The organism is Nocardioides nanhaiensis (genome assembly GCF_039542785.1).
Classification (GTDB): domain Bacteria; phylum Actinomycetota; class Actinomycetes; order Propionibacteriales; family Nocardioidaceae; genus Nocardioides; species Nocardioides nanhaiensis.
On sequence record NZ_BAABIM010000001.1, the window covers coordinates 1,426,601 to 1,482,660 of the forward strand.

54 protein-coding genes, 1 other RNA gene and 2 pseudogenes (2 of these 57 running past the window's edge) are annotated in these 56,060 nt (G+C 73.7%); 38 read left to right on the top strand and 19 right to left on the bottom strand.

Annotated features, from left to right (window positions below; all coding sequences use genetic code 11):
- From ABD948_RS06785 to ABD948_RS22120, 3 genes are all read left to right on the top strand, one after another.
- A protein-coding gene (locus ABD948_RS06785) for an acyl-CoA dehydrogenase family protein (RefSeq protein ID WP_345263952.1) crosses the window boundary here: on the top strand, nucleotides 1-236 show its end. It extends 967 nt beyond the left edge of the window; only the last 236 of its 1,203 coding nucleotides appear in the window; its start codon lies off the left edge, out of view; its stop codon occupies nucleotides 234-236.
- Between the two features lie 80 nt (nucleotides 237-316).
- Nucleotides 317-1,750 (top strand): OFA family MFS transporter, encoded by a 1,434-nt coding sequence (locus ABD948_RS06790; RefSeq protein WP_345263954.1) that lies wholly within the window; start codon nucleotides 317-319, stop codon nucleotides 1,748-1,750.
- A complete protein-coding gene (locus ABD948_RS22120) occupies nucleotides 1,747-1,848 on the top strand; it encodes an MFS transporter small subunit (protein WP_425576532.1) in 102 nt (33 codons plus the stop codon). Before ABD948_RS06790 ends, ABD948_RS22120 begins: the two co-directional genes overlap by 4 nt.
- A gap of 3 nt (nucleotides 1,849-1,851) precedes the next feature.
- On the opposite strand, the gene ABD948_RS06795 is transcribed toward ABD948_RS22120, so the two are convergent.
- Entirely contained in the window at nucleotides 1,852-2,454 is a 603-nt protein-coding gene (locus tag ABD948_RS06795) for a TetR/AcrR family transcriptional regulator (protein WP_345263956.1), read from the bottom strand.
- A gap of 80 nt (nucleotides 2,455-2,534) precedes the next feature.
- Between ABD948_RS06795 and ABD948_RS06800 the strand changes: the two genes are divergently transcribed.
- Nucleotides 2,535-4,025, top strand: coding sequence for an MFS transporter (locus tag ABD948_RS06800; protein WP_345263958.1), 1,491 nt, complete (start codon nucleotides 2,535-2,537; stop codon nucleotides 4,023-4,025).
- Here ABD948_RS06800 and ABD948_RS06805 read toward each other — a convergent pair.
- The 5 genes and pseudogenes from ABD948_RS06805 to ABD948_RS06825 form a co-directional block, all read right to left on the bottom strand.
- Nucleotides 4,024-5,181, bottom strand: a pseudogene (locus tag ABD948_RS06805) (MFS transporter); the annotation flags it as partial. The gene ABD948_RS06800 and the pseudogene ABD948_RS06805 sit on opposite strands and share 2 nt — an antisense overlap.
- On the bottom strand, nucleotides 5,178-5,804 hold the full coding sequence (locus tag ABD948_RS06810) for a Maf family protein (protein WP_345263960.1): 627 nt from the start codon (nucleotides 5,802-5,804) through the stop codon (nucleotides 5,178-5,180). The pseudogene ABD948_RS06805 and the gene ABD948_RS06810, both read right to left, overlap by 4 nt.
- A 9-nt stretch (nucleotides 5,805-5,813) precedes the next feature.
- Nucleotides 5,814-7,556: an alkaline phosphatase D family protein gene (locus tag ABD948_RS06815; RefSeq protein ID WP_345263962.1), complete on the bottom strand. Its 1,743-nt coding sequence runs from the start codon at nucleotides 7,554-7,556 to the stop codon at nucleotides 5,814-5,816.
- Between the two features lie 52 nt (nucleotides 7,557-7,608).
- A complete protein-coding gene (locus ABD948_RS06820) occupies nucleotides 7,609-7,887 on the bottom strand; it encodes an acyl-CoA carboxylase subunit epsilon (protein ID WP_345263964.1) in 279 nt (92 codons plus the stop codon).
- A 142-nt stretch (nucleotides 7,888-8,029) separates the two neighbouring features.
- Complete coding sequence (locus ABD948_RS06825) at nucleotides 8,030-9,619, bottom strand: acyl-CoA carboxylase subunit beta (protein ID WP_345264480.1); 1,590 nt, start codon at nucleotides 9,617-9,619, stop codon at nucleotides 8,030-8,032.
- Between the two features lie 112 nt (nucleotides 9,620-9,731).
- Here ABD948_RS06825 and ABD948_RS06830 point away from each other — a divergent pair, with 112 nt between their 5' ends.
- The 4 genes from ABD948_RS06830 (at nucleotide 9,732) to ABD948_RS06845 (ending at nucleotide 12,552) form a co-directional block, all read left to right on the top strand.
- Nucleotides 9,732-10,565, top strand: coding sequence for a biotin--[acetyl-CoA-carboxylase] ligase (locus tag ABD948_RS06830; RefSeq protein WP_345263966.1), 834 nt, complete (start codon nucleotides 9,732-9,734; stop codon nucleotides 10,563-10,565).
- A 23-nt stretch (nucleotides 10,566-10,588) separates the two neighbouring features.
- Entirely contained in the window at nucleotides 10,589-11,095 is a 507-nt protein-coding gene (locus tag ABD948_RS06835) for a PH domain-containing protein (RefSeq protein WP_345263968.1), read from the top strand.
- Nucleotides 11,082-12,059, top strand: a complete 978-nt coding sequence (locus tag ABD948_RS06840) for an adenylate/guanylate cyclase domain-containing protein (protein ID WP_345263970.1) — start codon at nucleotides 11,082-11,084, stop codon at nucleotides 12,057-12,059. The genes ABD948_RS06835 and ABD948_RS06840 overlap by 14 nt, the downstream gene beginning before the upstream one ends.
- 175 nt (nucleotides 12,060-12,234) lie before the next feature.
- Nucleotides 12,235-12,552 carry a winged helix-turn-helix domain-containing protein gene (locus ABD948_RS06845; RefSeq protein ID WP_345263972.1) on the top strand — a complete coding sequence of 106 codons (318 nt, stop codon included), beginning with the start codon at nucleotides 12,235-12,237 and terminating at the stop codon, nucleotides 12,550-12,552.
- Between the two features lie 17 nt (nucleotides 12,553-12,569).
- On the opposite strand, the gene ABD948_RS06850 is transcribed toward ABD948_RS06845, so the two are convergent.
- On the bottom strand, nucleotides 12,570-14,717 hold the full coding sequence (locus ABD948_RS06850) for a CmcI family methyltransferase (protein ID WP_345263974.1): 2,148 nt from the start codon (nucleotides 14,715-14,717) through the stop codon (nucleotides 12,570-12,572).
- Between the two features lie 43 nt (nucleotides 14,718-14,760).
- Between ABD948_RS06850 and ABD948_RS06855 the strand changes: the two genes are divergently transcribed.
- From ABD948_RS06855 to ABD948_RS06875, 5 genes and pseudogenes are all read left to right on the top strand, one after another.
- Nucleotides 14,761-15,945, top strand: coding sequence for a 5-(carboxyamino)imidazole ribonucleotide synthase (locus ABD948_RS06855; RefSeq protein WP_345263976.1), 1,185 nt, complete (start codon nucleotides 14,761-14,763; stop codon nucleotides 15,943-15,945).
- A gap of 16 nt (nucleotides 15,946-15,961) precedes the next feature.
- Complete coding sequence (purE, locus tag ABD948_RS06860; protein WP_345263978.1) at nucleotides 15,962-16,486, top strand: 5-(carboxyamino)imidazole ribonucleotide mutase; 525 nt, start codon at nucleotides 15,962-15,964, stop codon at nucleotides 16,484-16,486.
- Nucleotides 16,486-17,640: a heparan-alpha-glucosaminide N-acetyltransferase domain-containing protein gene (locus ABD948_RS06865; protein ID WP_345263980.1), complete on the top strand. Its 1,155-nt coding sequence runs from the start codon at nucleotides 16,486-16,488 to the stop codon at nucleotides 17,638-17,640. The genes purE and ABD948_RS06865 overlap by 1 nt, the downstream gene beginning before the upstream one ends.
- 46 nt (nucleotides 17,641-17,686) lie before the next feature.
- Nucleotides 17,687-17,974: a DUF1490 family protein gene (locus ABD948_RS06870; RefSeq protein ID WP_345263982.1), complete on the top strand. Its 288-nt coding sequence runs from the start codon at nucleotides 17,687-17,689 to the stop codon at nucleotides 17,972-17,974.
- 362 nt (nucleotides 17,975-18,336) lie between these two features.
- Nucleotides 18,337-20,076 (top strand): annotated as a pseudogene (locus tag ABD948_RS06875) (heavy metal translocating P-type ATPase); the annotation flags it as partial.
- A 41-nt stretch (nucleotides 20,077-20,117) separates the two neighbouring features.
- Here ABD948_RS06875 and ABD948_RS06880 read toward each other — a convergent pair.
- Nucleotides 20,118-21,815 carry a phospho-sugar mutase gene (locus tag ABD948_RS06880; protein ID WP_425576533.1) on the bottom strand — a complete coding sequence of 566 codons (1,698 nt, stop codon included), beginning with the start codon at nucleotides 21,813-21,815 and terminating at the stop codon, nucleotides 20,118-20,120.
- A gap of 72 nt (nucleotides 21,816-21,887) precedes the next feature.
- On the opposite strand from ABD948_RS06880, the gene ABD948_RS06885 reads away from it, so the two are divergent.
- Together ABD948_RS06885 and prfB are read left to right on the top strand one after the other, a co-directional pair.
- On the top strand, nucleotides 21,888-22,412 hold the full coding sequence (locus ABD948_RS06885) for a CAP domain-containing protein (protein ID WP_345263984.1): 525 nt from the start codon (nucleotides 21,888-21,890) through the stop codon (nucleotides 22,410-22,412).
- A gap of 76 nt (nucleotides 22,413-22,488) precedes the next feature.
- Nucleotides 22,489-23,604, top strand: coding sequence for a peptide chain release factor 2 (prfB, locus tag ABD948_RS06890; protein WP_345263986.1), 1,116 nt, complete (start codon nucleotides 22,489-22,491; stop codon nucleotides 23,602-23,604).
- A 28-nt stretch (nucleotides 23,605-23,632) separates the two neighbouring features.
- Here prfB and ABD948_RS06895 read toward each other — a convergent pair whose 3' ends face one another.
- The 4 genes from ABD948_RS06895 to ABD948_RS06910 all read right to left on the bottom strand — a co-directional run bounded on the left by ABD948_RS06895 (nucleotide 23,633) and on the right by ABD948_RS06910 (nucleotide 27,609).
- Nucleotides 23,633-24,403 carry a hypothetical protein gene (locus ABD948_RS06895; protein ID WP_345263988.1) on the bottom strand — a complete coding sequence of 257 codons (771 nt, stop codon included), beginning with the start codon at nucleotides 24,401-24,403 and terminating at the stop codon, nucleotides 23,633-23,635.
- A complete protein-coding gene (locus tag ABD948_RS06900) occupies nucleotides 24,396-24,899 on the bottom strand; it encodes a sigma-70 family RNA polymerase sigma factor (RefSeq protein ID WP_345263990.1) in 504 nt (167 codons plus the stop codon). Before ABD948_RS06900 ends, ABD948_RS06895 begins: the two co-directional genes overlap by 8 nt.
- A gap of 92 nt (nucleotides 24,900-24,991) precedes the next feature.
- Entirely contained in the window at nucleotides 24,992-26,827 is a 1,836-nt protein-coding gene (locus ABD948_RS06905; RefSeq protein ID WP_345263991.1) for a zinc-dependent metalloprotease family protein, read from the bottom strand.
- 50 nt (nucleotides 26,828-26,877) lie between these two features.
- Nucleotides 26,878-27,609: a hypothetical protein gene (locus ABD948_RS06910; protein ID WP_345263994.1), complete on the bottom strand. Its 732-nt coding sequence runs from the start codon at nucleotides 27,607-27,609 to the stop codon at nucleotides 26,878-26,880.
- Nucleotides 27,610-27,681: 72 nt separating this feature from the next.
- On the opposite strand from ABD948_RS06910, the gene ftsE reads away from it, so the two are divergent.
- From ftsE to ABD948_RS06950, 8 genes are all read left to right on the top strand, one after another.
- Nucleotides 27,682-28,395: a cell division ATP-binding protein FtsE gene (ftsE, locus tag ABD948_RS06915; protein WP_345263996.1), complete on the top strand. Its 714-nt coding sequence runs from the start codon at nucleotides 27,682-27,684 to the stop codon at nucleotides 28,393-28,395.
- Between the two features lie 2 nt (nucleotides 28,396-28,397).
- Nucleotides 28,398-29,306, top strand: coding sequence for a permease-like cell division protein FtsX (gene ftsX, locus ABD948_RS06920; RefSeq protein WP_345263998.1), 909 nt, complete (start codon nucleotides 28,398-28,400; stop codon nucleotides 29,304-29,306).
- Nucleotides 29,307-29,357: 51 nt separating this feature from the next.
- Nucleotides 29,358-30,617: a peptidoglycan DD-metalloendopeptidase family protein gene (locus ABD948_RS06925; RefSeq protein WP_345264000.1), complete on the top strand. Its 1,260-nt coding sequence runs from the start codon at nucleotides 29,358-29,360 to the stop codon at nucleotides 30,615-30,617.
- A gap of 28 nt (nucleotides 30,618-30,645) precedes the next feature.
- On the top strand, nucleotides 30,646-31,125 hold the full coding sequence (gene smpB, locus ABD948_RS06930; RefSeq protein WP_345264002.1) for an SsrA-binding protein SmpB: 480 nt from the start codon (nucleotides 30,646-30,648) through the stop codon (nucleotides 31,123-31,125).
- A complete protein-coding gene (locus tag ABD948_RS06935) occupies nucleotides 31,118-32,065 on the top strand; it encodes an amidohydrolase family protein (protein WP_345264004.1) in 948 nt (315 codons plus the stop codon). Before smpB ends, ABD948_RS06935 begins: the two co-directional genes overlap by 8 nt.
- A gap of 10 nt (nucleotides 32,066-32,075) precedes the next feature.
- Nucleotides 32,076-32,714, top strand: coding sequence for a maleylpyruvate isomerase family mycothiol-dependent enzyme (locus ABD948_RS06940; protein WP_345264006.1), 639 nt, complete (start codon nucleotides 32,076-32,078; stop codon nucleotides 32,712-32,714).
- A gap of 86 nt (nucleotides 32,715-32,800) precedes the next feature.
- Nucleotides 32,801-33,172: a transfer-messenger RNA gene (gene ssrA, locus ABD948_RS06945) on the top strand.
- A 277-nt stretch (nucleotides 33,173-33,449) separates the two neighbouring features.
- Nucleotides 33,450-34,937: an ATP-binding cassette domain-containing protein gene (locus tag ABD948_RS06950; protein ID WP_345264008.1), complete on the top strand. Its 1,488-nt coding sequence runs from the start codon at nucleotides 33,450-33,452 to the stop codon at nucleotides 34,935-34,937.
- A gap of 3 nt (nucleotides 34,938-34,940) precedes the next feature.
- On the opposite strand, the gene ABD948_RS06955 is transcribed toward ABD948_RS06950, so the two are convergent.
- The 3 genes from ABD948_RS06955 to ABD948_RS06965 form a co-directional block, all read right to left on the bottom strand.
- Nucleotides 34,941-36,413, bottom strand: a complete 1,473-nt coding sequence (locus ABD948_RS06955) for a hypothetical protein (RefSeq protein WP_345264010.1) — start codon at nucleotides 36,411-36,413, stop codon at nucleotides 34,941-34,943.
- A gap of 118 nt (nucleotides 36,414-36,531) precedes the next feature.
- Nucleotides 36,532-38,148, bottom strand: coding sequence for a PQQ-binding-like beta-propeller repeat protein (locus tag ABD948_RS06960; RefSeq protein WP_345264012.1), 1,617 nt, complete (start codon nucleotides 38,146-38,148; stop codon nucleotides 36,532-36,534).
- A gap of 111 nt (nucleotides 38,149-38,259) precedes the next feature.
- Nucleotides 38,260-38,463, bottom strand: coding sequence for a cold-shock protein (locus ABD948_RS06965; protein ID WP_345264014.1), 204 nt, complete (start codon nucleotides 38,461-38,463; stop codon nucleotides 38,260-38,262).
- A gap of 227 nt (nucleotides 38,464-38,690) precedes the next feature.
- Here ABD948_RS06965 and ABD948_RS06970 point away from each other — a divergent pair, with 227 nt between their 5' ends.
- Entirely contained in the window at nucleotides 38,691-39,797 is a 1,107-nt protein-coding gene (locus ABD948_RS06970; RefSeq protein WP_345264016.1) for a protein kinase domain-containing protein, read from the top strand.
- 3 nt (nucleotides 39,798-39,800) lie between these two features.
- Here the strand turns inward: ABD948_RS06970 and ABD948_RS06975 are convergent, their stop codons facing one another.
- Both ABD948_RS06975 and ABD948_RS06980 read right to left on the bottom strand, forming a co-directional pair.
- Nucleotides 39,801-40,526 (bottom strand): transporter substrate-binding domain-containing protein, encoded by a 726-nt coding sequence (locus ABD948_RS06975; protein ID WP_345264018.1) that lies wholly within the window; start codon nucleotides 40,524-40,526, stop codon nucleotides 39,801-39,803.
- 14 nt (nucleotides 40,527-40,540) lie between these two features.
- Complete coding sequence (locus ABD948_RS06980) at nucleotides 40,541-41,326, bottom strand: hypothetical protein (protein WP_345264020.1); 786 nt, start codon at nucleotides 41,324-41,326, stop codon at nucleotides 40,541-40,543.
- Between the two features lie 87 nt (nucleotides 41,327-41,413).
- Here ABD948_RS06980 and ABD948_RS06985 point away from each other — a divergent pair, with 87 nt between their 5' ends.
- The 6 genes from ABD948_RS06985 (at nucleotide 41,414) to ABD948_RS07010 (ending at nucleotide 46,711) form a co-directional block, all read left to right on the top strand.
- Nucleotides 41,414-41,674, top strand: coding sequence for a GlsB/YeaQ/YmgE family stress response membrane protein (locus ABD948_RS06985; RefSeq protein WP_345264022.1), 261 nt, complete (start codon nucleotides 41,414-41,416; stop codon nucleotides 41,672-41,674).
- Between the two features lie 146 nt (nucleotides 41,675-41,820).
- Nucleotides 41,821-42,825 carry a glycerophosphodiester phosphodiesterase family protein gene (locus tag ABD948_RS06990; RefSeq protein WP_345264024.1) on the top strand — a complete coding sequence of 335 codons (1,005 nt, stop codon included), beginning with the start codon at nucleotides 41,821-41,823 and terminating at the stop codon, nucleotides 42,823-42,825.
- A gap of 27 nt (nucleotides 42,826-42,852) precedes the next feature.
- Entirely contained in the window at nucleotides 42,853-43,305 is a 453-nt protein-coding gene (locus tag ABD948_RS06995) for an HIT family protein (RefSeq protein ID WP_345264028.1), read from the top strand.
- Nucleotides 43,306-43,315: 10 nt separating this feature from the next.
- The gene (locus tag ABD948_RS07000; RefSeq protein ID WP_345264030.1) at nucleotides 43,316-44,713 is read left to right on the top strand and encodes a M15 family metallopeptidase; all 1,398 of its coding nucleotides are present in this window, start codon (nucleotides 43,316-43,318) and stop codon (nucleotides 44,711-44,713) included.
- 77 nt (nucleotides 44,714-44,790) lie between these two features.
- Nucleotides 44,791-45,558: an SDR family NAD(P)-dependent oxidoreductase gene (locus ABD948_RS07005; protein WP_345264032.1), complete on the top strand. Its 768-nt coding sequence runs from the start codon at nucleotides 44,791-44,793 to the stop codon at nucleotides 45,556-45,558.
- Nucleotides 45,559-45,670: 112 nt separating this feature from the next.
- Entirely contained in the window at nucleotides 45,671-46,711 is a 1,041-nt protein-coding gene (locus ABD948_RS07010; RefSeq protein WP_345264034.1) for a DUF3048 domain-containing protein, read from the top strand.
- 23 nt (nucleotides 46,712-46,734) lie between these two features.
- Here ABD948_RS07010 and ABD948_RS07015 read toward each other — a convergent pair whose 3' ends face one another.
- On the bottom strand, nucleotides 46,735-47,445 hold the full coding sequence (locus ABD948_RS07015) for a TetR/AcrR family transcriptional regulator (RefSeq protein ID WP_345264036.1): 711 nt from the start codon (nucleotides 47,443-47,445) through the stop codon (nucleotides 46,735-46,737).
- Nucleotides 47,446-47,590: 145 nt separating this feature from the next.
- On the opposite strand from ABD948_RS07015, the gene ABD948_RS07020 reads away from it, so the two are divergent.
- The 6 genes from ABD948_RS07020 to ABD948_RS07045 all read left to right on the top strand — a co-directional run bounded on the left by ABD948_RS07020 (nucleotide 47,591) and on the right by ABD948_RS07045 (nucleotide 53,476).
- Nucleotides 47,591-48,127 carry a hypothetical protein gene (locus tag ABD948_RS07020; RefSeq protein ID WP_345264038.1) on the top strand — a complete coding sequence of 179 codons (537 nt, stop codon included), beginning with the start codon at nucleotides 47,591-47,593 and terminating at the stop codon, nucleotides 48,125-48,127.
- Between the two features lie 33 nt (nucleotides 48,128-48,160).
- On the top strand, nucleotides 48,161-48,757 hold the full coding sequence (locus tag ABD948_RS07025) for a YqgE/AlgH family protein (protein ID WP_345264040.1): 597 nt from the start codon (nucleotides 48,161-48,163) through the stop codon (nucleotides 48,755-48,757).
- Nucleotides 48,758-48,795: 38 nt separating this feature from the next.
- Nucleotides 48,796-49,056: a DUF3039 domain-containing protein gene (locus ABD948_RS07030; RefSeq protein ID WP_425576535.1), complete on the top strand. Its 261-nt coding sequence runs from the start codon at nucleotides 48,796-48,798 to the stop codon at nucleotides 49,054-49,056.
- Entirely contained in the window at nucleotides 49,053-50,849 is a 1,797-nt protein-coding gene (locus ABD948_RS07035; RefSeq protein ID WP_345264042.1) for a DEAD/DEAH box helicase, read from the top strand. Before ABD948_RS07030 ends, ABD948_RS07035 begins: the two co-directional genes overlap by 4 nt.
- 29 nt (nucleotides 50,850-50,878) lie before the next feature.
- A complete protein-coding gene (locus ABD948_RS07040) occupies nucleotides 50,879-51,556 on the top strand; it encodes an IclR family transcriptional regulator (protein WP_345264044.1) in 678 nt (225 codons plus the stop codon).
- A 276-nt stretch (nucleotides 51,557-51,832) separates the two neighbouring features.
- Nucleotides 51,833-53,476, top strand: a complete 1,644-nt coding sequence (locus tag ABD948_RS07045; protein ID WP_345264046.1) for a putative glycoside hydrolase — start codon at nucleotides 51,833-51,835, stop codon at nucleotides 53,474-53,476.
- Here the strand turns inward: ABD948_RS07045 and ABD948_RS07050 are convergent.
- Complete coding sequence (locus ABD948_RS07050) at nucleotides 53,451-53,930, bottom strand: Lrp/AsnC family transcriptional regulator (protein WP_345264048.1); 480 nt, start codon at nucleotides 53,928-53,930, stop codon at nucleotides 53,451-53,453. The genes ABD948_RS07045 and ABD948_RS07050 overlap by 26 nt on opposite strands.
- Nucleotides 53,931-54,013: 83 nt before the next feature.
- Here ABD948_RS07050 and hppD point away from each other — a divergent pair, with 83 nt between their 5' ends.
- Nucleotides 54,014-55,243 carry a 4-hydroxyphenylpyruvate dioxygenase gene (hppD, locus tag ABD948_RS07055; protein WP_345264050.1) on the top strand — a complete coding sequence of 410 codons (1,230 nt, stop codon included), beginning with the start codon at nucleotides 54,014-54,016 and terminating at the stop codon, nucleotides 55,241-55,243.
- A gap of 141 nt (nucleotides 55,244-55,384) precedes the next feature.
- Nucleotides 55,385-56,060, top strand: the 5' portion of a protein-coding gene (locus ABD948_RS07060) for a hypothetical protein (RefSeq protein ID WP_345264052.1). The gene runs 11 nt beyond the window's last position; only the first 676 of its 687 coding nucleotides appear in the window; the start codon lies at nucleotides 55,385-55,387; its stop codon lies beyond the right edge, outside the window.

Consider the following 56,060-nt stretch of genomic DNA (forward strand, 5'->3'; position numbering starts at 1 on the left):
CCGCGCCCTCGATGAAGGAGTTCAAGCAGGCGGCGTCGGTCGCCAAGCTCTACACCTCCGAGTCGGCGGTCACCGCCACCCGCATCGCCACCCAGGTCTTCGGCGGCTACGGGTTCATGGAGGAGTACCCGGTCGCCCGGCTCTACCGCGACGTCAAGGTGCTCGAGATCGGCGAGGGCACCTCGGAGGTGCAGCGGATGCTGATCGCGCGGGGTCTGGGCCTGCCCGTCGAGTAGGCCCGGGGCTGCGGGGTACCGCTACCGGTGACCCCCGTCACGCTCCGGTGCCGGGCGCCCTCGGACCCTCGGAGGTTGCCGTGCCCGCACTCCCCGCCTTCCTCGCCCGCGAACGCACCGTCGCCGGGCCGGGCTACAGCCGCTGGCTGATCCCGCCCGCGGCGCTGGCGGTGCACCTGTGCATCGGCCAGGTCTACGCCACCAGCGTCTACAAGAACGCGCTGGTCGCGCACTTCGACTCCAGCCTCACGGCCGTCGGGTGGATCTTCTCGATCGCGATCGTCATGCTCGGCCTCTCCGCCGCGGTCATGGGCACCTGGGTCGACCGTAACGGGCCGCGCGCGGCGATGTTCGCCTCGGCCTGCTTCTGGTCCACCGGCTTCCTGGTGGGCGCGCTCGGCATCGCGAGCGGTCAGCTCTGGCTGGTCTACCTCGGCTACGGCGTCATCGGCGGCATCGGCCTGGGCATCGGCTACATCTCGCCGGTCTCGACGCTGATCAAGTGGTTCCCCGACCGGCCGGGGCTCGCGACCGGCATGGCGATCATGGGCTTCGGCGGCGGCGCGCTGGTCGCGAGCCCCGTCTCGGGTCGGCTGATGGAGCTCTACGACTCCGGCTACGACGCCGCCGACAGCGGCTCGGTGGCCAGCGGCAACGCCGTCATGCTCCTGTTCCTGACCCTCGGCGTCGTCTACCTGGCCTTCATGATGTTCGGTGCCTTCACCGTGCGGGTGCCGGCCGACGACTGGAAGCCCGAGGGCTGGGACCCCAGCGAGGTCAAGCAGAAGTCGATGGTCACCACCGCCAGCGTCTCGGCCGGCAACGCCATCCGCACGCCGCAGTTCTACCTGCTGTGGGTCGTGCTCTTCTGCAACGTCACGGCCGGCATCGGCATCCTCGAGCAGGCCTCCCCGATGATCCAGGACTTCTTCCGCGACGGCTCCTCCTCGGCCGTGACGGCGGCCGCGGCCGGTGGCTTCGTGGGGCTGCTCTCGATCGCCAACATGGCCGGGCGCTTCGTGTGGTCCTCCACCTCCGACGTCGTGGGCCGCAAGCCCATCTACATGGTCTACCTCGGCGTCGGGCTGGTGCTGTACTTCCTGCTCGCCACCGTGGGCGCCAACTCCACGGCGCTGTTCGTGCTGCTGGCCGCGGTGATCCTCTCCTTCTACGGCGGCGGCTTCGCCACCATTCCGGCCTACCTGCGCGACCTGTTCGGCACCTACCAGGTGGGCGCCATCCACGGCCGCCTGCTGACGGCGTGGGCGGCCGCGGGCATCGCGGGGCCGCTCATCGTCAACGCCTTCCTCGACGCCCAGGGCACCCCGGGCGAGCTGACGGCGGACGCGTACCGCCCCGCGCTGCTCACCATGGTGGGCGTGCTCGGGGTCGGCTTCGTGGCCAACCTGCTGGTGCGCCCGGTCGCCGAGCGCTTCCACGAGCCGCACGCGCCGGCCGAACCCACGACCGACGCCGAGACGCAGCCCAGCGGGGCAGGGAGGAGCGAGCGATGACCGGACGGATCGCGTTCTCGTGGGCCCTGGTGGGCCTGCCGCTGGCCTACGGCGTCGTCGAGACGCTGCGCAAGGCCGCCAGCCTGTTCACCGGCTGAGAGTCACACCTCGGCGGGGCCCGGCAGGGCCTCGCCGAACGTGCACACCGTGAGCGCGTCCAGGTCCGGGTCCGCCCCGAGGTGCTCGGGGCTGCGCATGGCGAGCATGACGTTGAGCAGCATCCCGTGGGCGATGAAGTCGCGCACGGAGTCGTCGTCCAGGCCGGTGCTGCGCAGCGTGGCGGAGATGCGTGCCATGCCGGTGCGGGCGTGGGCTGCGATCTCGGGGACGCTGCCGGCGGAGAAGCCGTGCATCATCACCTGGAGCAGCGCCTGGTCGGCCACCAGGTCGGTGTAGGCCTCGCCGAGCTGCGCGACGCCGTCCTCGGTGGCGACGTCGAAGCCGTCCTGGGCCGCGACCCCCGCGAAGGCGTCGTGGATCCGGGCGACGGCGTGGTCGAAGACCTCGAGGAACAGCTCGAGCTTGGTGCCGAACATCCGCACCACGTAGGGCTGGGAGACCCCGGCCTGCCGGGCGACCGCGTCGGTGCTGGTGCCGTGGTAGCCGCCGGCGGCGAAGGCCTGCACCGCCGCGGCCAGCACCTGGCTGCGGCGGTCTGCCGCGCTCATCCGGCCGGTCGGCTCCTGGCTGTCGTCCGCACTCATGGTTGACAGGTTATCAGTCGATTACTTACGCTCCGGGTCGTAGTAATCATTCAATGCCTTCCAGTCCTGAGGAGCTCCGCATGACCACCCTCGCCCCCGCTCCGGAGCCGCGCCTGCAACCGCCGGCAGCGCGCCGCGTGCCCGTCTGGCTGGCCGTCGTGGCCGCCTCCCTGCCCATGTTCATGGCCACCCTCGACAACCTGGTGCTCACCACCGCGCTGCCGGTGGTGCAGGCCGACCTCGGCGCCAGCGTCGGCCAGCTCTCCTGGTTCCTCAACGCCTACACGCTCACCTTCGCCACCTTCATGCTGCCGGCGGCCGCGGCGGGCGACCGGCTCGGCCGGCGCCGGGTGATGCTGGTCGGGCTGGTGGTCTTCACGCTCGCCTCGATCGCGGCGGCGCTCAGCACCACCTCCGAGGCGCTCATCGCCGCCCGCGCCGTCCAGGGCCTCGGCGCGGCCGCGATCATGCCGCTCTCGCTGGTGCTGCTGGCCGCGGCGGTGCCCGCGGCCCAGCGCGCGGTCGCGATCGGCGTGTGGGGCGGCGTCTCGGGGCTGGGGGTCGCGCTCGGCCCGGTGGTCGGCGGCGCGGTGGTCGAGGGCATCAGCTGGCAGGCCATCTTCTGGCTCAACGTGCCCGTGGCCCTGGTTGCCCTGCCGCTGCTGCTGGTCGCGGTGGGGGAGTCCCACGGCCCGCGCCAGCGCATCGACCTGCTCGGCGCCGCGCTGCTCGGCGGCGCGGTGGCCCTGGGCATCTGGGGCATCGTGCACGGCAACGACGACGGCTGGGGCTCTGCGCAGGTGCTCGTGCCGCTGGTGGTCGCCGCCCTGCTGCTGCCCGCCTACCTGGTGTGGGCGCGGGGTCGCTCCGACGCCGCGCTGCCGCTACGGCTGTTCTCCTCGCGCGGCTTCTCGGTGGCCAACGCCGTCGGCCTCTTCTTCACCCTCGGCATGTTCGGCGCGGTCTTCCTGCTCTCGCAGTACCTGCAGATCGTGCAGGGCTACAGCCCGCTCGAGGCGGGGCTGCGCACCCTGCCCTGGACCGCGGCCCCGATGGTGGTGGCCCCGATCGCCGGTGCGCTGGTCGGCCGGGTCGGCGTGCGCGCCCTGCTGCTGGTCGGCCTCGTGGCGCAGACCGTCTCCTTGGTCTGGTTCGCCGTGCTCACCGAGACCGGCGCCGACTACGGCTCCTTCGTGCTGCCGCTGGCGCTGGCCGGCATCGGCATGGGGCTCACCTTCGCCCCGAGCTCCACGGCAGTGCTCATGGACCTCCCCGAGGGCGACTTCGCGGTCGCCAGCTCGGCCAACTCCACCATCCGCGAGTTCGGCGTGGCCCTCGGCGTCGCGGTGCTGACGGCGGTGTTCCTCGGCAACGGCGGCCAGCTGACGCCGCTCGGCTACGACGGCGCCGTGGGCCCCGCGCTGCTCACCGGGGCGGCTGCGGTGGCGGTGGCTGCTCTGGCAGCGCTGTTCGCACCGGGTCGGTCGGGTCGGCCGGGTCGCCCGGGTCGCCTGGGTCCCGCGGCAGCGTCTCCGGTGCCGCCAGCCACGGCAGCAGCGCCAGGGCACTGATCAGGCCGGTGACGGCGAAGGCCCAGCCGAAGCCGGCGCGGTCGGCGATCACGCCGATCAGGATCGGACCGACGATCGCGCCGGCGTCCTGGCACATCTGGAAGGCCGCCAGCACCGGGCCGCCACCGCGGGCGGTGCCCACGACGTCGGCGACGGTGGCCTGCTGGGCAGGGTTGAGCAGACCGGCGCCGAGACCGGAGAACGCCGAGAGGGCGAACAGCACCACCAGGTCGGTGCTGAGGCCCACCAGGCCCAGCCCCACGGCGGTGATGGCGAGGCCGGCCAGGACCAGCGGTCGCCGGCCCGCCGAGTCGGCCCAGCGACCCGCCACCTGCAGGGCCAGGGCGGTGCCGGCGGCGGCGATCGCCAGGGCGACACCGGCCACCCAGGTGTCGTCGTGGATCGCGACGGCGAACTGCGGCAGCACCGCCACCCGCACGCCGAAGTTGCACCACCCGTTGGCGAAGGCCGAGGCCAGGCAGGCCCGGTAGGCGGCGTGCCCCCACGCCTCGCGCAGCGCCATCGGCGGGGGAGGCGGGCCGTCCTCGGCGGGGCGCAGGCTCGCGCCCGAGAGACGCAGCGCGACCGCCGCGGCCGCCACCAGCAGCGCTGCGGCGTACACCAGGAACGGCAGGCGCAGGCTCACCTGCGCCAGCAGGCCGCCCACCACGGGGCCGAGCATGCCGCCGAGCAGGAACGAGCTGGCGTAGAGCGAGGAGACGCGGCCGCGGATCGTCGGGGGCGCCAGCCGCACCAGCAGCGCCATCGCCGAGACGGTGAACATGGTGGAGCCGATGCCGCCCAGCCCGCGCAGCACGATCAGCTGCCCGTAGCTCTGGGCGAAGGCGGTGGCCGCCGAGGAGGCCGCGACCAGCGTGAGACCGGTCAGGTAGACCGGCCGCTCGCCGAGCCGGGTCACCAGCGCGCCGCCCGCCGGGGCGAAGACGAGTCGGAAGAACGCGAACGCCGAGACCACCGCGGAGGCGGCCGCCACGCCGACGTCGAAGCTGCGGGCGTAGGCGGGCAGCACCGGCGTCACCAGGCCGAAGCCGATCGCGATCACGAACGCCGAGACCACCAGCACCCGGATCTCGCCGGGCACGGGCACCCGCTCGGCCCGGGGACGCCCTGTCGGGGCGCGGCCGGGGAGCCTCACCGCGCCCAGAGCCCGGTCCAGGAGTGGCCGAGCGCGGCCAGCTGCTCGCGCAGCAGCGGCAGGCTGACGCCGACCACGTTGTGCGGGTCGCCCTCGATCCGGGTGACGAACGCGCCGCCCAGCCCGTCGAGCGTGAAGGCCCCGGCCACCTGCAACGGCTCGCCGGTGGCCACGTACGCGGCGATCTCGGCGTCGCTCAGCTGCGCGAAGTGCACGGTGGTGGAGGCGGTGGCCGAGACGCTGCGGCCCGAGCCGGTGTCGCGCAGGCAGTGCCCGGTGTGCAGCACGCCCGGGCGGCCGCGCATCTGCTGCCAGCGCGCACGCGCGACGGCCGGGGAGCCCGGCTTGCCGTAGGCCTCGCCGTCGATCTCGAGCACCGAGTCGCAGCCCAGCACCAGCGAGCCCGCCGGCGCGGCCCGACGGTCGGCGACGGCGGAGCACTTCAGCTCCGCCAGGCGCAGCGCGAGCTCGGCCGGCGCCAGGCCCTGCACCTGTGACTCGTCGACGCCGGAGACGACCACGACGGGCTCGACGCCGGCGGCGCGCAGGGTGGCCAGACGGGCGGGGGAGGCCGAGGCCAGCACGAGCCGGACGGGCCGTCCGAGGGGAGGAGCGGGGGTCACGACCGAACCCTACGAGGTGCCGCCGACCTCCACGCGGGCGACGGCCCTCAGTCGCGGGCGGTCGTGGGCGGCGTCGTCGTCGCCGTCGAGCACACCCGTGGCCCACCACATGCGCAGCCGCCGACCGTGCACCTCGAGGGTGGCCAGGTTGTTGTCGAACCAGGGCCCCTTCTTCAGCTTCCAGTGCAGCGGGGCGTCAGGGACCTTGGCCGACCGGGCGACCACGTGACCCAGGGGTCCGGCCACGCCGTAGGAGAGCGCGGCGGTGGCGAAGCGCCACTTGCGCGAGAGGGGGTTGCGGATCGGCGAGCAGACCGCCTGAACGATCGCGCTGCGCACCGGTGCCTGCCCACGAGCCGCGCGGCGGGTGGGGGCGGCCGTCGAGACGTAGCTGTGGTGCACGTCGCCGGAGAGGAAGGTGACGGTGCCGGGCGTGGTGCCCCGATGGCCGCGCGCCACCTCGAGCACCATGGCGCTGACGGTGAGGAAGGCGTCCTGGAACGCGGCCCAGTGCTCCAGGTCGGCCACCTGGCGCAGGTGCTCGCCGACCCGGGTGCCGCGGCGTCCCCACGCGCCGCCCGCGAGCGCCTCGTTGAAGGCCTCCACGTAGTGGAGCCCGGGCGCGAGCAGGAAGGGCAGGGAGGTGCCGATGAGCAGGTGGTCGACGTCGCCGCGCAGCTGGGCGTCGAGCCACTCCATCTCGTGGGGGTCGAGGAGGCTGCGACTCTCGGGCTCCAGCACGCGCGCCGCCCGCGAGTCCACGACGACGAGCCGCGCCTGGTCGCCGAACTGGCGGGCGAAGCTCCAGCGGTAGGACTCGGGCTCCTGGTCGGCCCTCTCGGCGAAGGCGTCGAGCAGGGAGGAGGCGTCGAGCTCCCCGGGACCCTCGTGGGCGGTGATCTGCTGCCAGATCTCGTCCTGCGCCAGCTCCTCGGGCGAGAGGTTGCCGATGTGCTGGTAGACCCAGTAGCTGGCCAGGGCCGCGACGATCCGACCGTGCCACCAGGGCCGTGCCTCCATCGAGTCCTTCCAGGCCTGGGAGGTGTTCCAGTCGTCGCGCACGTCGTGGTCGTCGAAGATCATCAACGAGGGCAGCGTGCTCAGCAGCCAGCGGTTGACGGGGTCGCTCCAGGCGAGCCGGTAGAGGTGGGCGTACTCCTCGAAGTCCTGCAGCTCCTCGCCCGGCGGCTCCTCGAGGCTGCGGCGGGAGGCGATGAACTCCTGCATGGCGTCGGTCGTCTCGTCGGCGTAGACCTGGTCGCCCAGGAAGAGCACCAGGTCGGGCCAGCGCACCTCGTCGCCCGGGTCGGGGTCGTCCTCGTGCGCGGCGTCGGTGAGCCCGGCCATCCGCAGCGCGTAGGCGCGCAGGGCGTCGACGCCGTGGGTGCGGTTGCCGTCGGCGTCGTGGCCCACCGAGGTGCGGCAGGACCCGAACGCCAGCCGCAGCGGCTTGGCGTCGTCGAGCGTCGGCGCCAGAGGTGCGGGCAGTGCCGGCACCGCCGGGTCGGCCGGCGGCCACACCTGCTGCTCCTCGAGCAGCACCCGGTAGGTGGTCTTGGACCTCTTCGCCAGGTCGGTCAGGCACACCAGGGCGAAGTGGTGCCCGTGGACGGCGAACGTGGGCGCCTCGGCGCGGACCTCGCCGGCCTCGACGACCACCGTGCCCGCCCGGTCGGTCTCGACCCAGACCGAGGCCCGGGTCTCGTCGACGTACCTCAGCATGGGACCGAGCACGAGCGACGGGGAGGTCATCTGGTGACGGTATCCCGTGGGGGGCAGCGTCACCGCACGGCGTCAGCGCAGGTCAGCGGGGCAGTCCGCTGGCCCGCCAGCCGCCCGGGCCGGCGGGCGCCGTGCGCCGCACCAGGCGCTCGGGGTGCGCCCACGAGGAGCGGGGTCGGCGCGGTGCCGGTGCCGCGCCGCCCAGCGACGCGACGACGCCCAGCAGCGCCGCCACCTCCTCCGGCGTCGCGTCGCCGCGCACGACCCGGAGGACGGGGCGCTGCGGCTCCGTGGTCTCGGGTTGGGCGTCGGGTCGGGCGTCGGGGGTGCTGTCCGTCGTCGGCTCGCGGTCGTCACTCATGGGTTGCTCCTGCTGGTCGGCTCACGGCCTGCGGTGGGGTCGCCGACGCGGCGCGAGCCGCCCTCCCCCGCTTCGCTCCTCCGGTGCGTTCGCGCCGAGTCGGCTGGATCCCGCTGCTCGCGGAGCCACTTCGTGGCCCCACTCACAGCGGGATGTTCCCGTGCTTCTTGGCCGGCAGCGTCGCGCGCTTGCTCTTGAGCAGGCGCAGGGCGCGAACGACCTCGACGCGGGTCTCGTGCGGGCTGATGACGGCGTCCACGTAGCCGCGCTCGGCGGCGATGTAGGGGTTGGCCAGGGTGGTCTCGTACTCGTCGATCAGCTCGGCGCGCTTGGCCTCGACGTCCCCGCCGTCCTTCTCGATCTTCGCCAGCGTCTTGCGGTGCACGATGTTGGCCGCGCCCTGGGCGCCCATGACCGCGATCTGGGCCGTGGGCCAGGCCAGGTTGATGTCGGCCCCGAGGTGCTTGGAGCCCATCACGTCGTAGGCGCCGCCGTAGGCCTTGCGGGTGATCACGGTGACCAGCGGCACCGTGGCCTCGGAGTAGGCGTAGATCAGCTTGGCGCCGCGCCGGATGATGCCGTTCCACTCCTGGTCGGTGCCGGGCAGGAACCCGGGCACGTCGACGAAGGTGAGCACCGGGATGTTGAAGGCGTCGCAGAACCGGACGAACCGGGCGGCCTTCTCGGAGGCGTCGATGTCGAGCGTGCCGGCGAACTGCATCGGCTGGTTGGCCACGATGCCCACGGGGCTGCCCTCGACGCGGCCGTAGCCGACGATCAGGTTGGGCGCGAAGAGCTCCTGCACCTCGAGGAACTCGGCGTCGTCGACGATCGCGGTGATCACGTCGTGCATGTCGTAGGGCTGGTTGGCCCCGTCGGGGATCAGCGTGTCGAGCGCCCGGTCCTCGTCGGTGATCTCGAGGTCGGCCGGCTCGTCGTAGGTGGGCAGCTCGTCGAGGTTGTTCTGCGGCAGGTAGGAGAGCAGCGCCTTGACGTACTCGATGGCGTCGTCCTCGTCGGAGCCCATGTAGTGGGCGTTGCCGGACTTGGTGTTGTGCGTCCGGGCGCCGCCGAGGTCCTCCATCGTGACGTCCTCGCCGGTGACGGTCTTGATGACGTCCGGGCCGGTGATGAACATGGCGGAGGTCTGGTCGACCATGATCGTGAAGTCGGTGACGGCGGGGGAGTAGACGTGGCCACCGGCGCAGTTGCCCATGATCATCGAGATCTGCGGGATGACGCCCGAGGCGTGCACGTTGCGGCGGAAGATCTCGCCGTACAGGCCGAGGGAGACCACACCCTCCTGGATGCGGGCGCCCGCACCCTCGTTGATGCCGATGATGGGGCACCCGGTCTTGATCGCCAGGTCCATGACCTTGGTGATCTTCTCGCCGTACACCTCGCCCAGCGAGCCGCCGAAGACGGTGAAGTCCTGGCTGAAGACGCAGACCTGGCGGCCCTCGATGGTGCCGTAGCCGGTGACGACGCCGTCGCCGTAGGGGCGGTTCTTCTCCAGCCCGAACGCCGTGGAGCGGTGGCGTGCCAGCTCGTCGAGCTCGACGAAGGAGCCCTCGTCGAAGAGCAGCTCGATGCGCTCGCGAGCGGTCTTGCGGCCCTTGGCGTGCTGCTTCTCGATCGCCTTCTCCGAGCCCGCGTGCACGGCCGCGTCGAGGCGGCGCTCGAGGTCGGCGAGCTTGCCCGCCGTGGTGTGGAGGTCGAGGTCCTCGGGCACCTCGATGCCCTCGCCGGGTTGTGCGCTCACGCTGTGACCGTCCTTCGTCGTTCAGCTGTCGGGTGCTGTCAGATGCTTGGCCTGCTGGGACCGGTAGGTCAGGGTAGTGCCCGTGACCACCGACGCCGCCGCACGCCCACCCCTCGACGAGACCCGTCTGGTCGGCAACCCCGCCCTGCCGCCCGATCTCGAGGTGGAGCTGCACGCGACCCTGGGTTCCACGAACGCCCGGGCCGCCGAGCGGGCGCGCGAGGGGGCGGCCGAGGGGCTCGTGGTGGCCGCCGACCACCAGACCGGTGGACGCGGCCGGCTGGACCGCACGTGGGAGACGCCGGAGGGGACCTCCCTCACCTTCTCGCTGCTGCTGCGGCCCACCGTGCCCGCCGCCAGCTGGCCCTGGCTGCCCCTGATGACCGGGTACGCGGTCGCCAAGGCGCTGCGCGCCGGCGGGGTCGAGGCCGGCGTGAAGTGGCCCAACGACGTGCTGGTGGGGGACCGCAAGCTGGCCGGCATCCTCGTGGAGCGCATCGAGACGCCGCAGGGCCCCGCGGCGGTGGTCGGCGTCGGCATCAACGTGGGCATGGCCGCCGAGGAGCTGCCGGTGCCCGAGGCCACCTCGCTGCAGGTGGAGCAGGGCGAGGCCGCCGATCGCACCGACCTGCTCGTGGAGGTGCTGAGCGGTGTGCGCGAGGCCTACGACGCCTGGCAGGCAGGCGGCGAGCTGGGCGCCCAGCGGCTGGCGGAGAGCTACGCCGAGGCCTGCGTGACCGTGGGGCAGCAGGTGCGCGTCGAGCTGCCGGGCGGCGAGACGCTGGAAGGCACGGCCGTGGGCATCGACGCCGAGGGCCGCCTGCAGGTGCAACCCGCCGCGGGGTCCGGTGGCGGCGAGCAGGTGCGCGCGGTCGGTGCGGGAGATGTTCGCCACGTGCGGCCGGCCTCGTCGTGACGAAGAAGTGAGATGATCCCGCCGTGGGCATCTCGAGCAAGCTCCTCAACGAGGGAGAACGGGTGCTGGTCAGCATGCGCCAGCACCCCAAGGCGCTGTTCCCGGCGATCTTCGCGCTGATCGTCCTGCTGGCCGTGGGGGTGGCGGTCCAGGTGCTCGTCGACGTCGCCGCCGTCACGCTGGTGGTCTGGATCCTGGTCGCGCTCGCCATCTGCTGGTGGACCCTGCGGCCGGTGCTGCTGTGGGCCACCGCGGTGCACGCCGTCACCGACCGCCGCATCATCACGCGGTGGGGCATCGTGACCCGGCGCGGCCACGACATCCCGCTGCGGCGCGTCAGCGACATCTCGATCGAGATCAACCTCATCGACCGGCCCTTCGGCTGCGGCACGCTGATCATCACCAACGCCTCCACCGACGGCAACGTGCACCTGCACGACATCCCGCGGGTCGAGCAGACCAAGCTGCTCATCCACAACCTGGTCAACGACCTGCCCGAGTCCGCCCCCCGCCTCGATGACGGAGCCTGACCCGGCCGAGCGGCTCGAGGGCGCGATCCTCGGCGAGCAGCCGCTCTACGACGCCGCGCAGGTCGCCGAGAAGGCCGGCGTCACCCTCGACCAGGCCCGTCGCCTGTGGCGGGCCCTCGGCTTCCCCGAGCACGGCGGCGCCACCGCCTACACCGACTCCGACGCCGCCGCGCTGGCCACGCTGGTCGACGCCGTCGAGAGCGGGCTGGTCGACTTCGACCTGGCCGTCACGCTGACCCGCGCCGTGGGCACCACCCTGGCCCGGTTGGCCGACTGGGAGGTCTCCGCGCTGAGCCAGCGCGTCGACGACCTGGTCGCGCAGGCCGAGGAGCCGCTGACCCGCATGGACGTCTCGGGCCGGATGCTGGCGGAGCTGGGCCCCTCCTTCGAGCGGCTGCTGATCTTCTCGTGGCGCCGGCACCTCGCGGCCGCCACCACGCGGATGCTCGCGCTCGGCGAGAACGAGGAGGACCGCAACACCGTCGAGGTGACGGTGGGGTTCGCCGACATCGTCGCCTTCACCGCGCTCTCCAACGAGCTCTCCCGCGACCGTATCGGCGACCTCGTGGAGAAGTTCGAGTCACGCTGCGCCGACGTCGTTGCGGGCCAGCGGGGGCGGGTGATCAAGAGCATCGGCGACTCGGTGCTCTTCGTGAACGACGACCCCATCGCCGCCTACGACACCGCCGAGGGGATCATCAACGTCATCGGGCGCGACCCGCGGATGCCGGACGTGCGGGTGGGCCTGGCCAGCGGGCCGACGGTCATGCGCCTGGGCGACGTGTTCGGGCCACCGGTCAACATGGCCGCGCGGCTGACGGCCGTGGCACGACGCAACCGCATCATCATCGACGCCGAGACCGCGGCGCTGCTGCCCGAGGACCAGTTCGAGACCCGGCGGCTCCCCGCGCGACCGGTGCGGGGGTTCGGGCTGGTGGAGCCGGTCGCGGTGCGGCGGCACTGACGGCAGCGACGAGCCGCCCGGGGGTCGATTTGTTGGTCACGCGTCACGCCTGCGAAACAACTCTCAACGATGTCCGTACCCGTTCGGGTACGGCTCGTGAGCACCGGACCAGTCCCCAGAGTTAAATCTTCGGCTGAACGTTCCCGGGGCGCTCGAGGGTCCTTAACTTGGGGGGGTGCTGGAGGTGCAGGGTGTGCGTCTGGACGCGGCCGCGCGCCGTGTCTGGGTCGGCGACGCCGAGGTGATCCTCTCGCGCAAGGAGTTCGACCTGCTGCACGCGCTGATGGCGCGCGCCGGCGAGATCGTGAGTCGCGACGACCTGATGCGCCAGGTCTGGCACACCACCTTCTGGACCTCGTCCAAGACCATCGACGTGCACCTGGGCTGGCTGCGCCGCAAGATCGGCGACGACAGCCGCCACCCGCACCTGATCACGACGATCCGCGGGCAGGGGCTGCGCTTCGAGCTGACGGCGCCCGCCCCGCTCGGCTGACCCGGCCGCGACCCCGCTCAGCCGCGACCGAGCTCGGCCGCCACCTGCCGGACGGCGTCCTCGAGCGTGCCGCCGAGACCCTCGCCCGGCAGCCGGGCCTCGTGGCGCACCGCCCCGCGGGTCTCCTCGGTGAGTCGCAGCAGCGCACCCGCCAGGTCGTGGGGGTCCGTGCCCGCCAGGTGGAGGCCGTCGACCCAGGCCTCGCGGTAGCCACCGAAGGTGTTGGTGACGGTGGGGATGCCGGCCATCGGCAGCTCGAGGGCCAGGTGGCCGGGGTGGGGGCTGAGCATCAGGGCCAGACCGAGGTCGGTCTCCTCCAGGAGCCGGTGGTAGTCCTCGTAGCTGAGCTTGCCCAGCGGCTCGACCCGGGCACGCCCACCCAGGTGGACCTCGCCGGGCAGGGTCTCGCCCGCCAGCCGCACCACCCCGGTCAGCCCCGCGGGCAGCGCCTCGGCCCACAGCCGCAGGGCCGTGAGGCCGGCGTCGTACATGTTGCGGGGCTTGCCGGGGCGGGCGTAGAAGAGCACGCGCACCTCGTCGTCCGCCCCTGCGTCTGCAGCCGGCCGCCACCGCTCGGCCGCCGCGTGCATGGGTGCCGGGTCGAGGGCGGGGGCGAACACGGCCGCGGGGCGGGCGCCGGTCTGGTCGGTGAGGTAGCGCGCCAGGGAGGCGCTGTTGACCAGCGGGCGGAAGCCGGCCCCGTAGGTGGCCAGCGCCTGCGCGTGCTCGGGCCCCCAGGGGTAGAAGCCGGGCTCGTAGTCCTGGACCAGGTAGACCACGCGCTCGGGGTCGACGCGGCCCGCGCGGGCCGCGACGGCCAGGGCGTGCGCGGTCGTCCAGTAGGTGGCCAGCCACACGTCGTGGCCGGTGTGACCACCGGCGTCGCGCTGCGCGGGCGTCGAGAGCCGCAGGCCCTCGGCGACATCGGGGAGGCCCTCGGCGCGCACCAGCTCGGCCAGGGCGGCGCGGGCCTCGGCGTGGTCGCTGCCGCCGCGGGCGGGGGAGACCACGACGACGCGCAGCGGCCGTGCGAGCTCCGCGGCCAGCCGGGCCGCTGCGAGCACCGCTGTGCGGATGCCGGCGAAGAACTGGCCGGGCTCGAAGGCCTGCAGCACCAGCACCACCGAGGGGTCGCCCGCGTCGTCGGCGTCGGTGATGGTCAGCTCGCCGACGGCCTGCACGGCCGCGGAGGCGGGACCGGTCTCCAGGGGTGCGGTGACGACGGCGCGGGCGTCGGCGGTGGCGGGCGTGCCGGTCGCGGCCGGGGCGGCCGGGGCGGGGCGCACCCGCTTGAGGTAGCCCTGCGGGTTCTGGGTCAGGAAGTAGCGCTCGCAGCGCTCGTCGACCTCGAACTCCTCGGTGCGGGCGAGGAACTCCTGGGCGGCCTCGAACGGCCCGGGGCCGTGCTCCGGGGCCGCCGGGTGGCCGTTGACGTTGGTGTCCTCGACGATCAGGTAGGACCCCTCCGTGACCAGGGGCGCGTAGGCCTCGAGCTCGGCCGCCACGTGCCCGGCGGAGTGGTCGGAGTCGAGGATCACCAGCACCGGGAGCGCGGGGTCGATCCGCTCGTGCACCTGCGCCAGGATCGCGGGATCGACCGAGGAGCCGGTGAGGTAGGTCAGCCGTGGGTGCTGGGGGCGGTTGGGCTGCACGTCGACGTCGATGGTGACCACCTGTCCGCGCCCGGCCAGCTGCAGCCGGTCGGCGATGAACAGGGCGCTGCCGCCGCGGAAGGTGCCGGTCTCGATGACAAGGCCGGGCTTCAGGTCGTCGATCAGCTCCTGGTAGACCCACATGTCGGTGGGGCACTTGTAGGCGCGGGTGCCGCGGTAGAACGTGTCCTTCCAGGTGCGGCGCGAGACGTGGTAGTAGAGCAGGTGGAACTGGTCGACGATCGCGTCGCGCACCGCGGCCGGCGGCTCGGGCACCGGCTGGGTGCGCGGCTGCCACAGCGCGCGGAAGGCGCCGGCCAGCGACTCCTGCATCGGGCCGCCCACCGAGGCGGGGTCGAGGGTGTCGAGGAATTCGCGCACCTCGCGCCGGCTGGGCGCGGACCGCTCGGCCGGCTGCGCGGGCCGGCCCGGCTGCTGGCCCGGCTGCTGGCCCGCCCGCGGATCCAGGCGGCGGGCGGCGGCGGAGCGGAGGCGCGAGAGTCGGTCGGTCACGCCGCCTGACTGTAGTGGCCGCCCGCCCCACTACCCTGGCGGCGTGCCCGAGCCCGCCACCTCCCAGGTCACCCCGCTGGCCCCCACCCTGGCGATCGTCGGCGGCGGCCAGCTGGCCCGGATGATGGCGCAGTCCGCCGTCGCCCTGGGCGTGCCGCTGCGGCTGCTCGCCGAGGCCGAGGGCGTCTCCGCCGCCCAGGTGGTGCCCGACCACCTGGTGGGCGACTACCGCGACCTCGCCGTGCTGCGCGAGGCCACCCGCGGCTGCGTCGCCGTCACCTTCGACCACGAGCACGTGCCCACCGAGCACCTGCACGCGCTGTCCGACGACGGCCTGGCTGTGCATCCCGGCCCCGCCGCGCTGGTGCACGCCCAGGACAAGGGCGTCATGCGCGAGCGGCTGGCCGCGATGGGCGTGCCCTGCCCGCGCAACGCGCTGGTGGGCTCGGTGGCCGAGGTCGAGGCGTTCGGGCTGCCGTGCGTGCTCAAGACCACCCGGGGCGGCTACGACGGCAAGGGCGTGTGGTTCGTGAGCACCGCCGAGGAGGCCGCCGAGCCGCTGCGCGTCGCCGCCGAGACCGGCGTGCGGCTGCTGGCCGAGGAGCGCGTCGACTTCCGGCGCGAGCTCTCGGCGCTCGTGGTGCGCTCGCCCAGCGGCCAGGCGGCCGCCTACCCGGTGGTGGCCTCCACGCAGCTGGACGGCATCTGCCACGAGGTCGTGGCGCCGGCGCCGGGCCTCGACCCCGAGCTGGCCGGCCAGGCCCAGCAGATCGCCCTGCGCATCGCGGGCGAGCTCGGCGTCACGGGCGTGCTGGCCGTCGAGCTGTTCGAGACCGCCGACGGCCGGATCCTGGTCAACGAGCTGGCGATGCGCCCCCACAACACCGGTCACTGGACCCAGGACGGCGCCGTCACCTCGCAGTTCGAGAACCACCTGCGCGCCGTGCTCGACCTGCCGCTGGGCTCGCCCGCCCCGCGAGCCACCTGGACGGTGATGGTCAACATCCTCGGAGGCGAGCGGCCCGACGTCGGCCGCCTCTACGACGGCTTTCCCCATGCCCTGGCCCGGGACCCGCACCTGCGGGTGCACCTCTACGGCAAGGCCCTGCGGCCGGGCCGCAAGGTGGGCCACGTCAACGCCTACGGCGACGACCTCGAGGAGTGCCTGGAGCGGGCGCGGCACGCCGCCGCCTGGTTTCGCGGCGACCTCGGCGACGAGAGCGAGTGAACGACCCGTGAACCAGATGAGCGAGCGTCCCGCGCCCCGCGTCGGCATCGTGATGGGCTCCGACTCCGACTGGCCGGTGATGGAGGCCGCCGCCAAGGCCCTGGCCGAGTTCGACGTCGCCCACGAGGCCGACGTCGTCTCCGCGCACCGGATGCCCGCCGAGATGCTGGCCTACGGCGAGCAGGCCGCCGGTCGCGGCCTCTCGGTGATCATCGCCGGAGCCGGGGGAGCAGCCCACCTGCCGGGCATGCTGGCCGCGGTCACGCCACTGCCGGTGATCGGTGTGCCGGTGCCTCTGAAGTACCTCGACGGCATGGACTCGCTGCTCTCGATCGTGCAGATGCCCGCAGGTGTGCCGGTCGCGACGGTGGCCGTGGGAGGCGCCCGCAACGCGGGGCTGCTCGCGGTGCGCATCCTCGCTGCCACCGACCCGGCGCTGCAGCAGCGGATGCTCGACTTCCAGGCCGAGCTCAAGGCCACCGCGCAGGCTAAGGGCGAACGCGTCCGCAACGCTTCCGCGCCCCCGCGAATCGGCTTCTGATGCCGGCCGCGCGCCCCACCGCGCGGCTGGTCGGCCTCGACGTCGCGCGGTGCGTGGCGCTGGTCGGCATGATCGCCGTCCACACGATCGACGAGCGCACCCCCTCCGGCGAGCTCTCCTGGACGCACTGGGTGGCCGGTGGACGAGCCTCGGCGCTCTTCGCCGTGCTCGCCGGCGTCGCGCTCGCGCTGGTGACCGACCGGCCCGGCGGGCGCTCACCGAGATCACTGCTCGCGGTGCTGGTGCGCGCGGCGATGGTGGCCTCGCTGGGGCTGTTCCTGGGCGGGCTGGACTCCGGGCTGGCGGTGATCCTGACCTACTACGGGCTGCTGTTCGTCGTGGGGCTGCCCTTCGTGGCGCTGGGTCCCCGGGCGCTGCTCCTGCTCGCGGGCGGCTGGGCCGTCGTGGCGCCGGTGGTCTCGCACGTGCTGCGGGCCCGCCCCGAGGTGCCGCCGCGCAGCTTCGAGGTGCCCTCGTTCGCGAGCCTGGCCGAGCCGCTGGACCTGCTCGCCGACCTGACGCTCACCGGCTACTACCCGGTGCTGCCCTGGCTGGCCTACCTGCTGCTCGGCATGGGGATCGCGCGCCTCGACCTGCGCGACCGCGCGGTGGCCGGGCGCCTGGTGGTGGGTGGCCTGGCGGCCGCCGTGGGCGCGGCCGTGGTCTCCCGCGTGCTCGTGACGGCGCCGTCGGTGCGCGAGGCGCTCGTGCGCGACTACCCGACCGGCATGGGCGCCGACGAGGTGATCGAGCAGGCGCGCGGCGGCCTGTTCGGCGTGACGCCGAGCCCGGGCCCGTGGCAGTGGCTGCTGCTGGACGCCCCGCACAGCGCGACGCCCTTCGACCTGGTGGCCACCGGCGGCAGCGCCGCGCTGGTGATCGGGCTGTGCCTGCTGCTGGCCGACGCGCTGCGCGGCTGGGCGCTGCGCGGCCTGGCGGTGCTCACCGGGGCGGGCGCGATGACGCTGACCCTCTACAGCCTGCACGTGCTGCTGCGCACGCCCGACCTGTGGCCGCCCGACGACGGACCCGAGGCGTTCCGCTGGCACGTGCTGGTGGTGCTGTGGACCGGCGCCGTGTTCGCCGCCCTCTCGGTGCGCGGACCGCTGGAGTGGCTGGTGCGCCGGGTGACCGGCGCCGTCGCGGGCAGCTGACCGGGACCACGTCCGCGCCCACCCCGAGGGGTGAGAGGATGCGCGCATGATCGGAGCGCTCGTGACCAGGGCTGGATCGGCCGTCTTCACCGGCCTCGTGGGGGCCGTCGCGTACGACGGCGCCAAGAAGGCCGTGCGCACGGGCGTCGTGCGCGAGGGCGCGGTGGGCGCGATCGCGTGGGGCATCCGCGGCAAGCGGGTGGCCGAGGTGGGCGCCGAGCAGGTGCGCCTCACCACCGGCGACCTGGTCGCCGAGGCTCGCGCCCGGGTGGGCGAGCAGGCCCCGCCTCCGGGTGACCCCACGCAGGCCCACGACCACGCGCACGACCACTGAGCATCCGGCTGGTCGCCGGTAGCGAGGCTGCCGGTCGGCGTCGCTACGCCGTCCCCGCGATCACGGCGAGCCCGGCCCGCGCCGTCGCGGTCGAGGACGCCGTGGCCGCCGTGCCGGGCGTGCGGGCCGTGCACGCCTACCCGCGCACGGGCGCGGTGGTCGTCTGGTTCCGGCCCGAGGCCTGCGACCACGAGGCCGTCGCGGTCGCCGTGGCGGTCGCCTGCGCCACGCCCGCGGCGCTCGTCCCCGCCCGCCAGCCGCACTCGGCGGAGGTGGGCAACGCCGACCTCGCGCGGATGGTGGTGGGTGGCGCCGCCCTGGTGTTGCTGGGTGTGCGGCGCTACGGACTGCGGCGCCCGCCGATGCTCGGGCCCACCAGCCGCACGGTGGCCACCGGCGTCACGATCTTCACCGGCTACCCCTTCCTGCGAGGCGCCCTGCGCGGTCTCGCGGGCCGGCGGGCGCCCGGCACCGACGCGCTGGTCTCCGCCGCCACGCTGGCCAGCCTGGTGCTGCGCGAGAACGTCGTCGCGCTCACCGTGCTGTGGCTGCTCAACATCGGCGAGTACCTCCAGGACCTCACCCTGCGCCGCACCCGCCGCGCGATCCGCGACCTGCTCACCGGCGTCCAGTCGGAGGCCTGGGTGCGCGACCAGGACGGCTCCGAGCGCCTGGTCGACATCGACACCCTGCGCGTTGGTGACGAGGTGGTGGTGCACCAGCACGTGGCCGTGCCGGTCGACGGCGTCCTGCTCGAGGGCGAAGGGGTGCTCGACGCCTCCGCGATCACCGGTGAGAACCTGCCGGTCACCGTGGAGCCCGGCATGTTCGTGCACGCCGGCAGCGTCCTGGCCCGCGGTCGGGTCGTCGTCCGCGCCGAGGCCGTGGGCCGTGACACCGCCATCGGTCGGGTCATCTCGCGCGTCGAGGAGGCCCAGGACGACCGCGCGCCGGTGCAGACCGTGGGTGAGAACTTCTCGCGGCGCTTCGTGCCGGCCAGCTTCGGGCTCGCGCTGCTCACCTTCGCCGTCACCCGCGACGTGCGCCGGGCCATGACCATGCTGCTCGTGGCCTGCCCGTGCGCGGTCGGCCTGGCGACGCCGACCGCCATCAGCGCCGCGATCGGCAACGGCGCCCGGCGCGGCATCCTGGTCAAGGGCGGCTCGCACCTCGAGGCGGCCGCGCGGGTCGACGCCGTCGTCTTCGACAAGACCGGCACCCTCACCGCCGGGCGGCCGGTCGTCACGAACGTCGTCTCCTTCAGCGACGACTGGACCCCCGAGCAGGTGCTGGCCTACGCCGCCAGCTCGGAGATCCACTCCCGCCACCCCCTGGCGCAGGCGGTGATCCGTTCCACCGAGGAGCGCCACATCGCCATCCCGTCGCACGAGGAGTGCGAGGTGCTGCTCGGGCTGGGCATGCGCACCATCGCCGACGGGCGGGTGCTGCTGCTCGGCAACGTGGAGCTGCACGAGCGCGAGGGCGTCGAGGTCGGCGACGACGCCCGCGGCTGGGTGACCCGGCTGCAGGGCGAGGCGGAGACCCCGCTGCTGCTGGCCGTGGACGGCGTCCTCACCGGCCTGGTCAGCCTGCGCGACACCGTGCGACCCGAGGCCGGCGCCGTGCTCGGGGCCCTGCGCGCCGACGGTGTGCGACGCGTGGTGATGCTGACCGGGGACCATCCGCAGGTGGCTCGGGTGATCGCCGAGGAGCTGGGCATCGAGGAGTGGTACGCCGAGGTGCTGCCGCACGACAAGGAGCAGGTGGTGCGCGAGCTGCGCGAGGCCGGCTACACCGTCGCGATGGTGGGCGACGGCACCAACGACGCCCCCGCGCTGGCGCTGGCCGACGTCGGCATCGCGATGGGGATCAGCGGCACCGACGTGGCGCTCGAGGCGGCGGAGATCGCCCTCGCCGGCGACGACCTCACCCGCCTGCTCGACCTGCGCGACCTCTCGCGCACCGCCGTCGAGGTGATCCGCCAGAACTACGGCATGTCCATCGCGGTCAACGCCGTCGGCCTGCTGGTGGGTGCGGGTGGTGCGCTCTCACCGGTCGTGGCGGCGCTGCTGCACAACGCCTCCTCCATCGGCGTGGTGCTCAACTCCTCGCGGATCACCCAGTACCGGCTGCGCGAGGCGTCTCAGAGGCCGGCGGCCGCACGCACGTCGGCCTTGACGGCGTCGAGCCGGCCGGCCGCCGAGATCCGGGCGGCGTCCACGGCCTCGCGGGGCGCCGAGGTGCCGCCCTCGACGGGCAGCACGACCTCCAGGTAGCACTTGATCTTCGGCTCGGTGCCGCTCGGGCGCACCACCACCCGCGCGCCCTCGGCCAGCCAGTAGCGCAGGCCCTCGGTGGGCGGCAGCTCCGCGCTGCCCTCGCTGAGGTCCTCGACGCGCTCGACGGCGAGCCCACCCAGGCGCGAGGGCGGCTGCGCGCGCAGCCGCTCCATGGCGGCGGGGATCAGGGCGAGGTCCTCCACGCGCACCGAGAGCTGGTCGGTGGCGTGCAGCCCGTGCTCGCGCGCGAGGTCGTCGAGCACGTCCACCAGGGTGCGTCCCGCCGCCTTGAGGCTCGCGGCCAGCTCGCACAGCAGCAGCAGCGCCGAGACGCCGTCCTTGTCGCGCACGTGCTCGGGGTCGACGCAGTAGCCCAGCGCCTCCTCGTAGCCGAACGCCAGGCCCTCGGCGCGCGCGATCCACTTGAAGCCGGTGAGCGTCTGCGCGAACCGCTGCCCGCGGGCGCGGGCCATCGCGCCGAGCAGGGTGGAGGAGACGATCGAGGCGGCGAAGGTGCCGGTGACGCCGCGCTCCAGCAGGTGGTGGGCCAGCAGGGCACCCACCTCGTCGCCGCGCAGCACGCGCCACCCCTGGTCGGTGGGCACCGCCGCCGCGCAGCGGTCGGCGTCGGGGTCGTTGGCCACCACCAGGTCGGCGCCGTGCTCGGCGGCCAGCGCGAGCGCAAGGTCCATCGCGCCGGGCTCCTCGGGGTTCGGGAAGGGCGTCGTCGGGAAGTCGGGGTCGGGCTCGGCCTGCTCGGCCACGACGCGCGGCTCGGGGAAGCCCGCGGTCTCGAGCACCTGCAGCACCGACGCCGCGCCGACGCCGTGCAGCGGCGTGTAGACCAGCGCCAGGTCACGGGGGCCGTCGGCGGCGAGCCCCGCCACCGTGTCGAGGTAGCGGTCGACGACGTCCTCGGTGAGCACCGCGCCGGCGGTGCCGCGCGGCACCTGGGAGACGGGCCCCACCGCGGCGATCTGCTGGGCGATCCCGGCGTCGGCCGGCGGCACGATCTGGCTCCCGTCGCCCAGGTAGACCTTGTAGCCGTTGTCCTGCGGCGGGTTGTGGCTGGCGGTCACCATCACCCCGGCCGAGCAGTCCAGCTCACGGATGGCGTAGGCCAGCACCGGCGTGGGCAGCGGGCGGGGCAGCACGTGGGCGCGGTAGCCCGCCCCGGTGAGCACCTCGGCGGTGTCGCGGGCGAAGACGTCGGAGTTGTACCGGGCGTCGTAGCCGATGACGACGGGACGGCCGTCGCCCTGCGCGCGCAGGTAGGCCGCCAGGCCCGCGGCGGCGCGGGTGACGACGACGCGGTTCATCCGGTTGCTGCCTGCCCCCAGCGCCCCGCGCAGCCCCGCGGTGCCGAACTCCAGCGTGCCGTCGAAGCGGTCGGCCAGGTCGGACTCCGCGGCGGCGTCGCCGGACTCGGCGCGGGCCACGAGCTCGTCGAGCTCGGCGCGGGTGGCGAGGTCGGGGTCCTCCGCCGACCAGGCACGTGCGGTCTCGAGCAGGGCGGCCAGGGAGGAGTCGGCGCTGTGGTCCTCGGGGGTCATGCGGGTCACCGGAGCACGGTAGTGCCCTCCGACAGGTCGGGAGCAGCCACCCGGGCGGACTACTGACGCCGGCGCCCCGGCGTGGCACCCTGGAGCGTGCTCTCCTCGACGTCTCGATCCCAGCGAGCCGCGCGCGCCCCCCGGCTCGCGACCACCACCGCGATCCTCGCCCTGCTCGCCGGACTGTTGCTCGTCGGCGGTGCCGGCGCAGGCCACGCTGGCCAGGCCGCCCGCACCACGCCCACCTCGTACGCGCAGCAGGCCTTCGCTGCCACCAACACCCAGCGCAAGGCCGCGCGCCGCGTGGCCCTGGGCAAGAACGCCTGCCTGCAGCGCTACGCGACGCGGCAGGCGAAGGCGATGGCGCGCCGCCAGTCCATGTTCCACCAGCAGCTCGGCCCGATCATGAGCGCCTGCAAGCTCTCCATGGTCGGCGAGAACGTGGCCTACGGCTACACCAGCGGCAGGGCCGCCGTCGCCGGGTGGATGGGCTCGCCGGGGCACCGCGCCAACATCCTCAACCCCCGCTACCGGCTGCTCGCGGTCGGCGCCGCCCAGGCGTCCAACGGCCAGTGGTACTCCGCGCAGGTCTTCGGCCGGCGCTGAGCCGCCGGAGGTGAGCCGCCGGAGGTGAGCCGCCGGAGGTGAGGGGGAGCGCCGGCACCGCGTAGGCTCAACCCTCGTGGCCAGTACCGACTTCGACGCCGAGATCAAGCAGCTCCGGGCGACCATGCACACCATCGAGCAGGTGCTCGACCTCGACGGCATGCGCCGCGAGATCGACGACCTGGGCGTGCAGGTGGGCGCGCCCGACCTGTGGGACGACCAGGCCAACGCCACCCGGGTCACCGGGCGCCTCTCGGACCTGCAGGGCCAGGTGGACCGCTTCACGGCCATCCTGGCGCGCATCGGCGACCTCGAGGCGCTGGTCGAGCTGGGCCGCGAGGAGGGCGACGCCGACTCGCTGGCCGAGGCCGAGGTGGAGCTGACCCGCATCGCCAAGAGCGTCGAGACCCTCGAGGTGCGCACCCTGCTCTCCGGCGAGTACGACGCCCGCGAGGCGCTGGTGACCATCCGCGCCGGTGCCGGCGGCGTCGACGCCGCGGACTTCGCCGAGATGCTGATGCGCATGTACACCCGCTGGGCCGAGCAGCACGGCTACGGCGTGGAGGTCTTCGACACCTCCTACGCCGAGGAGGCGGGCCTGAAGTCGGCCACCTTCGCCATCCACAACTCCTACGCCTACGGCACGCTCAGCGTCGAGGCCGGCACCCACCGCCTGGTGCGGATCAGCCCCTTCGACAACCAGGGCCGCCGACAGACCAGCTTCGCCGCCGTCGAGGTCGTGCCGGTGCTGGAGATGACCGACGAGATCGAGATCAACGAGGAGGAGATCCGCATCGACGTCTACCGGTCCTCGGGTCCGGGCGGCCAGTCGGTCAACACCACCGACTCCGCGGTGCGCATCACCCACCTGCCCACCGGCACGGTGGTCTCGTGCCAGAACGAGAAGAGCCAGCTGCAGAACAAGGCCAGCGCGATGACCATCCTCAAGTCGCGCCTGCTGGCGCTGAAGAAGGCCGAGGAGGACGCCCACATCAAGGAGCTCAAGGGCGACGTCGCGGCCAGCTGGGGCGACCAGATGCGCAACTACGTGCTCAACCCCTACCAGGTGGTCAAGGACCTGCGCACGGGCTTCGAGGTGGGCAACCCCTCCGCGGTCTTCGACGGCGACATCGACGGCTTCCTCGAGGCCGGCATCCGGTGGCGGCGCGGGGCGGACCAGACCCCCGTCTGACGAGCCCGACCCGCCCGCGCGGGGTCACTCAGCCGCCTCGCAACGCCTCGTCGTTGAGCAGGGCCGCCAGCAGCGCGTCGCCGTAGGCCAGGCCCGCTGCCGGGTCCGTGGCCGGGGTCGTCGGCCCGAGGGCCGCGAAGGCCACCGCATCGTCGGCCCGGACGACCCAGAACTCGGTCGCGTCGTCGGCCCGGCGCAGGTGCAGGACCGTGGTGCCGGCGCTCAGCGAGCCCCCACCGGCGTACTCCACCTCGTCGACGACCTCGGCGCACCCCTCCAGCGAGCTGCGCAGCACCTCCTCCCAGCGCTCGGCCACCGCCTCGTCGGGCATCAGGCCCCAGGTGTTGAAGGCCGCGGTGCCACCCGCCAGGAGCGAGACGTCCGCACTCCGAGCCGGCTCGGGGAGCCCCGCCTCCTCCAGCCCCGCGAGGCACCCCTCGAAGAGCCGGTCGTTCGAGATCGTCGTCGGCTCCCACCCCTCGATCCAGCCGACGGTGGCGGCCTCGGCACTCGCCGGGGTGAACGGCGCCGGGGCCGGCAGGGCACGGGGGACCTCCGCGGTCCCGCTCTGCGTGGGGTCGAGACCGCGCCCCTGGTCGGCGCCGGTGCCGCCGGTGAGGGCGATCCCGCCGCCGACGAGTGCCAGGACGGCGACGCCGGCGGCCACACCGACGCTGGCGCGACGTCGCCGGGCGGTGGTGATGGCGGCGGCGGCGCCCGGGGGGCGCGAGCTGGCGACGGCGTCGTGCAGCGGGGCGGCAGCGCGGTCGAGGCGGGCGAGGAAGTCGGCGTCAGGCATGGCTGGTGGCCCCGTTCTGGTCGGTGAGCAGGTCGGCGAGCGCGGCGCGACCGCGGCTCAGCCGCGCCTTGACCGTGCCCTCGGGCACGCCCTCGGCGGCGGCGACCTCGTGCACGCGGAAGCCCGCGAGGTGGTGCAGGACGACGGCGCGCCGCTGCGCTGCGGGCAGCTGGGCGAGCGCCTGGGTGAGCGCCATCAGGTCGGGGTCGGGCGGGGGAGCGGGCTCGGGCTCGCGGGCACGAGCCAGGAACCGCTGGCCGGTGCGCAGCCGCCGCCAGCGGCTCAGCGCTTGGTTGGTGGCCACCCGGCACACCCAGGCGGCCGGGTCGTCGTAGCGCTGCAGGCGGCCCCACCGCGGCCAGGCACGCGAGAACGCGTCCTGCGCGGCGTCCTCGGCCGCCGCCAGCTCACCCGTGACGGCGTAGGCACAGGCGACCGCGCGTTGCCAGGTGGCCTCGTAGAAGGCGCCGAACGCCTCACGCGCCTGCTCGTCCATGCCGCTCTCCCGTCCGCGCGCCCCGGACGGGCCGCCGCTCGGACCTCACACGTCCCAGGTGTGCGGATGGTTGCACGGGGTGGCGGGTGGAGTCAGCGCGCGACGACGACCTTCGAGGGGCTGCTGAGCGGCCCGGCCCCGACGGCGTTGCTGGCGCGGACGGCGAGCCGGTAGCGCCCCTTCGGCAACGTCAGCGTGGCGGCGCGGACGGTGGGCGGCAGCAGTCGGGTGCGCAGCGTGCGCACCACCCGGGTGCCGGAGAGTCGGTAGGCGTGGACCTCGTAGCCGCGCAGCGCCACGCCGCCGCTGGAGGCGGGTGCCCGCCAGGTCAGGCGCACGGTGACCGGGCCGCCGCGTCGACCGCTGGTGGCCGCGCCCAGCACGACCGCGGAGGGCGCGGTGACGGTGGGTGGCTCCGGGTCGGGCTGCGGCTCCGGGTCGGGCTGCGGCTCCGGGTCGGGCTCCGGCTCGGGCTCCGGGTCGGGCTCGGGCTCCGGGTCGGGCTCGGGCTCCGGGGTGGGGTCGGGGGTGGGGTCGGGCGGAGGCGTGCAGCCGTCGGCGGTGAGTGTGTAGGCGCCGAGGCTGCCGTAGTCGTCGTAGCCGTTGGTCGTCCAGGTGCCCTGGCCGACGCCGTCGACCTCCACGAACAGCGGCTGACCCGTCAGCCCGGGCAGGGTCAGGGTGGCGCCGAGGCCGGTGGCGAGCGTCCGGGTGGGGGAGGAGACGGGGTCGGCGACGGCGAGAGCCGCGCCGTCCGCGGTGAGCACCCGCAGCCGCAGGTCCAGGTTGGCGCCCAGCGCCGCCACCTGCGCCTGCACGGTCAGGGTGCCGGCACAGGCACCGAGGCGGTAGACGTCCACGTCGTCCCGCCGGCTGATCCACGCGGTGCCCGAGGGCGGCTCGGCGGCGGTGCCCGTCGTCCCGCCGGCCTCGTCGGCACGGTAGGGGGCGCCGTTGGCAGCGATCATCGCGACGTCGTCCTCGGTCCGGGTGGCGCCGGGGTAGCTGCCGCGGCTCCACTGGGAGAGCCCCGCGTCGTAGGAGGCGCCCATGATCGGCGCCCAGAAGCCGTGGCCGGTGTGGTAGCTGGGGTTGGCCGGGCCGCCGTCGTGGTCGAGCCCGAAGTTGTGGCCCACCTCGTGGCTCAGCGCCTCGGCCACCCAGCCCGGCACGTCCGAGACGCCGTCGGCGAAGACCCACGCCGGCTGGTAGGTGGCGTGCTGGCCGGCCAGGTCGACCACGTCCATGTAGGCGATGCCGCCGCACCGGCGCTGGCAGATGCCGTTCCAGGCGGCGTCGTCGCTGGTCACCAGGGCCCGGGTGCCGAAGAGCTGGTCGGAGGAGCTCGAGCGGGTGATCGCGGCGTCGCCGGGGTCCTGCGTGGTGACGTCGACGTCGAAGGGCGCATAGTCCTCGGCCACACGGGCCCAGACCTCCTGGACCGCTGCCTTCTCGCTGTCGGTGAACGCGGGGCCGTTGCCGGCCGGGTCCCAGCCACCGTAGGTGCCGCCGGGGATCGAGTCCTCGCCGCTGTTCCAGGCGGTGCCGCGCACCTCGGCGCCGTCGACGTCGATGAAGATCACCCGCTGTGAGCCGGGCTTGCTGTGCAGGGTGAAGGTCTCGGCGAGCGGCCGCAGGGCGGCTGCCGGTGCCTGCGCCGCCTGCGCGCGGGCCTCCTGCCGCTCGGCGGTGGTGCCGCGGTGGGCCGGGTCCACCACGTAGAGCCGGTCACGCACGCCCACCCGGACGGCGGGGTCGGCGAGCAGGTCGCGCAGCTCGGCCCGGCTCACCCCGTTGGCCCGTGCCACCTCGGCCTCCCGGTCGGTGGCCGTGACGGCACCGGAGGCCGAGCCGGCGCCCGGGAGCGTGGCCAGCCCGGCGACCACCAGGAGGGCGGGCAGGGCCGCGCGGGCCGGACGCAGACGCATGGCGGGAGCCTAGGGGCCGCGTCGTGGCGGTGGGGCCGATGCGCGCGGGCTCACCCGATCGACGGCGAGGGTGACCCGTCCGGGCCATCCGCGGCAGGGTCCGCGCGGGTGTAGTCGCCCGGCAGCCGTGCGGCCTCCAGCACGGAGACGCAGAAGCGCCCGGCCCGCTCGGCGAGGGCCTCGTCGGGCGAGGCGCCGGGCACCTCGAGGGTGCAGGTGAGCCAGGCGTCGCCGAACAGCCCCCGGTAGGACGCCTCGGTCCCGGCGGGGGCGCCGCGGCGTCCCTCCACGCGGCAGAAGGCCGCGAGCGTGGGCAGGCCGTAGGGGCGCGCTCCCCGCATGGGGGCGCAGCCGTCGGCGCTCTGGGCCACCTGCGCCAGGTCGATCGCCTGCCGTCGGGTCACGGGCGGTGCGAACACCCACGCGCTGGCCACGGCGCCGTCGACCGCCCAGCGGCAACCGAACTCGTGGGCCACGTCGCGCCCGCCCTCGGGCAGCCGCACCTGCTCGCCGTCGGCCCAGGTGCGCACGCCGGTGGGCTCGGCCTCGAGCACCTCGGTGACGACGGCAGGCTCGACGGCCTCGCAGAAGGGCTCGCGCGCCACGGCTACGGCGAGCGTGTCGTAGTCGGCGAGGGGGGTGCTGGTCGGGGTGGCGGGGCCGGCGGCCGGCTCGTCGGGCGCGTCGTCGTCGCCGCCCAGCAGGACGACGCCGAGCACGACGCCCGCCACCAGCACCAGGACCACCGCCACGGCGGCCGCTGCACGTCCACGGGTCGACACAGGTCACACAGTAGGGGCCGCACCGCATCGCCTGCGGGGCAGGCGCCGGGCTCTCCGCTAACGTCGACCCACGTGATTCGCTTCGAGAAGGTGACCAAGGCCTACCCCGGGCCGGGCAAGCCGGCGCTGGACTCCGTCACCGTGGAGGTCGAGAAGGGCGAGTTCGTCTTCCTCGTCGGGGCCTCCGGGTCCGGCAAGTCGACCGCGCTGCGCCTGATCCTGCGCGAGACGCGCCCCAGCGACGGTCGGGTCTACGTCGCGGGCAAGGAGATCAACCGGCTCGCCGGCTGGAAGGTGCCGCGGCTGCGGCGCCAGATCGGCACGGTGTTCCAGGACTTCCGCCTGCTCAACACCAAGAGCGTCGGCGAGAACGTGGCCTTCGCGATGCAGGTGACCGGCCACTCCCGCAAGGAGATCCGCCGTGCCGTGCCCGAGACCCTCGAGATGGTGGGGCTGCAGGGCAAGGCCTCGCGGATGCCCGACGAGCTCTCCGGCGGTGAGCAGCAGCGCGTCGCGATCGCGCGCGCCGTCGTCAACGAGCCGATGATCCTCATCGCCGACGAGCCCACCGGCAACCTCGACCCCGCGACGTCGAACGACATCATGACGCTGCTGGAGCGGATCAACGCCGAGACCGACATGACGGTGGTGATGGCCACGCACGACGAGTCGATCGTGGACCGCTACCGCAAGCGGGTGATCGAGCTGCACCAGGGCCGGTTGGTGCGCGACGAGGCCGGCGGCGGCTACGGCGGCCGTCCCACCACCACGCCGCAGGGGGTCTGAGCGTGCGCCACCTCCTCACCGAGCTCCGCCAGGGGCTCGCCCGCAACGTCTCCATGCACATCGCCGTGGTGCTCACGCTGTTCGTCTCGCTGACGCTCGCCGGGGTGGGCGTGCTCTCCCAGCGGGAGGCCGACAAGACCGTCGAGTACCTGGGCAACGAGCTGCAGATCACCGTGTGGCTCTGCAAGGCCGACGACGACCGCCCCGGCTGCCTGGGGCTGGTGACCGACCAGCAGCAGCGCCAGGTGGAGCGCACGCTCGAGGAGAGCCCGGACGTCCGGGCCGCCGAGTACGTGCCGCAGGACGAGGCCTACCGCCTGGCGCAGGGCCTCTTCGACGCCGAGCTCTTCGAGGGCGGCGAGGACGCGCCGCTGCAGGTGGCCGACTTCCGCGCCTCCTACCGCGTCACGCCGCAGCAGCCCGACGAGATCGAGGGCATCACCAGCGCCGTGCAGGGGCTCGAGGGCGTGAGCTACCTCAGCGACCAGCGCGAGGAGCTGCAACCGGTGTACCAGATCATCGACTACCTCAAGTTCGGGTCGCTCGGCTTCGCGGCCGCGCTGCTGCTGGCCGCGCTGCTGCTGGTGGCCAACACGGTGCGGCTGGCCGCCCTGGCGCGACGCAAGGAGATCGGGATCATGCGGCTGGTGGGAGCCAGCGGCCTGTACATCTCGCTGCCGTTCCTCGCCGAGGCGCTGTTCATGGCGCTGCTCGGCGTGGTGCTCAGCGGTGGCGCGCTGGCCGCCCTCATGCAGTTCGGCATCGTCGAGGGCGTCTCGCAGCAGCTGCAGTTCCTGCCGTGGGTCGGGTGGCCGGACTACCTGTTCACGCTGGCGGTGATCGGGATCACCGGTCCGCTGCTCACGGTGCTGCCGACACTCCTGCTGACCCGCAAATACAGCAAAGTCTGAGCCGCGCGCTCTACGGTCGGGGAGTTCACTTCCCCGAACGAAGGCTTCACGGTGCGCTCCTTCCCCAGCGCGTCCCGCCGGCGTTGGGCGACGGCGGCTACCGCCGCTGCGCTCGCGTTGGGTGCGGTCGCCATCCCGCTTGCCCAGGCCGAACCCGGCAACGACCTCGACGACCGCCGCGACGCGGTGCAGTCCCAGATCCAGCAGCAGAAGCGCAGCCTGGAGCACACCAGCCGGCAGGCCACCCGGGCCGCCGACGCCCTGGTCGCCTCGCAGCGCAAGCTCCAGGAGGCCCAGGCACGCCTGGCCAACGCCCGCGAGAAGCTGACGGCGGCGCGGGAGCGCGACGCCCGCACCCGGGCGGCCCTGGCCGCGGCCGAGGAGCGACTGGTGCGCGCCGAGCAGGCGCTGGCGGCCGGTGAGGCCGCCGTGGTCGGCCAGCGCGGCGAGGTGGCCGACTCCGTCGTCGACGTCTACGAGCAGGGGCCGGTGGAGCTGCGCTCCCTGCAGGCGCTGGTCAACGCCGAGTCGCTGACCGACCTGCAGCTGACCACCGAGACCGAGCAGCAGCTGGTGCGCAACCAGGACGACCTGCTGGTCGAGCTGCAGGGGATCGAGGCCCAGCTGACGGCGCAGCGGGCCGAGGTGGCCGCCGCCAAGCGCGAGGCCGCCGCCCAGCGCGTCGCCGCCGCCGAGAACCTCACCGCCGTGCAGCTGCTGGAGCAGGACGCCGCCCGCGAGGCCGCCTCGGTGCGCACGCTCGTGGCGAGCAACCGCACGGCTCGGCAGGCCGCCGTCGCCGCCCAGCAGAAGGACCGTGCCGCCCTGCAGCGCCTCGAGCAGCGCGAGGAGCGGATCAAGCAGCAGATCATGGACGCCGCCGCGCGCGACCGCCGCAGCTACAGCGGTGACACCGGCGGGCTGCTGCGGATGCCGGTCGACGGCTACGTGACCTCGCCCTACGGCTACCGCACCCACCCGATCTACGGCTACTACGCCCTGCACAACGGCACCGACTTCGGCGCGGCCTGCGGCTCGCCACTCTTCGCCGCCTCGGGCGGCACCGTGATCGAGCGCTACTACGACGAGGTCTACGGCAACCGGCTGTTCCTCTCCATCGGCAACGTCAACGGCGCCAACATCACCGTGGTCTACAACCACCTCTCCTCGTTCCGCGCTGCCGAGGGCTCGCGGGTCGCGCGCGGCGACGTGGTGGGCGGCGTCGGGACCACCGGTTGGTCCACCGGCTGCCACCTGCACTTCATGGTGCTGCGCAACGGCACCCCCGTGGACCCGATGCCGTACCTCTGAGCCACCCCGAGCCACCTAGACTGGAGGGATGGCCAAGGAGCAGGGGCGCAAGATGGTGGCGCAGAACAAGAAGGCGCGCCACGACTACGCCATCGAGGACACCTACGAGGCGGGCATGGTGCTGCAGGGCACCGAGGTGAAGTCGCTGCGCCTGGGCCGGGCCTCGCTGGTGGACGGGTTCGTCGACATCGACCGCAACGAGGCGTGGTTGCACGGCGTCCACATCCCCGAGTACTCCCAGGGCACCTGGACCAACCACGCCGCGCGGCGCAAGCGCAAGCTGCTGCTGCACCGCGAGGAGATCGACAAGATCGAGCGCCGGGTCAACGAGAAGGGCCTCACGCTCGTGCCGCTGGCCCTCTACTTCGTCGACGGTCGCGCGAAGGTCGAGATCGCGCTCGCCAAGGGCAAGAAGCACTGGGACAAGCGCGCCACCATCGCCGAGCGCACCGCCAACCGCGAGAAGGAGCAGGCGCTGGGTCGCCACCTCAAGGGCATGCGTGACTGAGCCCGACCCCTCCACGGCACCGCCCGAGGGCACCGCGACGCCGACGCAGGTCGCCGCGGACGCCGTCGAGGTGCGGGCGTTCTGGGAAGGGCTCGGGCTGCCGGGCCTCTTCGACGTCCACGCGCACTTCCTGCCGCCCTCGATCCAGCGCGCCGTGTGGGCGGTGTTCGACGCCGGCGGCGAGAAGATCGGTCGACCGTGGCCCATCCGCTACCGCGCCTCCCACGAGGAGCGCGTCGAGGCGCTGCGCTCCTTCGGCGTGCGCCGGTTCTCGACCCTGCCCTACGCCCACAAGCCCGGCGTCGCAGGCTTCCTCAACGACTGGTCGCGCGAGTTCGCCGCCGGCATCCCCGAGGTGCTGTGGTCCGCGACGTTCTACCCCGAGCCCGAGGCGGCCGGCTACGTGGCCGACCTCGTGGAGGCCGGCGTCGAGATCTTCAAGGTGCACGTGCAGGTGGGGGAGTTCCACCTCGACGACCCGCACCTGGACGCCGTCTGGGGCACGCTCGCCGAGGCCGGCACACCGGTGGTGGTGCACGCCGGCTCCGGGCCGGTCGGCAACGCGTACACGGGCCCTGCGTCGATGGCGCGGGTGCTGGCCCGCCACCCGCGGCTGACCGCCGTCATCGCGCACCTGGGGGCGCCGGAGTGCGTGGAGTTCCTGGAGCTGGCCGAGCGCTACGAGCAGGTGCGGCTGGACACCACGATGATGTTCACCGACTTCTTCGTGCCCTACCCCGCCGAGCTGCTGCCGCGGCTGCGCGACCTGGAGCCCCGGGTGCTGCTGGGCAGCGACTTCCCGACGATCCCCTACCCCTACGCCCACCAGCTCGAGGGGCTCGCGCGGCTGGACCTGGGTGACGACTGGCTGCGCTCGGTGTGCTGGCACAACGGGGTGGAACTGCTGGGGCTCGAGCGGGGCGCCGGAGCGCACGCCTGATACTGGGCCCATGACCGACGCACCCCGCTGGGACCTGATCGCTGCCGAGCGCCGCGCCCTCGCCGACCTGGTCGAGACCCTCGACGACGCCCAGCTGGCCACCCAGAGCCTGTGCGGGCGCTGGACGGTGCGCGACGTCGTCGCCCACACGATGGTGGGGCCGACCGCCTCGGTGCTGAGCTTCGGCGGCGCGATGCTGCGCGGCCGCGGCAACTTCGACCGCGCCAACGACCTGCTGGCCCGCGAGCGCGCCAAGCTCACCACCGATCGGCTCGTGGGCGACCTGCGCGACCGCGCCGAGAGCCACTTCACCCCGCCCACCTTCGACTGGCACGCGCCGCTCACCGACCTGCTCGTGCACCACGCCGACGTCGCCGTCCCGCTCGGCCTACCGCTGGACCGGCCCACCGAGGCGTGGGCCGAGGCTCTCCCGTTCCTGGTCACCAAGAAGGCGCGCGGTGCCTTCACCCCGCGCGAGCTGCCCGAGCTCACCTACGCCGCCACCGACCTGGACTGGTCGCACGGCAGCGGACCGGTGGTCTCCGGGCCGGCAGCCGCGCTCGGCGTCGCCATGTGCGGGCGCGCCGCCGTGCTCGACCGGCTCGACGGTCCCGGGCACGACCAGCTGGCGGCGTGGCTGCGCCGGTAGCCCTCGTCGCGGATGGGCCCCGCAGGAATGCGGTGTGCTTCGCGGGCGTTGAGCCCCTACGATGGACCGAGCACGACAACTCAAGAGGGGCTGATCGGTTTCGACTTGGGACGTTAGTTCCAGGGGAAGCGGGTCGAGGAGCCAGCGTCATCTCGTAAACGATCGCTGGAAACCTATAACTGCCGACGCTAAGCGCAGTTCGTTCGCTCTCGCCGCCTGACGCGGTGATCGGACCGTCCACCCGGGCATCCGTCTTCGTCCCGGTGCTGGGCGTCATCTAGAAGACTTGCTGATCACCTGCCGTCAGGGTGGGTGATCGGGACTCAAACCTGACTGAGCCTGTTGGTGACGTGTCCGTGCGAGCACCAGGGCTGAGAAAACGACCTCCACTGACTGCACCCGGAGAAGACCTGGATCGACGCTCGAGGACCGGGGTTCGATTCCCCGCAGCTCCACCGGCATCTCCACCAGACAGCCCTCCTGACACCAGAGCCGCCCCGGCACCCGGGGCGGCTCTGGTGCGTTTGCGACCCGCGCGGCCGCGGTGCCGAAAAGAGGGTGCGTGACCGGTGGTGACGCCGCTACGGTCGGCCCGTGCACCACGCCATCGCACGGCCCTGGACCCGCGCCTGACGGCGCGCGCCAGCTGACCTTCCCTGCTCCCGCCGCCGTCCCGGTCCCCACCGGGCGGCTCGTCCGGCTGCCCGGTTCACCTCCAGAACCGCGGAGCGCGCTGTGCACACCCCTCCTGCCCATGTCCACCTCCGGGCCACCGACCTCGCCGTCTCGATCGCGGGCAACCGCGTCCTGTCCGGTGTCAGCCTGACCCTCACACCTCGGTCGCGCACCGCGATCGTCGGCGAGAACGGCACCGGCAAGTCCACCCTGCTCAGGCTCCTCGCCGGGGAGCTCGAACCCGACGCCGGGCTCGTCGAGAGCACCGCTCACCTCGGCGTCGTCCACCAGACCCTCGCCCTGGACGGCGACCCGACCGTCGGGTCCCTGGTCGCCCACGCCACGGCGCGGTCGCGAGCCGCCGTCGCGGACCTCGACGACGCGGCCGCGGCGCTGGGCTGCGGTCAGCCCGGCGCCGACGAGCGTTACGGGTCCGCACTGGAGCTCGCCACGCTCCTCGACGCCTGGGACGCCGATCGCCGTGTCGACCTCGCACTCGAGGCGCTCGGCGCCTGCCAGGATCGCGCTCGGCCGCTGCGCCACCTCTCGGTGGGTCAGCGGTACCGGGTGCGTCTGGCCTGCGCCCTGGGGGGTGACGACGACCTGCTGCTGCTCGACGAGCCGACCAACCACCTCGACGCCGCCGGGCTGGACTTCTTGACCCAGCACCTGCGCCGGCGGCCGGGCGGATACGCCGTGGTCTCCCACGACCGCGCGTTCCTTCGTGACGTCGCTGACGACTTCGTCGACCTCGACCCGACCGCGGACGGCAGGTCGCGGACCTACGGCGGCGGGTACGACGCGTGGCAACGCGGGCGCGACGCCGAGCTGCAACGCTGGCGGCAGGAGCACACTGCCCAGACCGACGAGGCCGCCCGGCTGGGTCAGGCGGTGGAGCAGGCGCGCTCCCGGTTGAGCACCGGCTGGCGCCCGGACAAGGGCACCGACAAGCACGGACGGCAGTCCCGGGCGCCCGGCGTCGTGCAGCACCTGCGCCGCCAGGAGCAGCGACTCGCCGAGCACCGCGTGGTCGCACCGCCCCCGCCGCCGGCCTTCTCCTGGCCCGAGCCCGCCCCCCGCCCCGGCGTCCCGCTCCTGCGCGCGGACGACGTCTCCCTCCCGGGTCGTCTCGACCCACCCCGCTCCCTGCTGCTGCACGGCGGGGACCGGCTGCTCGTGACGGGCCCCAACGGTGCGGGGAAGTCGACGCTGCTCGAGATCCTCGGTGGCCGGCTGGCTCCGGGCACCGGCACCGTCCGGGTGCTCTCCGGTGCACGCGTCGGGACCCTGCCCCAGGAGACCGACGACGCCGACGGGGTGAGCCGCCGACGGTCGCCGGGGGAGTCCCGCCGCCGCGCGCTGCAGCGGCTCCTGCACGACCGCCCTGACGTGCTGGTGCTCGACGAGCCGAGCAACCACCTCTCTGCCTGGCTCGTCGACCAGCTCACCGCCGCGGTGCGCCGCACGCCCGCGGCGGTGGTGCTGGCCACCCACGACCGTCAGCTGCTGCACGACCTGCAGGACTGGCCGGCGCTGCACCTCGGGTAGCGCTCAGCTGGCGAGCCACTGCAGGTCGATGCGCCTCGAGTGCTCTCCCTCGGTGATGCGGTGGGTGCCGGTGCCGTCCACGAGCCTGGTGAGGCCGTGGGGTGTGCGCCAGATCCAGGTGGTCGGGCCCGTCTGGTGGACCTGGTAGCCCAGGTGTGTCTTGGCGCGGTGGGTCAATCGCTGCAGGGGTGCGGCGTTGTGGTCGCCGGTCTGCCCGGGTGGTCCGTGGCGTTCGTAGGGGACGACGTGGTCGAGGTCGGGTGGTCGGCCTGCCTGGCGGGTGAGGTCGGTGGCGTGGGGGAAGACGCTGCCCGCCGTGCGGAGTGTGACTCTCTCGCGGACGTCGGTGGGGTGCTCGTACCCGTTGACCGACCTGCCCTGGTGGAGGTCAATCACCGGCGTGAGCGTGATGTCGTGGTGGCGGAGCAGGTCGGCGAGCTGGGTGGCCAGCACCGGTCCGAGGCCTTCGACGCGGGCGAGGGGTGCGAGCTGTCCGTCGGCGCCGAGGGCGAGGTGGACGAAGACGCGTGCGGTGCCGCGGGTGCGGGGCAGGCAGTGGAACGGCGACGGCGCCGCGGGCCCGACGTCGCTGGGCGGAGTCGCGTGCGGCTGTGCCTCGGGTGCCTGGTCGTCCGTCGTCTCGAGGTCGTGGCAGCGGGTCAGGAACGCCAGTGCGGCGGCGGGGTCGGCGAGGAGTGCGAAGGCCTCGGATCGCCAGTGGTCGGTGCCGTGGGGCTCGCCCTCGGGTTGGTGGTCGGGGTCGGCGTGTTCTTCGAGGAGGGCGGCGATCTCGGTGATGGTGGCGTCGAAGGCGTCGGCGTCGCCGGTCTCGAGGCGGGCGATGATCATCGCGACCCCGGGGTTGTGCAGGCGTTCCTCGCCGGCACGGGGCCGGTGGAGCCACACCCCGCGGGTGCGGGCAGCGAGCTTGAGACGGTGGCGATGGGCGTGGGGGTCGGCTTCGATGGTCTTGGCCTCGGCGATCTCCAGCACCCGCCCGGGGCTCTGGGCTGCGGCGTCGGCCACAGCCTGGTCGACGACGGCTACCTGCTCCGCGGTGAGGTCGCGGGCCAGATGGGTGATCTGGCGCCCGACCCACACCGGCAGCACCAGGGCTTGAATCTGGGCCCAGGTGCGGGGGAAGCGGTGGCGCAGGTCGAGCGCGACCCGCAGGGTGTTGCGGCAGGTGAGGGGTGACTCGCCGCGGGCTGCGGCGATCTCGGGCAGGCACAGGTCGACGACACCGGGGGTGCCGTCCCGGCCGGGATAGATCAGCTTCGGGCCGCCGTGGCGCGCGGGCACCGCACCGGGCTGGTCCTGTGGGTCGCCGGAGTGGAGGTCGGCCCAGGCCAGGAGCAGCTCGTACTGGCGGACCTCACTGCGACGGGTGGCCAGGATCTCGTGCTCGGCGGCTCGCAGCAGGTCCGCGGGAGTGAGGTCTCCTGGGTCCTGGGGCGCTGTGGCGAGGTGAGCCATGGCTCATGATATTCGAACTGGTTTGTGGATAACAAGGTGGAACCGAGAGTATGTTCGGGAGCGTGTTCCGCCGGCCGCCGGTCTGGGTCCGGCGAGCGACAGCGCAGCGCGGCTGGAGTCAGCGCCGCCGGAGAATAGTGAGCTTGAGGGTGGCGGTGTCTGACGTGGCGGGTGTGCCAGCGGACGTGGCCCGCACCGAGCACACGAGGCCGCGTGCGCGCGCGCCGCGCGTGGCAGTGACGCGCACACGCAGGGACGAGGTCCGGCCGGCCGCGAGTGTGGGGGTCGCGTACGTGCCGCGCAGCAACGCCGACGTGACGTTCCGGCGTCCCTGGGTGGCCACCAGCCGGATACCGGCGCCGGGCCGGCAGACCAGTCGGGCGCGGACCGCGTCGCCGGCAGAGCCCGCGTTGGTGAGGGCGATCGTCGCCGAGCCGCTCGTGCCGGCGCGCACGCGCAGGGATGCCGGCCGCACCGTGGCGCGTACGGAGCGGCGCACCCCCGGGGGAGCGGCGGGCGGCGCCACGACGGCGACGATCGCGTCGCGGCCACCGGCGGAGGGGGCGAACAGGTCGCCGTCCGTCGCGCCGGCGGCGACCACGCCGCCACCGCTCAGAGCTGCTGCGCGGTAGCTCTCGGAGGTCGCGGCGTCGCCGGCGCGCGAGGTCCAGCGCACGGCGCCGGTCGCGGCGTCGAAGGCCTGCGCGAAGGCATCGACGGTCTCGAAGGGTCCCGTGGTGGTGTCGAGTCGCCCCTCGACCAGCCCGACGGCCACGGGGCCGCGGGCGTCCGCGACGAGGTCGAGCGGCTCGGCGAGTCCGTCCCCGACCGGCGTGGCGCGGTTCCACACAGGGGTGCCGTCCCGTCGCAGCCTGCTCATCACCATGCCGACCGGCTCACGCGCCCGCCGGGAGGCGACGTAGACCGCCTCACCCGCGACGGCGACGCCGCCCACGAGGTCCTGACCGGCCGTGCCGAACTGAGTCGCCCACCGGGTGGCGAGGGTGGCGCGGTCCAGGCCCACGACCACGGCGTCGCTGTATCCCAGGTGCGGACCCTCGGCGGCGTGCTGGGCGAAGCCGCCGACCACGAGGAGGTCGCCGTCGACGGCGATCCTGGTGGCGCTGCTCCACGGCCCCCGTCCCCACACGCGCCGCTGCTGCTCGGCACCGGTCTCCAGGTCGAGCGTGGCGACGAGGAACCCGCGCCCCTCTCCAGGAGCACGGGAGTCCCCGGCCACGTACACCGTGCCGTCGGCCACGACGACGTCGCTCGGCAGGTCGCTGGCGCCCTGGTCGAGCGTGGTGGTCCACAGCACCTCGCCGGAGGAGTCGTACCGCTGCGCCGTCAGCTCCCACGCTGCGCTCTCCGGGTCCGTGGAGGAGCCCACCACGACGGCTCCCCAGGCGCCCGCATCGACGGCAGCTGCGTCGTCCATCACGTCCCGGGCGATGGCCCTGCGCGCCGGCGGCTCGCCGGGTCGCACCGTCAGCACGAAGGCCTCACTGGCTCCGGGGCCCTGCGGCGCGGTGCGACCGACTGCCGTGACCACGCCGTCGTGGATGTCCACACCGTCGATGACGTCGTCGTCGACGGTGCCCGACTGGATGCCGAACGGCGCGGGTGCGACCGGCGCCGCCGACGCCGGGGTGAGGGGGGCGATGGAAGCGGTCGTCAGACCGCTCAGCAGGAGGGTGACCGCAGCCAGCCGCGGCGCTCCGAGACGAGTACGCACGGGGCGGGATGCTACGCGGCGGGCAGCCCCCGGAACGCACGAACGCCCCGACCGGAGACCGGTCGGGGCGTGCGTGGTGGTTCAGTCAGGCGGGGCCTGAGAGGTGCGAGCTCAGATGGCGCGCACGTTCTCGGCCTGGGGGCCCTTGGGGCCCTGGTTGACGTCGAACTCGACCTTCTGGTTCTCGTCGAGCGACTTGTAGCCGTTGCCCTGGATGGCGGAGAAGTGCACGAACACGTCGGCACCGCCGTTGTCCTGCTCGATGAAGCCGAAGCCCTTCTCGGCGTTGAACCACTTCACGGTTCCCTGAGTCATCTTGTGTTTCCTTCGTTCTGTGCTGAGGCACTGTGCCCCAGCGGGCTGAAGACATCCACCTGCACCTGATGTCCAGCAAGAACCGACAACCAGAAACCACGAATGAGGAGCGGCGACTCCGTGTCGCTCGCACGGACGGCCACGAGCGCCGCCCCTTCAACAACCATGACGCTACCAGTCCGGTGCCCAGGTGTCGCCATCCGCGCCGCCGGAGGCATGCTGGGGCGGTGACGACGCACGACCTGCGCGCCGGTGCGGTGCTGCACGCCGACGACGGCACGGGCTACCGCGTGGAGGGTCCGCTGGCGGCCGGCGGCTTCGGCACCACCTACCGCGCCCACCGGCTCTCGCGCGCCGGCAACCCCACGCGCGCGGTGTGCCTCAAGGTCTGTGCCAGCCGGCACGACTGGCACGGGGAGGCGTTCTTCGGCCGGCTGCTCGGGGAGGAGCCGCGGGTGGTGCGACTGCTCGACGCGTTCGTCGCCGCGACCGGCGCGGGCGCGCGCCAGCGCCGACGTCACGTCCTGGTCTTCGAGCTGATGACCGAGGGCACGGTCTGGGAGGCGGTCGACGGCGGCCGCCTGCCGTGGCCGGAGAAACGCGTGCGCAACGAGATCAAGGCACTGCTGCGCGTGCTGGCGCGCCTGCACAACGCCGGCGTGACGCACCGCGACCTCAAGCCCGACAACGTCTTCCTGCGCGAGGGTCGCCTGGTGCTCGGCGACTTCGGCACGACCCGGATGACGCTCGATCCCACCCACAGCTTCGCCTCGGTGTTCGCCCCCGACTTCGCGCCCCGCGAGGTGCTCGAGCGCTTCCGGTGGGGCCAGGCCGACGACGTCTACCAGGTGGGGCTGCTGGCCGGAACACTGCTCTCGGGGGAGCTGTGGTGGAACGAGACCCCCTCGGCGAGGGCGCTCGCGGCACTGCCCGCGAGCGACGAGCTCAAGAGCTGGCTCTGGCACGCCACGGGCGCGCGGAGCAAGCGCTACCTCGACGCGGCCGACGCCGTCGCCGCCCTCGACGCGCTGGCGCGGACCTCGCTGGCACCGGGGCGTGCGCCGCGCACGCTCGCCGACCACCGGGTCGTCTTCGCCGGCCGCATCCCCGGCCTGCCCCGCCGCCAGGCGGCCGAGCTGGCGCGGGCCGCCGGGGCCCGGCCGCAGTCGCACGTCACCGACTCCACGACGCTGCTCGTGGTGGGTGCCGTCCGTGCGGGGAGCGCGGGCGACGGCGAGCAGCTCGACCTGTTCGCCACCCGGGAGCGGATCCGCCTCGGCCAGCCGATCCGGGTGATCAGCGCCGAGCAGTTCCAGCGCCTGGTCAGTCGCTGAGCATCAGTCGGCGAGCGGCGGTGCGACGACGCCGTCGCGGCGACCCGAGCGTGCCAGGGCCTCGGCCACGAACCCCGAGGCCTTGAGCTCCTCCACCAGCGCGGTCAACCAGGTCACCGTGGCCTCCGACCGCTCGCGCGTGGTGCCCACCGCCTGCTCGATCTGCATGAACGCGGGCTCCAGCACGCGCAGGCCACCCCGCGCGGCGGCCCAGTCCGTCACCGGCACCCGGATGCCGGCGCCCACCTCGAGATCCTGCTCGGCGAACACCTCGACGCCCTCGGCACCGCGCACCAGCTCGGCGTGCTGGAGGTTCCGGGTCAGGTAAAGATCGTAGGCCGAGCCCTGCTTGACGCCGATCCGCACGCCGGGGTGGTCGACCTCGTCGCTGCTGGAGATCGCCGAGCCCTCCGGCACCACGAAGGCGCCCTCGATCACCACGTAGGGCGCGGTGAACGCGACCGTCTCCGCGCGGGCCGGGTCGACGGCGAGGAAGCACAGGTCGGCGTCGCCGGTCGTGACCGCCGCGAGGGAGTCCTTGGCCGCGCCGAAGCAGACCAGCCCCAGCGGCAGCTCCAGCCGCTGCGCCACCTGCTGGGCGATCTCGACGGTGATGCCGCGCGGCTCCTCCGGCGTGCCCTGCGCCAGCACGGCGTTGCCCAGGTTGATGGAGGCGCGCAGGGTGCCGGTGGGGGCGAGGTCGGTACGGACGGCGTCGAGGTTCGTCACTGGTTCATCCTCGCTCATCGGAGCAGTGCCTGACGCGCCACGTCGTCGACGCGGGCGGCGAGCTGGCGGACCTGCGCCGCAGACCCGTCCCGCAGCACGCGTCGCGCCTGCTTCTCCCGGTCGCACCACGCGACGACGGCGAGGGTCTGCTGCCAGCGCCAGGCGATGCGGCCGACGGGGAGCGTGGGCGGGCCCGAGTGCCAGCGGTCGCTGGCGACCCGGGTGGCCAGTCTCGCCGACGTGGAGGGCAGTGGGCCGGGGGCCACCGAGTGCAGGTGCCGCCACGGCACCACGGTGTCCTGGCCGATCAGCGAGGTGAGCACCAGGGCGTCGTCGGTCAGCAGCACCCCTCCGCGGCCGCGGGCGGCCCGCCACGTCATCCACGCGGCGAGCGCCAGGAACGGCGGTCCTGCCAGGACGCCGACCGCGGGTGAGCGACGACCGCTGCTCTGCACGCCGTCGAGGACGGCGGCGACACCCAGCAGCAGCGCGGCGGCGCCGAAGGCAGCGGTGAACAGGCACAGGGCCACCACGTGACCGGGGCGCGCGGGCAGGTGCAGGGCGGCGCGGCCGGCGTGCTCCACCACGCGTACCTCGGCGTCAGGGGAGCGAGGCCCCACCAGGGCCCACCCGCCGCCGAGCGGCAGCGCCAGCAACGCGACGCCGCCGGCGGCCCACAGACCCGTGCCCAGCGCGACGAGCAGGGCGCCGCCGACTGCAGCCAGGACGGCGAAGGTGGTCGTGCTCAGCACCGCCACGGCGGCGCGGACGCGCGGGCGACCTGAGGCCGAGGTGTGCACCGGGTCAGCCTAGGTGTGACGGGAGGTAACAGCAGATGCCCTCTGTGGTGCGAGGTGAAGGTGGTCCAGACGGGGTACAGGGACCACATGATCGGATTCCTAGTTGCAGGCCTCATCATCGGCGCCCTCGCGCGCCTCGTCACTCCCGGCAAGCAGAGCCTCGGCATCCTTGCCACGCTCGGACTCGGCCTGGTCGGTTCGCTCATCGGTGGTCTGATCGCCCAGTTCTTCGGCACCGGCAGCATCTGGGAGCTGAACGTCATCGGGTTCGTCCTCGCCGTGGTGGCCGCCGTGCTGCTCATCGGCGTCGCCGAGTCGGTGGCGGGCAAGAGCAAGACCCGCGTCTGACCACACTCCGACGCGCGCGTCATCAACGACCCGGCCCTCCCCATGGGGGCCGGGTCGCGGCACGTCCGGGGCGAGTTCCGGGGCAGTTCGGACGCTGTTCACGTCGGCGGCGCCGCGGCTCCACCGAACGGGCGGACCGTCGTCGCATGGCCCCCCATCTCGGCACCCCGCTCCGCGAGCGCAGCGACGCCCTCGCGGACCGTGCCCGGCGACGCCCCCGCCACCGCCCCAGCCGCCCCCTGGTGATCGCCCACCGCGGCGCCTCCGGCTACCGCCCCGAGCACACGCTGGAGTCCTACCGGCTGGCCGCGCAGCTCGGCGCCGACTACCTCGAGCCCGACCTGGTGCCCACCCGCGACGGCGTCCTGGTCGCCCGGCACGAGAACAACCTGGTCGGCACCACCGACGTCGCCGTGCGCCCGGAGTTCGCCGACCGCCGCACCACCAAGGAGATCGACGGCCACCCGGTGACCGGCTGGTTCACCGAGGACTTCACCTACGCCGAGCTCAGCACCCTGCGCGCCGTGGAGCGGCTCCCGCTGGTGCGGCCCGGCAACGTCAGCCACGACGGCCGCTACCAGGTGCCCACCTTCGACGACGTGCTGCAGGTCGCCGCCGACGAGTCGTGGCGCCAGGGCCGCACCATCGGCGTCGCCCCGGAGACCAAGCACCCCGCCTACTTCACCTCCCTGGGGCTGGCTCCCGAGCAGGCCCTGGTGCGCTCGCTGGAGCGCTTCGGGCTGAGCCACCGCGAGGCGCCCGTGCTGGTGCAGTCCTTCGAGACCGACAACCTGCGTCTGCTGGGCCGGATGACGCCGGTGGCGCTGCTGCAGCTGGTCGACCTGCACCAGACCGAGCGGCTCACGCCGAGCGGCCTGCGCGCTGTGAGCACCTATGCGCGCTGGATCGGGCCGCACAAGCGACTGGTCACCGCCGAGGTGTGCGCCGAGGCCCACCGGGCCGGACTCAACGTGGCCGCCTGGACCGTGCGCCTGGAGAACCAGTTCCTGCCCGAGCGGCACCGCCGCGGCAGCGACCCGCACGCCGCCGGCGACCCGGCGGGGGAGACCCGCGACCTGGTGGCGGCCGGCGTCGACGCGATCTTCGCCGACCACCCCGACCTCGTCGCCGAGGCCTGCCACACGGTCTGACCCCGGACCGAGGACTACGGTCGAGGCATGGCCCGACCCTGCGTCTTCTGCTCGATCGTGGCGGGGGAGTCCGCCGCCGAGGTGGTGCTCGACGAGCCCGACCTGCTGGGCTTCCTCGACACCCGCCCCGTCTTCCGCGGTCACGTGCTGCTGGTGCCGCGTCAGCACGTGGTGACCCTCCCCGAGCTGCCGCCCCGGCTGCGCGACCCGTTCCTGGAGGCCGCCCAGCGCCTGGCGACGGCGGTGGTGGAGGGGCTGGGTGCCCAGGGCAGCTTCGTGGCGATGAACAACACCGTCAGCCAGTCGGTGCCGCACCTGCACCTGCACGTCGTCCCGCGCACCAAGGGCGACGGGTTGCGCGGCTTCTTCTGGCCGCGCACCCGCTACGACGACGGCGAGGCGGCCGAGCACGCCGCCCGGCTGCGCGCGGTGCTGCCGGCCCCGGGCGCGCCTCCCGCGGAGGACGACGCGGCCGGGTGAGGCTGCGCCGGTGACCCGGGCCCCCCGCACCCTGCTGACCGCTCTCCTCCCCGCTCTGCTCGCAGCCCTCCTCGGCGTCGGCCTGCTGAGCGCGTCCGCGACCGCGGCGCCCGCGCCGACGTCGTTCACCGCGAGCGTCACCTCGGCGCGCGAGGGCGAGACCGCCACGCTGACCTGGACCCTGCGCGACGCCGCCGGCTCCGAGGTGGTCGGGGCGCAGGTGCAGGTCGAGCGGCGACGGGGCGGCACCTGGGTGCCGCTGGCCACCGTGACGACCACCGGCGAGGGTCCCTACCTGCTGAGGGTGCTGGCACTGCGGGACCCGGAGGAGAACCGACTGCGCCTGCGCTGGCCGGGCGACGCCGAGCGCGGCGCCGCCCGAAGCGAGGTGAGCGTGCCGCTGGTGCGCCGGCGCGCCGCCGTCACCCTGAGCGGCCCGCAGCGACTCGTCGACGAGCGCACCGCCACCCTGCGCGTGCGGTGGACGGCTGACGGCGCCCCGGTCGCGGGCACTGCCGTCCTGCAGGGACGCACCGGCGGTGGCGCCTGGCGCGAGGCCGGCGAGGTGCGCACCGACGCGCGTGGCCGCGGCGTCATCGCCGTCCGGCCGCGCGTCGACACCCGCTACCGGGTGCGCACCCCGCAGCTGCCGTGGCTGGCCGGGGCGCGCAGCCGGGTGCTGGCCGTCGACAACGTGCCCCCGGGTCGGGTGGTCCGTCTGCCCGCTGCCGCGCCGCGACCGCGGATCACGCTGCCCCCGCAGGCCCGGGCCACGGGGGAGGGGCCGAACCTGCGGATCACCCCCATCCCCGACGGCGTGTGGCGCAGCATGGTGGGGCGCAGCTGGCGGGTCGGCTGCCCGGTGGGAAGGGCGGGTCTGCGGCTGATCCGCGTCAACTACTGGGGCTACGACGGCTACCGGTACCGCGGCGAGGTCGTGGGCGCGACGTCGGCGGCCGGGGCGATGGGCGCGGCGCTCGCCGCGATGCACCGGCAGCGGCTGCCCATCCGCGCGATGTACCGCGTCGACCGGTTCGGGTTCTCGCGACGCGTGAACGGCGGCGACGACCACGCCTCGATGGCGGCGGGCAACACCTCGGCGTTCAACTGCCGCTGGGTGGTCAACCGCCCCGGCGTCCGCTCGCCCCACTCCTACGGCCGCTCGCTCGACGTCAACCCGTGGGAGAACCCCTACCGCTCCGCGACCGGCCTGGTGCCCAACTCCTGGTGGCAGCCGCGCTCGCACCCGCTGGTGGCGTGGCGCTCCGGCAGCCACCGCGTCGTGCGGCTGATGCGCACCCACGGGCTGGCCTGGACCTACGGCACCGGCGACAACCACCACTTCGACGTCCGGCAGGCCGGACGGGTCGTGCGCTACCGCGGCTGTCTCAGGGTCCACTGCGACTGAAACGGCGCCCTCGCTACTGTGGCGGCGGTCCACGAGGACCGACCTACTTCCGCCCAGACCGCAGGAGGAACCCACCCATGGGCCGCTACGACGGACGAGTCGTCGTCATCACCGGAGCCGCACGAGGCATCGGCTTCGGCACCGCCACCCGCTTCGCCGAGGAGGGCGCCAGCGTCGCCGTCGTCGACCTCGACGAGGCCGCGGCCAGCGAGGCGGCCGGCCGGCTGCCCCTGACCGAGGGCGCCCGGGCCGTCGGCATCGGCGCCGACGTCAGCGACGGCGCCTCGGCCCAGGCCGCGATCGACCGTGTCGTGAGCGAGCTCGGCGGGATCCACGTGCTGGTCAACAACGCCGGCATCACCCGCGACAACCTGCTGTTCAAGATGACCGAGGACGACTGGGACCTGGTGATGGGCGTGCACCTCAAGGGCGCGTTCCTGATGACCAAGGCCGCCCAGAAGCACTTCGTGGAGCAGAAGTACGGCAAGATCCTCAACCTCTCCAGCGTCTCCGCGCTGGGCAACCGTGGTCAGGCCAACTACTCGGCCGCCAAGATGGGCGTGCAGGGCTTCACCCGCACCCTGGGCATCGAGCTCGGCCCCTTCGGCATCAACGCCAACGCGATCGCGCCCGGCTTCATCGCCACCGAGATGACCGACGCCACCGCCGCCCGTCTGGGCATCGAGGTCGACAAGTTCCGCGAGATGAACGCCGAGGCCAACCCGGTGCGTCGCGTCGGCTTCCCCGAGGACATCGCCGCCGCCGCGGCGTTCCTGTGCAGCGACGAGGCCTCCTACATCACCGGCCAGACGCTCTACGTCGACGGCGGCGCCAAGCTCGGCTGACCTGCCGGTCCGAGCCCGCGAGCTCTTCCGCGCGTGTCGCAGCCCGGATCGGGCTGCGACACGCGGCACACTCGAAAACCCACCGAGTGAGTGCAGTTTCGGAGGCTTCCCCATGGCAACCACCCCCACCCGCCCGACCAGCCGCTACCTCGGCGCGGCCACGGCCCTGGCGCTCTGCCTCGGCCTGGCCGCCTGCGGCGGAGCCGACGACGAGCAGACCCGTGCTGCGAGCGCCGTGCCGATCGCCGAGCAGCCCAACGGCGCGCCGGCCGACCCCGACACCTGGCCGCTGACCGGGCTCGAGGTCGCCCGCGGCTCCTCGAGCCAGAAGCACCCCGTGCTGGTGCTCAAGATGGACAACACCCCCGCCAGCGCGCCCCAGGTGGGGCTCGGCTCGGCCGACCTCGTGGTCGAGGAGCTCGTGGAGGGCGGGATGACCCGGCTCGCGGCCTTCTACTACTCGAAGGTCCCGCAGGACGCCGGGCCGGTGCGCTCGATGCGCGCCAGCGACATCGGCATCGTGGCGCCGGTGGGCGGCGACATGGTCACCAGCGGCGCGGCCGGCGTCACGATCTCGCGGGTGCAACGCGCCGGTATCGACTTCTTCGCCGAGGGGGCGCCCGGCTTCTACCGCGAGGGCGCGCGGTCGGCCCCGTACAACCTCTTCGTCGACCTCGCCGAGGTGGGTCACGAGGCCTCCCACGCCAAGGCCGCCCGCCCGGCGGACTACCTGCCGTGGGGAAAGCCTGCGGACCTCCCGGCCGGCCAGCCGGCGGGCTCCCTGGCGGCCACGTTCTCCGGCGGTCACACCACCAGCTGGACCCACGAGGGGACCGGCTACCGCAACGTGGGCTCCTTCGCGGCCGAGGGCGACGAGTTCGTGCCCGAGACCGTGCTGGTGCTGCGCGTGCCGGTGGGCGACGCCGGCTACCGCGACCCGGCGGGCAACCCCGTGCCGGAGACGCAGTTCACCGGCAAGGGCGAGGCGATGGTCTTCCACGACGGCCGACTCGTCCGCGGCACGTGGAGCAAGAAGGGCCTCGAGGCGCCGCTGGACCTCAGCACCCAGGCCGGCCCCCTGACCGTGCCGGCCGGCAAGGTGTGGATCGAGCTGGTGCCGCAGGACGGCGGCGAGGTGACCTTCCAGCCCTGACCGAGGGCCGGTCGGCCCGGGGGTCAGTCGGCGTCGATGCTCTCGGTGAGCACCTCGGGCAGCTCGACGCCGGCGTCGACCAGCGACTGGATGCCCGAGAGCATGAAGCCGACGGCGGTCCGCACGCGCAGGGCGGCGATCTCGGGCTCCTCCGAGGAGGCCACGACGTCGCCGGCGGCCGAGAGCGTGCCGAAGAAGATCCGCGCGAAGGTCTGCAGCATCTCCTCCTCCAGCTCCCAGGTGCCGGCGGAGAGCACGGCGCGCACGATCTCGACGACGTTGGCGTAGGTGGAGCGCTCCTCCTGCTCGCGGAAGCGCTCGTACCCCAGCACCGAGGGGCCCTCCTGGGTGACGATGCGCCGGTAGCGCGGCTCCTGCACGATGGCGAGGAACGCCTCGAGCCCGGAGAGCGCCTTCTGCCAGGCGTCGCCCTTGCCCTTGATGGCCTTCTGGATGGTGCGCGCCGAGTCGTTCTCGACCCGCTCGAAGACGGCCTCGAAGAGCGCCTGCTTGCCGGCGAAGTGGTGGTAGAGGGCGCCCTTGGTGACCCGGGCGCCCGCCACGATGCTGTCCAGCGAGGTGTTGGCGTAGCCCTGCTCGGTGAACAGCTCCTCGGCGACGTCGACCAGCGCGCGCTTGGTGGAGGCCGAATAGGCCGCGCGCCGCGAGGTACCGGTGACGCTGGGGACCTTCGGGACCTTGGGCACCAGCTTGCTCACCGAGGACTTGGGCATCCCCCGAGCATAGACACCCCGGCGGCGCTGGGTGGCGGCCGTCACGTGGGCGGAGTCACGGTGGTTGACCTTTGAATACTCCGGGTCGGCCCCATACCTTGGGTACGTACCTTCGGTATGCAGGATTCCCCCACGAGGAGTGACCATGACCTGGACCACCTTCCACCGTCGCGCCGACGTCCTGCGCGCCGTCATCACCACCGCCGACCGGCGCCGTGACGGCCGTCTGCCCATGGACGTCGAGGGCGTCGCCGAGACCTTCGGCGACGAGCTCTCGCTGCTGGCCACTCTGCAGCTGAAGTGGCACACCCGGCTCGCCGGCCGGATCGAGAACGTCATGGCCGCCCAGCCCGAGGACCTCGGGGGCGCCGTCGAGCAGGCCTGGCGCGAGATCGCGCTGGAGATGCCCGGGGTGCGGGCGCTGCTCGACCACTACCGGGCCGAGCCGCTGGACGACGCGATGGCCAGCGCGATGGCCCGCGCCACCCAGAAGGAGCACATGATGCTGGCCACCATGGCCGGTCGCTCCAGCGTCGGGGACACCAGCGCCGCCCCCGTGGGTGCCGCGCTGGAGGAGCGCGCCCGCGCCGCGCTGCTGGCCGCGCAGGGCGTGGTCACGCTCTCGTCCGAGCGTCGCTCGCCGTCGCTGCTGCAGCGGCTGAAGGCCGTCGTCGCGGCCTGACGCGCGTCCGACGGCAGGGGGCATGATGGCCCCATGACGGGAGCCGACCCGGACGACCTCGCCGCCGGCATGCTGCTGGTGGCCGCACCCACCCTGCTGGACGGCAACTTCTCCGGCACCGTGGTGCTGCTGCTCGACGTCAACGCCGACGGCGCCCTCGGCGTCGTGCTCAACCGCCCGGGCACCCTCCCGGTCGGCCACGTGCTCGAGGCCTGGCGCGAGGTGGTCTCCGAGCCGGCCGTGCTCTTCGAGGGCGGGCCGGTGGAGCAGCAGGGCGCGCTCGCCGTCACGCTCCTGCGCGGCCCCTGGAGCGCGGGTGAGGAGTCCGCCCAGCCGGGCTTCCGCGAGGTGGTCGGGCGGCTGGGGCTGCTCGACCTCGACACGCCCGTGGAGCTCGTCGCGGGCGCCATCGGCCGGCTGCGCGTCTTCGCCGGCTACGCCGGGTGGGGGCGCGGCCAGCTGCAGCGCGAGGTCACCGAGGGCTCCTGGTACGTCGTGCCCGCGCTGGCCGAGGACGTCTTCCTCGCCGACGAGGACCACCTCGTCGACCTGCCGCGCCGGGTGCTGGCCCGCCAGCCCGGCGACCTCGCCCAGCACTCCACCCGGCCACTGGACCCCGAGCTCAACTGAGTGCGGGAGACCCCCCGCGGAGAGGTAGGGTGAGGACCGTGAGTTCCTTCGGCTTCGGGTCCACCGCCGTCGACACCGACGTGCGGGAGGACGAGCGCACCGTCCCCACCGACGAGGGCGACCACGAGCGGTTCTCGCACTACGTCGAGAAGGAGAAGCTCACCGAGGCGATGGTGATGGGTACGCCCGTCGTGGCGCTGTGCGGCAAGGTCTGGGTGCCCAGCCGCGCGCCCGAGAAGTTCCCCGTCTGCCCCGAGTGCAAGGACGTCTGGGAGAACCTCCAGGACGACAAGGAGTGACCCGGGGCGACGACGCCGCCCTCACTCCCGCGCTCACCCCGGCCTGGCCCGAGCGCGCGGCCTGGGGCACGGCCCCCTCGCTGCGCGCCTGGCAGTCCGCGGCGATGCGCGACTACCTCGAGCGGCAGCCGCGCGACTTCCTGGCCGTCGCCACCCCCGGCGCGGGCAAGACGACGTTCGCGCTCTCGGTGGCCGCCGAGCTGATCGGTCGCCGGGTGGTCGACCGCCTGGTCATCGTCGCGCCGACCGAGCACCTCAAGACCCAGTGGGCCGAGGCCTCGGCCCGCGCGGGCATCCCGGTCGACCCCACCTACTCCGCGGGCAAGGGCAAGGTCTCCAGCGACTACCTCGGCGTCGCCGTCACCTACGCCGGCGTGGCGGTCAACCCGCTGGCGATGCGCATCCGCACCGAGCGCTTCAAGACCCTGGTGATCCTCGACGAGGTGCACCACGCGGGCGACGCGCTCTCGTGGGGCGAGGGCGTGCACGAGGCGTTCCAGCCCGCCGCGCGACGCCTCGCCCTCACCGGCACGCCCTTCCGGTCCGACGTCAACCCGATCCCGTTCGTGACCTACGCACCCGGGGAGGACGGCGTGCCGCGCTCGGTCGCCGACTTCACCTACGGCTACGCCGAGGCGCTGCGCGACCACGTGGTGCGACCGGTGATGTTCCTGGCCTACTCCGGGCAGATGCAGTGGCGCACGCGCGCCGGTGACGAGGTGGCCGCCACGCTGGGCGAGCCGCTCACCCAGGACCTCACCAACCAGGCCCTGCGCACCGCCCTGGACCCGAAGGGGTCCTGGGTGCCCACGGTGCTCGAGGCCGCCGACACCCGCCTGGCCGAGGTGCGCCGTCACGTGCCCGACGCCGGCGGGCTGGTGATCGCCACCGACCAGGACTCCGCGCGCGCCTACGCCTCGATCCTGGCCTCGATCACGGGTGAGAAGCCCACGCTGGTGCTCTCGGACGAGAAGGCCTCCTCGCGGCGGATCGCCGACTTCAGCGCGGGCGACCAGCGCTGGATGGTGGCGGTGCGGATGGTCTCCGAGGGTGTCGACGTGCCGCGGCTGACCGTCGGCGTGTACGCCACGACCACCTCGACGCCGCTGTTCTTCGCCCAGGCCATCGGTCGCTTCGTGCGGGCGCGCGCCCGGGGCGAGAGCGCCTCGATCTTCGTGCCCTCGGTGCCGCGGCTGCTGGGGTACGCCGGCGAGCTGGAGCGCCAGCGCGACCACGTGCTGGGCCGCAAGGTCACCGACGAGACCGACCTGTTCGCCGCCGAGAAGGAGCTGATGGCACGGGCGGAGGCCACCGAGTCGACGCCGGACGAGGCGCTGCCGTTCGAGGCGCTCGGCTCCGAGGCGCGCTTCGACCACGTGCTGTACGACGGTGCCTCCTTCGGGCACGAGGGCGAGGTGGCCGCCGGGTCGGAGGAGGAGATGGACTTCCTGGGTATCCCGGGCCTGCTGGAGCCCGACCAGATGCGCGAGCTGCTGGCCCACCGCCAGAGCCAGCGGGCCAAGACCCGCCGCGCGCAGCCGGCGGCAGCGGATGCGGCCGAGCCCGACGAGACCACGCGCGCGGTGGCCACCCACGAGCAGCTCTCGCTGCTGCGCCGCGAGCTCAACGGGCTGGTGGGGGCCTGGCACCACCGGACCGGTCAGGCGCACGGCATCACGCACGCAGCGCTGCGCAAGGAGTGCGGGGGTCCGGCGGCCGCCGTCGCGACCGCCGAGCAGCTGCAGGCGCGCATCGACCGGGTGCGCGACTGGGCGGCTCGCCGCACCTCCTAGCGGGCACCTCCTGGCACTAGGGTCGGACCGTGCCCGCCGAGACCTCCCAGACGCTCGACCGGGGCCTGCGGGCTCTCGAGCTCCTGGCCGGGGTGCGCGGCGGGCTGACCGTCACCGAGCTCGCCGCCCGGCTCCACGTCAACCGCACGGTGGCCTACCGGCTGGTGACGACGCTCGAGCAGCACTCGCTGGTGCGCAAGGACCTGCGCGGTCGCCTGCACATCGGGCTGGGCATGCTGCCCCTGGCCTCCGCGGTGCAACCGGTGCTGCGCGACGTCGCGGCGCCGGTGCTCCGCGAGCTGGCCGAGGCGGTGGGGTGCACCGCCCACCTGACCGTGGCCGACGGTGGTCAGGCCCTCGCCCTCGCGGTGGTGGAGCCCTCGTGGACCGACTTCCACGTCAGCTACCGGGTGGGCTCGCGCCACGCCCTCGACCAGGGCGCCGCCGGCAAGGCGGTGCTGCTGGGCCGCAGCAGCGGGGAGTGCGCCGCGGCCTACGTGGTGACGGCGGGGGAGCTGCAGCCGGGAGCCCGCGGGCTGGCCGCGCCGCTGCTCGGGCTGGAGGGGCTCGAGGCCAGCGTCGGCATCGTGACCCTCGGCGACCTCGCCGTCGACGAGGTGGGGGCCCGGGTGGTCGAGGCCGCCCGGCGACTCAGCGAGAGCCTGCGCCCGCACGCGATTACCGCACCGGGTGCGCCGCGTCAATAGCCCGCGTGGGGGGTGAGGCTCGCACGCTCGGCGCATGACCGCGCGCATCCGGTCGACCTAACCTTGCCGGACCCTCCCGGGCGTCGCCTTCTGGCTCCCGGGTCGTTGGACCCCTGTTGCACCCGTGCACACCCCCACGGTGACGTCCCCCGCGTCACCGGTGCACCCCCGGCATCCCCCGTGCCGGGACGACCTGTCCCCGCAGGCCGTCGACCGCTCCACCTGCACCACCGCACGACACCCCCCACACCCCCCACACCAAGGACTGCCCCCCACATGTCCGTTCAGTCAGGCACCCCTGCCCACCCCTGCCCCCGTCCCTCCCGCCCCCTCCTCGGCCGATCCGCCGGACGTCTCGGCGCCCTGGCCCTGAGCCTGGGCCTCGGCGTCACCATGGCCTCGGCCGTCTCCGTGCCCGCCGAGGCCGACGGCTCGTCGGTGGCGTACGCCGGCCGCCAGCCCGCCCTGCCCGGCGGCAACGTGGCGCTCACCTGGGCGCCGCTCTACATGGCCAACGACCACGAGTACACCCGCGCCGAGTCCGAGCGCCTGGCCAAGCGCTTCGACCTGGTCGCAGCCGTGCCCTTCGGCCTCGCGGACCACTCGGCCGCGATGCGCCGGGTCAACCCCGACCTCACGCTGCTGGCCTACTCCAACGCCACCCTCGGCGACCCCGACGACGTGCGCGGCCTGCCCGAGGCGGCCTTCGCGCACACCGCCGGCGGCGCGCGGATCAAGGCGCCGGCCTGGGGCACCTACCTCATGCAGCCCGACAACGCGCAGTGGCGGGCCAAGGCCGACAGCATCTGCCGCGAGAAGGCCGACCTCGGCGGCTTCGACGGTTGCCTGGTCGACATGCTGACCCTCGGCATCTACGCCAAGGGCGAGGCGACCGGGCAGCCCGCCGAGCCCGGCACCAACCGCACCTGGTCGCAGGCGGAGTACCGCGACCACATGATCAAGCTGGCCGCCGACCTGCGTCGCCGCTCGCCCGACCTGGTGCAGGTGGGCAACATGATCGAGAACTCCTACCGCTACTGGGAGTCCGACGTGCCCTCGCGCCCGCTGGTCGCCAGCTCGCCCAGCGCCCAGATGGAGGACTTCCTGCGCGGCGCCCACGACGGGGCCGGTGAGTTCCCGACCGTCGCCGAGTGGCGCAAGAACGTGCAGGTGATCACCGACATGGAGGCCTCCGGCAAGATCGGCCTCTTCACCACCAAGGTGTGGTCCGGAAGCCGCGCGATCGCCAAGCAGTGGCAGTCCTACGCGATGGCCTCCTTCCTGATGGGCGCCAACGGCAAGAGCTTCTTCGCCTTCACGAAGAGCCGCGACAAGCGGGGCGCCTCGCAGACGCAGGGCGAGTACCCGATGCCCAACAACCTCGGTCTGCCCCAGGGCGCCATGCAGGAGACCGGCAACGGCGCCTTCATCCGCGAGTTCGCCAACGGCGCCGCCGTCGTCAACCCCACGCGCGAGTCGGTGCGGGTCGACCTCGGTCGCACGATGAGTGGGCTCGGAAGCGGCACCGGTCAGAGCAGCGTCGTCGTCCCCGCTCTCAGCGGCAACGTCTTCGTCGTCGGCGGCACCCCCGCGCCGGCCAGGCCCGCCATCGACACGCTGGGCAAGGGCAAGCCGAAGGCCAAGACCGTGCGCGCCGGCCGCTGGACCCGCGTGGCGGTCAAGGTGGCCAACCCCGGCGGCAAGGCCACCCCGGGCGGCTGGCTGCGCGCCACCGGCGGCAAGGTCGCCTCGAAGAAGGTCCGGGTGCCCTCGCTGCGCCCCGGCCGGGCGAAGGTCGCCCGCGTGAAGTTCCGAATCAAGGCCCGTCCCGGTCGCGCCGCGGTCAAGCTGGTCTACGTGGCCGGCGGCAAGCGCGACGTCGTCAAGATCCCGCTCAAGGTCGTGCGAGGCCGGCGCTGACACCCGCGCGCACCAGGGGAAGCACCCGGTAGGGCACCTGGGTGGCCAGCGCCATGACCGTGGCGCTGCGCCGGATGCCCGGGAGCCCCACCACCTGGTCGATCACCCGTTGCAGGTCCGCGTTGCTGCGCGAGACCACGCGGCACCACAGGTCCCCGGTGCCGGTGATGGTGTGCACCTCCAGCACCTCGGGGATCCCGGCCAGGGCGTCGGCCACGGGGGTGTGGCCGGCGTCCTGGCTGATCTCGAGGGTCAGGAACGCCGTCACCGGGTAGCCGAGCGCCTCGGGCGAGAGCTCGGGGCCCCACCCGGTGATCACGCCGGTGGCCTCGAGACGGTCCAGCCGGGCCTGGACGGTGCCGCGGGCCACACCGAGCCGCCGCGAGGCACCCAGCACGCCGATGCGCGGCTCGTCGGTGAACAGGGCGAGCAGAGTGCGGTCCAGGTCGTCCATCCGAGCCCTCTCGACTGAGCAGGTTGTCCAGCGTGTCGCGGTGCGATGGCACAGTATGCCCGGCCAGCGGCACGATGTGACGCATGACGACCTCCGAGATCGCCTCCACCGGTGCCGCCCTGACCGTCGACGAGATGCGCGCCGACCTGACCCTCGAGCAGCTGCGCGAGCTCGTCGGCCTCGTGGAGTACGACGCCAGCCGCGACCCCTTCCCGGTCACCGCGCTGGACGCCGTCTGCTTCGTGGCGGGCAACGCCACCCAGACCGCGCTGTACTACCAGCTGGTGATGGGCATGCGCCTGGAGGCCTACCAGGGCCCGGAGACCGGGCACCGCGAGCACCGCTCGTTCGTGCTGCGCTCGGGCAGCGCCCGCTTCGTCGTCACCGGGGGAGTGACGCCGGGCAGCCCACTGCTCGACCACCACCGCCGCCACGGCGACGGCGTCGTCGACCTGGCCCTGGAGGTGCCCGACGTCGACCGCTGCATCGCCCACGCCCGCTCGGTGGGCGCCACCGTGCTGGTGGAGCCGCACGACGTCAGCGACGAGCACGGCACCGTGCGCACCGCGGCGATCGCCACCTACGGCGAGACCCGGCACACGCTGGTGGACCGCAGCCGCTACGACGGCCCCTACCTGCCGGGCTACCAGGCGCGCACCAGCACGGTCGAGCACGCCAGGCTGCCCGGGGGCGGCGAGCGCCTCTTCGAGGCCGTCGACCACTGCGTCGGCAACGTGGAGCTGGGCCGGATGGACGAGTGGGTGGAGTTCTACCACCGGGTGATGGGCTTCTCGAACATGGCCGAGTTCATCGGCGACGACATCGCCACCGAGTACTCCGCCCTGATGAGCAAGGTCGTGGCCAGCGGCAACCACCGGGTGAAGTTCCCGCTCAACGAGCCCGCCATCGCGCAGAAGCGCTCGCAGATCGACGAGTACCTGGAGTTCTACGACGGCGCCGGCTGCCAGCACCTGGCCCTGGCCACCAGCGACATCCTGCGCAGCGTCGACGCCCTGCGCGCCCGCGGCGTCGAGTTCCTCACCACCCCCGACTCCTACTACGACGACCCCGAGCTGCGCGCGCGCATCGGCGAGGTGCGGGTGCCCATCGAGGAGCTCAAGAGCCGGGGCATCCTGGTGGACCGCGACGAGGACGGCTACCTGCTGCAGATCTTCACCAAGCCGCTGGGCGACCGGCCGACGGTGTTCTTCGAGCTGATCGAGCGGCACGGCTCGCTGGGCTTCGGCAAGGGCAACTTCAAGGCGCTGTTCGAGGCCATCGAGCGCGAGCAGGAGGCACGCGGCAACCTCTGAGCCCCGGGGCCGTGGGGGTCTTTGCAGAGCACTGCTCCAGCGGGCGAGCACCGATCTGCGACGAGGACCAATCCGTCCAGGGTGGTCGCCCCGAAGCATGGGTGACACTCGCTCCCCGCGACCTGATTCGGAGAACTCATCATGGCCCTCAACCGCACCCGTACCCGTACGATCGCCGGCGTCGTCGGCGCCCTGCTCATCGCTGCCCCCCTGGCCGCCTGCTCGAGCGAGGACGAGGGCTCGGGCTCCGGCGGCAGCAGCAGCTCCTCCGCGCCCGAGCCGGTGGCCGTCGTCGAGGACGTCAAGGGCCAGACCACGCAGGTCACCCTCGACCAGGGCTTCGTCGACGCCATCACCGGCCTGGGCCTGACCCCCGCCGCCGTCGGTGGCGGCGAGCTGGTCGACGGCGCCCTGCGCTTCCCGATCAGCGGTGGCAACGTCACCGTGTTCACGCCCGGCGAGGTCTCGCCGTACGTGATCGGCCAGCTGCAGCACGAGGGCTCGGGCTTCACCCTCACCGCCGGTGACACCGAGGTCACCATCGGCAACCTCAACGTCGACCCGGGCGTCTCGCGCGTCTACGGCGACGTGCTGCTCAACGGCGACCCGGTGGTCTCCAGCGCCTACATCTTCCGGCTCAACGGCTCCACGCTGATGCCGCTGGAGGCGGACGCCGACGCGGGCACCGCCACGCTCGAGGGCACCGAGGTCTACGTCTCCGACGTCGCCGCGCAGCTGCTCAACGACACCTTCGGCACCGACGCCGTCACCGACCAGCTGCTGGTCGGCATCGCCAAGATCACCGTCAACACCGGCG

Coding starts and splice junctions, on each gene's coding strand:
- ABD948_RS07045 (WP_345264046.1), top strand. CDS start 51,833: ATGTCCGTTCAGTCAGGCACCCCTGCCCACCCCTGCCCCCGTCCCTCC.
- ABD948_RS06995 (WP_345264028.1), top strand. CDS start 42,853: ATGGCCCGACCCTGCGTCTTCTGCTCGATCGTGGCGGGGGAGTCCGCC.
- ABD948_RS06815 (WP_345263962.1), bottom strand. CDS start 7,556: ATGACCTCCCCGTCGCTCGTGCTCGGTCCCATGCTGAGGTACGTCGAC.
- ABD948_RS06800 (WP_345263958.1), top strand. CDS start 2,535: ATGACCACCCTCGCCCCCGCTCCGGAGCCGCGCCTGCAACCGCCGGCA.
- ABD948_RS07010 (WP_345264034.1), top strand. CDS start 45,671: ATGGCAACCACCCCCACCCGCCCGACCAGCCGCTACCTCGGCGCGGCC.
- ABD948_RS07005 (WP_345264032.1), top strand. CDS start 44,791: ATGGGCCGCTACGACGGACGAGTCGTCGTCATCACCGGAGCCGCACGA.
- ABD948_RS07050 (WP_345264048.1), bottom strand. CDS start 53,930: ATGGACGACCTGGACCGCACTCTGCTCGCCCTGTTCACCGACGAGCCG.
- purE (WP_345263978.1), top strand. CDS start 15,962: ATGAGCGAGCGTCCCGCGCCCCGCGTCGGCATCGTGATGGGCTCCGAC.
- ABD948_RS06820 (WP_345263964.1), bottom strand. CDS start 7,887: ATGAGTGACGACCGCGAGCCGACGACGGACAGCACCCCCGACGCCCGA.
- ABD948_RS07015 (WP_345264036.1), bottom strand. CDS start 47,445: ATGCCCAAGTCCTCGGTGAGCAAGCTGGTGCCCAAGGTCCCGAAGGTC.
- ABD948_RS06895 (WP_345263988.1), bottom strand. CDS start 24,403: ATGCCTGACGCCGACTTCCTCGCCCGCCTCGACCGCGCTGCCGCCCCG.
- smpB (WP_345264002.1), top strand. CDS start 30,646: ATGGCCAAGGAGCAGGGGCGCAAGATGGTGGCGCAGAACAAGAAGGCG.
- ABD948_RS06940 (WP_345264006.1), top strand. CDS start 32,076: ATGACCGACGCACCCCGCTGGGACCTGATCGCTGCCGAGCGCCGCGCC.
- ABD948_RS07020 (WP_345264038.1), top strand. CDS start 47,591: ATGACCTGGACCACCTTCCACCGTCGCGCCGACGTCCTGCGCGCCGTC.
- ABD948_RS06955 (WP_345264010.1), bottom strand. CDS start 36,413: ATGGCTCACCTCGCCACAGCGCCCCAGGACCCAGGAGACCTCACTCCC.
- ABD948_RS06870 (WP_345263982.1), top strand. CDS start 17,687: ATGATCGGAGCGCTCGTGACCAGGGCTGGATCGGCCGTCTTCACCGGC.
- ABD948_RS06985 (WP_345264022.1), top strand. CDS start 41,414: ATGATCGGATTCCTAGTTGCAGGCCTCATCATCGGCGCCCTCGCGCGC.
- ABD948_RS07025 (WP_345264040.1), top strand. CDS start 48,161: ATGACGGGAGCCGACCCGGACGACCTCGCCGCCGGCATGCTGCTGGTG.
- ABD948_RS06965 (WP_345264014.1), bottom strand. CDS start 38,463: ATGACTCAGGGAACCGTGAAGTGGTTCAACGCCGAGAAGGGCTTCGGC.
- ABD948_RS22120 (WP_425576532.1), top strand. CDS start 1,747: ATGACCGGACGGATCGCGTTCTCGTGGGCCCTGGTGGGCCTGCCGCTG.
- ABD948_RS06840 (WP_345263970.1), top strand. CDS start 11,082: ATGACGGAGCCTGACCCGGCCGAGCGGCTCGAGGGCGCGATCCTCGGC.
- ABD948_RS06865 (WP_345263980.1), top strand. CDS start 16,486: ATGCCGGCCGCGCGCCCCACCGCGCGGCTGGTCGGCCTCGACGTCGCG.
- hppD (WP_345264050.1), top strand. CDS start 54,014: ATGACGACCTCCGAGATCGCCTCCACCGGTGCCGCCCTGACCGTCGAC.
- ABD948_RS06905 (WP_345263991.1), bottom strand. CDS start 26,827: ATGCGTCTGCGTCCGGCCCGCGCGGCCCTGCCCGCCCTCCTGGTGGTC.
- ABD948_RS06795 (WP_345263956.1), bottom strand. CDS start 2,454: ATGAGTGCGGACGACAGCCAGGAGCCGACCGGCCGGATGAGCGCGGCA.
- ABD948_RS06900 (WP_345263990.1), bottom strand. CDS start 24,899: ATGGACGAGCAGGCGCGTGAGGCGTTCGGCGCCTTCTACGAGGCCACC.
- ABD948_RS06990 (WP_345264024.1), top strand. CDS start 41,821: ATGGCCCCCCATCTCGGCACCCCGCTCCGCGAGCGCAGCGACGCCCTC.